Origin of the sequence: Sulfuricurvum sp. (genome assembly GCF_023229695.1) — a bacterium.
Taxonomy (GTDB): Bacteria; Campylobacterota; Campylobacteria; order Campylobacterales; family Sulfurimonadaceae; genus Sulfuricurvum.
This window is the reverse complement of the sequence record NZ_JALNYS010000006.1, coordinates 57,672-112,517: the sequence shown is the minus strand read 5'-3', so window position 1 is coordinate 112,517 and position 54,846 is coordinate 57,672. Positions and strand designations below refer to the sequence as shown.

General features: G+C 46.3%; 66 protein-coding genes (2 of these 66 running past the window's edge). 31 read left to right on the top strand and 35 right to left on the bottom strand.

The window, feature by feature from the left end:
- Both gdhA and ccsA read left to right on the top strand, forming a co-directional pair.
- A protein-coding gene (gene gdhA, locus M0P91_RS05645; RefSeq protein ID WP_295065508.1) for an NADP-specific glutamate dehydrogenase crosses the window boundary here: on the top strand, positions 1–1,254 show its 3' portion. The gene continues 99 nt to the left of window position 1, outside the view; 1,254 of the gene's 1,353 nt are visible here — the last part of the coding sequence; the start codon falls outside the window, past its left edge; it ends in the stop codon at positions 1,252–1,254.
- Between the two features lie 64 nt (positions 1,255–1,318).
- The gene (ccsA, locus tag M0P91_RS05640) at positions 1,319–4,429 is read left to right on the top strand and encodes a cytochrome c biogenesis protein CcsA (protein WP_295065506.1); all 3,111 of its coding nucleotides are present in this window, start codon (positions 1,319–1,321) and stop codon (positions 4,427–4,429) included.
- Between the two features lie 26 nt (positions 4,430–4,455).
- On the opposite strand, the gene M0P91_RS05635 is transcribed toward ccsA, so the two are convergent.
- Entirely contained in the window at positions 4,456–6,207 is a 1,752-nt protein-coding gene (locus M0P91_RS05635; protein WP_295065504.1) for an HD domain-containing phosphohydrolase, read from the bottom strand.
- An 89-nt stretch (positions 6,208–6,296) separates the two neighbouring features.
- Positions 6,297–7,412, bottom strand: coding sequence for a molecular chaperone DnaJ (gene dnaJ / locus M0P91_RS05630; RefSeq protein ID WP_295065502.1), 1,116 nt, complete (start codon positions 7,410–7,412; stop codon positions 6,297–6,299).
- 197 nt (positions 7,413–7,609) lie between these two features.
- Between dnaJ and M0P91_RS05625 the strand changes: the two genes are divergently transcribed.
- The 5 genes from M0P91_RS05625 (at position 7,610) to recR (ending at position 9,593) form a co-directional block, all read left to right on the top strand.
- On the top strand, positions 7,610–7,756 hold the full coding sequence (locus M0P91_RS05625) for a hypothetical protein (protein ID WP_295065501.1): 147 nt from the start codon (positions 7,610–7,612) through the stop codon (positions 7,754–7,756).
- Positions 7,757–7,883: 127 nt separating this feature from the next.
- Entirely contained in the window at positions 7,884–8,177 is a 294-nt protein-coding gene (locus tag M0P91_RS05620) for a nucleotidyltransferase family protein (RefSeq protein WP_295065499.1), read from the top strand.
- A complete protein-coding gene (locus M0P91_RS05615; protein WP_295065497.1) occupies positions 8,170–8,514 on the top strand; it encodes a DUF86 domain-containing protein in 345 nt (114 codons plus the stop codon). The genes M0P91_RS05620 and M0P91_RS05615 overlap by 8 nt, the downstream gene beginning before the upstream one ends.
- Positions 8,515–8,661: 147 nt before the next feature.
- Positions 8,662–9,027, top strand: coding sequence for a hypothetical protein (locus M0P91_RS05610; protein ID WP_295065495.1), 366 nt, complete (start codon positions 8,662–8,664; stop codon positions 9,025–9,027).
- A complete protein-coding gene (gene recR, locus M0P91_RS05605; RefSeq protein WP_295065493.1) occupies positions 9,024–9,593 on the top strand; it encodes a recombination mediator RecR in 570 nt (189 codons plus the stop codon). The genes M0P91_RS05610 and recR overlap by 4 nt, the downstream gene beginning before the upstream one ends.
- Here the strand turns inward: recR and hrpB are convergent.
- The 4 genes from hrpB to M0P91_RS05585 all read right to left on the bottom strand — a co-directional run bounded on the left by hrpB (position 9,590) and on the right by M0P91_RS05585 (position 15,468).
- On the bottom strand, positions 9,590–12,115 hold the full coding sequence (gene hrpB, locus M0P91_RS05600) for an ATP-dependent helicase HrpB (RefSeq protein WP_295065491.1): 2,526 nt from the start codon (positions 12,113–12,115) through the stop codon (positions 9,590–9,592). The genes recR and hrpB overlap by 4 nt on opposite strands.
- Positions 12,103–13,767 carry a TrkA family potassium uptake protein gene (locus M0P91_RS05595; protein ID WP_295065488.1) on the bottom strand — a complete coding sequence of 555 codons (1,665 nt, stop codon included), beginning with the start codon at positions 13,765–13,767 and terminating at the stop codon, positions 12,103–12,105. The genes hrpB and M0P91_RS05595 overlap by 13 nt, the downstream gene beginning before the upstream one ends.
- Positions 13,768–13,779: 12 nt before the next feature.
- The gene (locus M0P91_RS05590; RefSeq protein ID WP_295065486.1) at positions 13,780–14,157 is read right to left on the bottom strand and encodes a DUF6394 family protein; all 378 of its coding nucleotides are present in this window, start codon (positions 14,155–14,157) and stop codon (positions 13,780–13,782) included.
- A gap of 96 nt (positions 14,158–14,253) precedes the next feature.
- A complete protein-coding gene (locus M0P91_RS05585; protein ID WP_295065484.1) occupies positions 14,254–15,468 on the bottom strand; it encodes a putative glycoside hydrolase in 1,215 nt (404 codons plus the stop codon).
- Between the two features lie 215 nt (positions 15,469–15,683).
- Between M0P91_RS05585 and M0P91_RS05580 the strand changes: the two genes are divergently transcribed.
- Positions 15,684–17,060, top strand: a complete 1,377-nt coding sequence (locus M0P91_RS05580) for a DEAD/DEAH box helicase (RefSeq protein WP_295065482.1) — start codon at positions 15,684–15,686, stop codon at positions 17,058–17,060.
- A gap of 308 nt (positions 17,061–17,368) precedes the next feature.
- Positions 17,369–17,659, top strand: a complete 291-nt coding sequence (locus M0P91_RS05575) for a hypothetical protein (RefSeq protein WP_295065480.1) — start codon at positions 17,369–17,371, stop codon at positions 17,657–17,659.
- Positions 17,660–17,793: 134 nt separating this feature from the next.
- On the opposite strand, the gene M0P91_RS05570 is transcribed toward M0P91_RS05575, so the two are convergent.
- Positions 17,794–18,681, bottom strand: coding sequence for a DMT family transporter (locus M0P91_RS05570; protein WP_295065478.1), 888 nt, complete (start codon positions 18,679–18,681; stop codon positions 17,794–17,796).
- A gap of 388 nt (positions 18,682–19,069) precedes the next feature.
- On the opposite strand from M0P91_RS05570, the gene M0P91_RS05565 reads away from it, so the two are divergent.
- Entirely contained in the window at positions 19,070–19,447 is a 378-nt protein-coding gene (locus M0P91_RS05565; protein ID WP_295065476.1) for a PAS domain-containing protein, read from the top strand.
- 18 nt (positions 19,448–19,465) lie between these two features.
- On the top strand, positions 19,466–20,578 hold the full coding sequence (locus tag M0P91_RS05560; RefSeq protein WP_295065474.1) for a methyl-accepting chemotaxis protein: 1,113 nt from the start codon (positions 19,466–19,468) through the stop codon (positions 20,576–20,578).
- A gap of 100 nt (positions 20,579–20,678) precedes the next feature.
- On the opposite strand, the gene M0P91_RS05555 is transcribed toward M0P91_RS05560, so the two are convergent.
- The 5 genes from M0P91_RS05555 to M0P91_RS05535 form a co-directional block, all read right to left on the bottom strand.
- Complete coding sequence (locus M0P91_RS05555) at positions 20,679–21,083, bottom strand: DUF350 domain-containing protein (RefSeq protein ID WP_295065472.1); 405 nt, start codon at positions 21,081–21,083, stop codon at positions 20,679–20,681.
- Positions 21,084–21,155: 72 nt separating this feature from the next.
- Positions 21,156–21,434 carry a peptidylprolyl isomerase gene (locus tag M0P91_RS05550; RefSeq protein WP_295065470.1) on the bottom strand — a complete coding sequence of 93 codons (279 nt, stop codon included), beginning with the start codon at positions 21,432–21,434 and terminating at the stop codon, positions 21,156–21,158.
- A 59-nt stretch (positions 21,435–21,493) separates the two neighbouring features.
- On the bottom strand, positions 21,494–21,958 hold the full coding sequence (locus M0P91_RS05545; protein WP_295065468.1) for a hypothetical protein: 465 nt from the start codon (positions 21,956–21,958) through the stop codon (positions 21,494–21,496).
- A gap of 50 nt (positions 21,959–22,008) precedes the next feature.
- Positions 22,009–22,923, bottom strand: a complete 915-nt coding sequence (locus M0P91_RS05540; protein WP_295065466.1) for a DUF234 domain-containing protein — start codon at positions 22,921–22,923, stop codon at positions 22,009–22,011.
- Positions 22,924–23,060: 137 nt separating this feature from the next.
- Positions 23,061–23,744 (bottom strand): hypothetical protein, encoded by a 684-nt coding sequence (locus tag M0P91_RS05535; RefSeq protein ID WP_295065464.1) that lies wholly within the window; start codon positions 23,742–23,744, stop codon positions 23,061–23,063.
- 322 nt (positions 23,745–24,066) lie between these two features.
- On the opposite strand from M0P91_RS05535, the gene M0P91_RS05530 reads away from it, so the two are divergent.
- On the top strand, positions 24,067–25,431 hold the full coding sequence (locus M0P91_RS05530) for a phosphatidylserine/phosphatidylglycerophosphate/cardiolipin synthase family protein (RefSeq protein ID WP_295065462.1): 1,365 nt from the start codon (positions 24,067–24,069) through the stop codon (positions 25,429–25,431).
- Positions 25,432–25,444: 13 nt separating this feature from the next.
- Positions 25,445–26,179, top strand: coding sequence for an endonuclease/exonuclease/phosphatase family protein (locus tag M0P91_RS05525; RefSeq protein WP_295065460.1), 735 nt, complete (start codon positions 25,445–25,447; stop codon positions 26,177–26,179).
- A gap of 58 nt (positions 26,180–26,237) precedes the next feature.
- On the opposite strand, the gene M0P91_RS05520 is transcribed toward M0P91_RS05525, so the two are convergent.
- On the bottom strand, positions 26,238–26,810 hold the full coding sequence (locus M0P91_RS05520) for a hypothetical protein (protein WP_295065458.1): 573 nt from the start codon (positions 26,808–26,810) through the stop codon (positions 26,238–26,240).
- A 119-nt stretch (positions 26,811–26,929) separates the two neighbouring features.
- Between M0P91_RS05520 and M0P91_RS05515 the strand changes: the two genes are divergently transcribed.
- On the top strand, positions 26,930–27,169 hold the full coding sequence (locus M0P91_RS05515) for a hypothetical protein (RefSeq protein ID WP_295065456.1): 240 nt from the start codon (positions 26,930–26,932) through the stop codon (positions 27,167–27,169).
- A gap of 115 nt (positions 27,170–27,284) precedes the next feature.
- On the opposite strand, the gene M0P91_RS05510 is transcribed toward M0P91_RS05515, so the two are convergent.
- From M0P91_RS05510 to M0P91_RS05450, 13 genes are all read right to left on the bottom strand, one after another.
- Positions 27,285–27,491, bottom strand: coding sequence for a hypothetical protein (locus tag M0P91_RS05510; protein WP_295065454.1), 207 nt, complete (start codon positions 27,489–27,491; stop codon positions 27,285–27,287).
- Positions 27,492–27,810: 319 nt separating this feature from the next.
- Positions 27,811–28,692 carry a hypothetical protein gene (locus M0P91_RS05505; protein WP_295065452.1) on the bottom strand — a complete coding sequence of 294 codons (882 nt, stop codon included), beginning with the start codon at positions 28,690–28,692 and terminating at the stop codon, positions 27,811–27,813.
- 293 nt (positions 28,693–28,985) lie between these two features.
- A complete protein-coding gene (locus tag M0P91_RS05500; protein WP_295065450.1) occupies positions 28,986–29,465 on the bottom strand; it encodes a peptidylprolyl isomerase in 480 nt (159 codons plus the stop codon).
- Between the two features lie 12 nt (positions 29,466–29,477).
- Positions 29,478–29,951 (bottom strand): peptidylprolyl isomerase, encoded by a 474-nt coding sequence (locus M0P91_RS05495; protein WP_295065448.1) that lies wholly within the window; start codon positions 29,949–29,951, stop codon positions 29,478–29,480.
- A gap of 9 nt (positions 29,952–29,960) precedes the next feature.
- Positions 29,961–30,836 carry an ATP-binding cassette domain-containing protein gene (locus tag M0P91_RS05490; RefSeq protein WP_295065446.1) on the bottom strand — a complete coding sequence of 292 codons (876 nt, stop codon included), beginning with the start codon at positions 30,834–30,836 and terminating at the stop codon, positions 29,961–29,963.
- Entirely contained in the window at positions 30,833–31,507 is a 675-nt protein-coding gene (modB, locus tag M0P91_RS05485; protein ID WP_295065444.1) for a molybdate ABC transporter permease subunit, read from the bottom strand. Before modB ends, M0P91_RS05490 begins: the two co-directional genes overlap by 4 nt.
- Positions 31,497–31,892: a hypothetical protein gene (locus M0P91_RS05480; RefSeq protein WP_295065442.1), complete on the bottom strand. Its 396-nt coding sequence runs from the start codon at positions 31,890–31,892 to the stop codon at positions 31,497–31,499. Before M0P91_RS05480 ends, modB begins: the two co-directional genes overlap by 11 nt.
- Positions 31,889–32,737, bottom strand: coding sequence for a ModD protein (modD, locus tag M0P91_RS05475; protein WP_295065440.1), 849 nt, complete (start codon positions 32,735–32,737; stop codon positions 31,889–31,891). The genes M0P91_RS05480 and modD overlap by 4 nt, the downstream gene beginning before the upstream one ends.
- Entirely contained in the window at positions 32,734–33,528 is a 795-nt protein-coding gene (locus tag M0P91_RS05470; RefSeq protein ID WP_295065438.1) for a class I SAM-dependent methyltransferase, read from the bottom strand. The genes modD and M0P91_RS05470 overlap by 4 nt, the downstream gene beginning before the upstream one ends.
- Before the next feature lie 200 nt (positions 33,529–33,728).
- Positions 33,729–35,192 carry an OprD family outer membrane porin gene (locus tag M0P91_RS05465; protein WP_295065436.1) on the bottom strand — a complete coding sequence of 488 codons (1,464 nt, stop codon included), beginning with the start codon at positions 35,190–35,192 and terminating at the stop codon, positions 33,729–33,731.
- A 9-nt stretch (positions 35,193–35,201) separates the two neighbouring features.
- Positions 35,202–35,960, bottom strand: a complete 759-nt coding sequence (gene modA, locus M0P91_RS05460; RefSeq protein WP_295065434.1) for a molybdate ABC transporter substrate-binding protein — start codon at positions 35,958–35,960, stop codon at positions 35,202–35,204.
- A gap of 187 nt (positions 35,961–36,147) precedes the next feature.
- Positions 36,148–36,462, bottom strand: coding sequence for an addiction module antidote protein (locus M0P91_RS05455; protein ID WP_295065432.1), 315 nt, complete (start codon positions 36,460–36,462; stop codon positions 36,148–36,150).
- Positions 36,455–36,754, bottom strand: coding sequence for a type II toxin-antitoxin system RelE/ParE family toxin (locus M0P91_RS05450; RefSeq protein WP_295065430.1), 300 nt, complete (start codon positions 36,752–36,754; stop codon positions 36,455–36,457). Before M0P91_RS05450 ends, M0P91_RS05455 begins: the two co-directional genes overlap by 8 nt.
- A 52-nt stretch (positions 36,755–36,806) precedes the next feature.
- On the opposite strand from M0P91_RS05450, the gene M0P91_RS05445 reads away from it, so the two are divergent.
- Complete coding sequence (locus tag M0P91_RS05445; RefSeq protein WP_295065428.1) at positions 36,807–37,088, top strand: hypothetical protein; 282 nt, start codon at positions 36,807–36,809, stop codon at positions 37,086–37,088.
- 42 nt (positions 37,089–37,130) lie between these two features.
- Here M0P91_RS05445 and M0P91_RS05440 read toward each other — a convergent pair whose 3' ends face one another.
- The 6 genes from M0P91_RS05440 to M0P91_RS05415 form a co-directional block, all read right to left on the bottom strand.
- Entirely contained in the window at positions 37,131–37,463 is a 333-nt protein-coding gene (locus M0P91_RS05440; protein ID WP_295065426.1) for a hypothetical protein, read from the bottom strand.
- A 3-nt stretch (positions 37,464–37,466) separates the two neighbouring features.
- Entirely contained in the window at positions 37,467–38,048 is a 582-nt protein-coding gene (locus M0P91_RS05435) for a hypothetical protein (RefSeq protein WP_295065423.1), read from the bottom strand.
- An 18-nt stretch (positions 38,049–38,066) separates the two neighbouring features.
- The gene (locus M0P91_RS05430; protein WP_295065421.1) at positions 38,067–38,654 is read right to left on the bottom strand and encodes a YiiX/YebB-like N1pC/P60 family cysteine hydrolase; all 588 of its coding nucleotides are present in this window, start codon (positions 38,652–38,654) and stop codon (positions 38,067–38,069) included.
- Positions 38,655–38,997: 343 nt separating this feature from the next.
- The gene (locus tag M0P91_RS05425; RefSeq protein ID WP_295065419.1) at positions 38,998–40,047 is read right to left on the bottom strand and encodes a RelA/SpoT domain-containing protein; all 1,050 of its coding nucleotides are present in this window, start codon (positions 40,045–40,047) and stop codon (positions 38,998–39,000) included.
- A 183-nt stretch (positions 40,048–40,230) separates the two neighbouring features.
- Entirely contained in the window at positions 40,231–41,979 is a 1,749-nt protein-coding gene (locus M0P91_RS05420) for a patatin-like phospholipase family protein (RefSeq protein ID WP_295065417.1), read from the bottom strand.
- A gap of 35 nt (positions 41,980–42,014) precedes the next feature.
- Entirely contained in the window at positions 42,015–42,608 is a 594-nt protein-coding gene (locus M0P91_RS05415; RefSeq protein ID WP_295065415.1) for a M15 family metallopeptidase, read from the bottom strand.
- Between the two features lie 318 nt (positions 42,609–42,926).
- Here M0P91_RS05415 and M0P91_RS05410 point away from each other — a divergent pair, with 318 nt between their 5' ends.
- From M0P91_RS05410 to M0P91_RS05400, 3 genes are all read left to right on the top strand, one after another.
- On the top strand, positions 42,927–43,058 hold the full coding sequence (locus M0P91_RS05410; protein WP_295065413.1) for a hypothetical protein: 132 nt from the start codon (positions 42,927–42,929) through the stop codon (positions 43,056–43,058).
- Between the two features lie 122 nt (positions 43,059–43,180).
- Positions 43,181–43,435 carry a helix-turn-helix transcriptional regulator gene (locus tag M0P91_RS05405; RefSeq protein WP_295065411.1) on the top strand — a complete coding sequence of 85 codons (255 nt, stop codon included), beginning with the start codon at positions 43,181–43,183 and terminating at the stop codon, positions 43,433–43,435.
- Positions 43,429–44,760, top strand: coding sequence for a type II toxin-antitoxin system HipA family toxin (locus M0P91_RS05400; protein ID WP_295065409.1), 1,332 nt, complete (start codon positions 43,429–43,431; stop codon positions 44,758–44,760). The genes M0P91_RS05405 and M0P91_RS05400 overlap by 7 nt, the downstream gene beginning before the upstream one ends.
- A 270-nt stretch (positions 44,761–45,030) precedes the next feature.
- Here M0P91_RS05400 and M0P91_RS05395 read toward each other — a convergent pair whose 3' ends face one another.
- Positions 45,031–46,095, bottom strand: coding sequence for a type I restriction endonuclease (locus M0P91_RS05395; RefSeq protein ID WP_295065407.1), 1,065 nt, complete (start codon positions 46,093–46,095; stop codon positions 45,031–45,033).
- 17 nt (positions 46,096–46,112) lie between these two features.
- A complete protein-coding gene (locus tag M0P91_RS05390; RefSeq protein ID WP_295065405.1) occupies positions 46,113–46,757 on the bottom strand; it encodes a S24 family peptidase in 645 nt (214 codons plus the stop codon).
- 305 nt (positions 46,758–47,062) lie between these two features.
- Between M0P91_RS05390 and M0P91_RS05385 the strand changes: the two genes are divergently transcribed.
- On the top strand, positions 47,063–47,509 hold the full coding sequence (locus M0P91_RS05385) for a hypothetical protein (protein ID WP_295065402.1): 447 nt from the start codon (positions 47,063–47,065) through the stop codon (positions 47,507–47,509).
- On the opposite strand, the gene M0P91_RS05380 is transcribed toward M0P91_RS05385, so the two are convergent.
- Entirely contained in the window at positions 47,487–47,906 is a 420-nt protein-coding gene (locus M0P91_RS05380) for a hypothetical protein (RefSeq protein ID WP_295065400.1), read from the bottom strand. The two genes, M0P91_RS05385 and M0P91_RS05380, sit on opposite strands and share 23 nt — an antisense overlap.
- A gap of 101 nt (positions 47,907–48,007) precedes the next feature.
- On the opposite strand from M0P91_RS05380, the gene M0P91_RS05375 reads away from it, so the two are divergent.
- The 12 genes from M0P91_RS05375 to M0P91_RS05320 form a co-directional block, all read left to right on the top strand.
- Complete coding sequence (locus M0P91_RS05375; RefSeq protein WP_295065397.1) at positions 48,008–48,244, top strand: hypothetical protein; 237 nt, start codon at positions 48,008–48,010, stop codon at positions 48,242–48,244.
- Positions 48,244–50,379, top strand: a complete 2,136-nt coding sequence (locus M0P91_RS05370; protein ID WP_295065395.1) for a DDE-type integrase/transposase/recombinase — start codon at positions 48,244–48,246, stop codon at positions 50,377–50,379. The genes M0P91_RS05375 and M0P91_RS05370 overlap by 1 nt, the downstream gene beginning before the upstream one ends.
- A 105-nt stretch (positions 50,380–50,484) precedes the next feature.
- Positions 50,485–51,195 (top strand): AAA family ATPase, encoded by a 711-nt coding sequence (locus M0P91_RS05365; RefSeq protein ID WP_295065393.1) that lies wholly within the window; start codon positions 50,485–50,487, stop codon positions 51,193–51,195.
- Between the two features lie 19 nt (positions 51,196–51,214).
- On the top strand, positions 51,215–51,730 hold the full coding sequence (locus M0P91_RS05360; protein ID WP_295065391.1) for a hypothetical protein: 516 nt from the start codon (positions 51,215–51,217) through the stop codon (positions 51,728–51,730).
- Positions 51,723–52,049, top strand: coding sequence for a hypothetical protein (locus M0P91_RS05355; RefSeq protein WP_295065389.1), 327 nt, complete (start codon positions 51,723–51,725; stop codon positions 52,047–52,049). The genes M0P91_RS05360 and M0P91_RS05355 overlap by 8 nt, the downstream gene beginning before the upstream one ends.
- A gap of 209 nt (positions 52,050–52,258) precedes the next feature.
- Positions 52,259–52,510 carry a hypothetical protein gene (locus M0P91_RS05350; protein ID WP_295065387.1) on the top strand — a complete coding sequence of 84 codons (252 nt, stop codon included), beginning with the start codon at positions 52,259–52,261 and terminating at the stop codon, positions 52,508–52,510.
- Positions 52,500–52,718 (top strand): hypothetical protein, encoded by a 219-nt coding sequence (locus M0P91_RS05345; protein WP_295065385.1) that lies wholly within the window; start codon positions 52,500–52,502, stop codon positions 52,716–52,718. Before M0P91_RS05350 ends, M0P91_RS05345 begins: the two co-directional genes overlap by 11 nt.
- Before the next feature lie 148 nt (positions 52,719–52,866).
- Positions 52,867–53,376 (top strand): host-nuclease inhibitor Gam family protein, encoded by a 510-nt coding sequence (locus M0P91_RS05340; protein ID WP_295065383.1) that lies wholly within the window; start codon positions 52,867–52,869, stop codon positions 53,374–53,376.
- Positions 53,373–53,618, top strand: coding sequence for a Mu transposase C-terminal domain-containing protein (locus M0P91_RS05335; protein WP_295065381.1), 246 nt, complete (start codon positions 53,373–53,375; stop codon positions 53,616–53,618). The genes M0P91_RS05340 and M0P91_RS05335 overlap by 4 nt, the downstream gene beginning before the upstream one ends.
- Positions 53,611–54,159, top strand: coding sequence for a hypothetical protein (locus M0P91_RS05330; RefSeq protein ID WP_295065379.1), 549 nt, complete (start codon positions 53,611–53,613; stop codon positions 54,157–54,159). Before M0P91_RS05335 ends, M0P91_RS05330 begins: the two co-directional genes overlap by 8 nt.
- Positions 54,146–54,298, top strand: a complete 153-nt coding sequence (locus M0P91_RS05325) for a hypothetical protein (protein WP_295065377.1) — start codon at positions 54,146–54,148, stop codon at positions 54,296–54,298. The genes M0P91_RS05330 and M0P91_RS05325 overlap by 14 nt, the downstream gene beginning before the upstream one ends.
- Positions 54,299–54,358: 60 nt before the next feature.
- A protein-coding gene (locus M0P91_RS05320; RefSeq protein WP_295065375.1) for an AAA family ATPase crosses the window boundary here: on the top strand, positions 54,359–54,846 show its 5' portion. The gene runs 457 nt beyond the window's last position; the window shows 488 of its 945 coding nt (coding positions 1–488); its start codon is at positions 54,359–54,361; the stop codon falls past the right edge of the window.

Here is a 54,846-nt window from a genome sequence, read left to right as displayed (position 1 = left end):
ACGGTAGAGAGTGACTCGCGTTATGAAAGATATGCTATTTTGGAGCGTTTGGTCACCCCGGATCGGGTGATCCAGTTTAAAGTACAATGGGTAGACGATCAAAACCGTGTCCAGATCAATAACGGCTATCGTGTTCAGTTTAACAACTCTCTGGGACCCTATAAGGGGGGGCTTCGTTTTCACCCTAGCGTGACATTGGAGATGTTGAAATTTTTAGCGTACGAGCAGATTTTTAAAAACTCCCTCACCGGTTTGCCGATAGGGGGTGCCAAGGGGGGGAGCGATTTCGATCCCAAAGGGAAAAGTGATTTTGAGATCATGAATTTCTGTCGTGCGTTTATGCGCGAACTTCACCAATACATCGGTGCCCGTGTCGATGTCCCTGCCGGGGACATCGGAGTAGGGCTTCGTGAAATCGGATTTTTGTTCGGCGAATACCGACGCATTACCCGCAATTACGAAGGGGCTTTGAGCGGCAAGCCGTATGCGTTTGGCGGATCGTTGATGCGTCCGCAGGCGACGGGATACGGGGTCGTCTATTTCGCCGCCGAAATGCTCAAAGAGGAGATACAAGAGTCGCTGGAAGGGCAAATCTGCTCTGTCAGCGGTGCGGGGAACGTAGCCCTTCACACGATTGAAAAGCTTCAGCATCTGGGGGCAAAAGTGATCACCTGCAGTGATAGCGAAGGGACGATCTACGATCCTGAGGGGATCGATATGGATCTGCTCAAGAGGATCAAAGGCAATGAGAGACATCTCTCTTTGGAACACTATATCCAGAAAAAAGATACTGCCGTGTATACCAAAAAAGAGGATTATCCCCATGACGGTCATACGGTATGGAGTTATCCCTGTTTTGCGGCATTTCCGTGTGCTACCCAAAACGAGCTGACCCTATCGGATGCGGCACGATTGATTGAAAACGGGTGTATTGCGGTGATTGAGGGGGCCAATATGCCTACCACCCCCAATGCGATCGATCTGTTTCATGAAAATGGGATTTTGTTTGCTCCGGGAAAAGCTTCTAACGCCGGAGGGGTTGCGGTGAGTGAATTTGAGATGAGTCAGAACGCTTCGATGGAGAAATGGGATTTTGACAAAGTCGATCATAAACTCAATGCGATTATGCGCCAAATCTATAAACGGGTCGCTTTGACCGCAAAAGAGAACGGCAAAGAGCGAAATTTTGTCGACGGTGCCAATATCGCGGCATTCAAGCGGATTGCCGAGGCGATGATCTTAGAGGGAATTTAGTTTCCCCTCCGTATTTACCATAGTGCCATTACAATTGCACCTACATTATCACGATAGGTTACTTATGAATAGATTACTCTCCTTATTGAACTCCCTCAAAACGATGGCGGTTCTGATGTTGGTTTTTGCCGTCTCGATCGGCTATGCCACTTTTATCGAAAACGATTACGGAACGATGAGTGCCAAAGCCGATGTGTACAATTCACGATGGTTTGAAGCGCTTCTGGCGCTTCTGGCGCTCAATTTGACTTTAAATATCGTCCGTTTTAAAATGGCCCGCCGCGCCAAAACGCTGGTCTTTTTGTTTCACGTTGCATTTTTGATCATTTTGGTCGGTGCCGCCGTGACCCGCTATGTAGGTTACGAAGGGATCATGCATATCCGGGAAGGGGAGAGCAGCGATCAAATTCTCAGCAGTGACCCTTTTATCACCCTTACCGCTGAAAAGGGGGGAGAGAAGGTAGAGGTGCAGGAGAAACTTTACCTCTCCAAACGTTCAGAGAACCATTTTGAACGGACCCTTACCGTCGGCGGAGAATCGATTCGTGTCAAACTGGAAGGGTACATGGGGGATGCGCGGTATGAAGCCGTCGCCGATCCCAAAGGGGAGCCCCTCTTTAACCTGATGGTGACCGGAGCGCAGGGGGCGCAGCAGATTACCCTCAAAGAGGGGGAGTTTGTTGAGACGAATGATCTGATTATCGATTTTAAGTCGAAAAAAACGTTTGAAAAACCGGTTGTCTCCCTGAACGTCGAAGAAGATAATGCGTTTATGACCACACCGGCTGAGCTCTCAACCCTCAGTATGGATACCCAGCAAACCGCCACACTCACGGCGGGAAAACACGAATTGGCCAAGCGGACCCTTTTTCAGAGTGCCCAGAGCAGTTTCGTATTGCGTGATTTCTTCCCTAAGGGATCGATGCAGCTGGTGTCTAAACCGGCTAAAGGGCCGATGGTGCAGGGGGAGGATGCGTTGAGCTTTAGCGTAGAGGGGGGGAATGATACAACATCTGCCGTTGTGATGGGCAGTGTCGGCGAAGTCGGCGAAGCGAAAACGCTCAAGGTCGGGGATTCGACGGTGACGATTGAATACGGTTCGATTAAACGACAGCTCCCGTTTGCCATCGCTTTACGCGATTTTGAGTTGGAACGGTATCCCGGATCGATGTCTCCGGCATCATACGCCAGTGAAGTGACGGTCATAGACACTGCTGAAGGGGTCACTATGCCGTTTCGTATCTACATGAACCATATTCTCGATTATAAAGGGTACCGATTTTTTCAATCGTCGTTTGATCAGGATGAATTGGGGAGCGTCCTTTCGGTTAATCACGATCCGGGGACCTGGATCACGTATGTGGGGTATGCGATGCTTGCCATCGGATTGTTCGGTGTCCTGATCGTCAAAAACGGACGTTTTAACGGCTTGAACGAGAAGCTCAAGGGACTCGATGCCCAAAAAACAGCGGCTTCGCTGGCGCTTGTCGTTATGGCCCTTTTCAGTTCTCACGCTATTGCGTCGGAGGGGGAAAATCCGGTTATTAAAACGGCGAAAAGTTTCGATGCGGCCCATGCCGACAAATTCGGCCATCTGATCGTCCAAGACGGCAGCGGCCGGATGAAACCGATGGATACCCTGTCGCATGAAATTTTGGCAAAACTCTACCGTAGCGATACGATTATGGGGTTGAGTGCCAATCAGGCGATTTTGGGGATGATGCTCCGTCCCGATGCGTGGCGTGAGATTGCGATGATCCGTACCGGACATAAAGAGGTCAATAAGCTCATCGGCCTTCCCGAAGAGGCAAAAACGGCCGCTTTTTCACAGTTTTTCGAAGTCCCCGACGAGATGCAAGGGTACAAGTTAGCGACACTCGTCGACGAAGCCAACCGTAAATCTCCGGGGAAACGGGATAAATTCGATAAAGCGCTTCTGCAGGTAGATGAGCGGGTTAATGTTGCCTATATGGTCTATACGGGATCGTTGATGCGGATGTGGCCGAAACCGAACGACAAAAACCACAAATGGGACGGGACCATCGAATCGATGCAGTCTCTCTCTCCGAAAGAGGCCGAGATGGTGCGCCTTCTGGCCGTCAGCTATTTTGGTGCGGTGGATCAAGCCCTGAAAAGCGGCAATTGGAGCGAAGCGGATCAGGCGTTGGCCCGTATCGGTAAATATCAGCGTTTTACCGGCGCGAGCGTCTATCCGAACGAAACCAAAGTGGATGTTGAGATTTTTTACAACAAAACGAATATTTTCGAGCAGCTGTGGCCGCTCTATTTTATCGTCGGATTCACCCTGCTGATCCTGTCGTTTGTAAAAATCCTGAATCCCGCGTTCAAGCTTGAGTGGTTTACGAAAGTGACGTTCGGACTGCTCCTCCTTTTCTTTGCGGCCCATACGGCAGGATTGGGGATGCGTTGGTACATTTCCGGGCATGCACCGTGGTCCAACGGATATGAATCGATGATTTATATCGGTTGGGCGAGTCTCCTCGCCGGATTCATCTTCTCCCGTAAATCGGCGATGACCCTTGCGGCGACGGGGATTATGACAGGATTGATCCTTTTTGTCGCCCATCTGAACTGGCTTGATCCGCAGGTGACGAACCTCGTTCCGGTCCTTCAGTCGTACTGGCTCAGTATCCACGTATCGATGATTACGGCGAGTTACGGATTTCTGGGGCTGGGTGCTTTGCTGGGGATGATCACCCTCATCTTGTTTATCCTTAAAAAACCGCACAACGAAGTGCGGTTGAATTTGGCGATCAAAGAGCTCAATGCGATCAACGAGATGAGCCTCCTGTTCGGCCTCGTCCTCCTCACCGTCGGAAATTTCCTCGGCGGTGTGTGGGCGAACGAGAGCTGGGGACGCTACTGGGGATGGGACCCGAAAGAGACGTGGGCACTGGTGACGATTCTCGTTTATGCGGTTGTCGTCCATCTACGGATGATCAAGGGGGCCTATAACGACTATATTTTCAGCGTCGTTTCACTGCTGGCGTTCACCTCGGTCTTGATGACCTATTTCGGGGTGAACTATTATCTGGCGGGGATGCACTCGTACGCAAAAGGGGACCCCGTTCCGGTGCCCGATTTCGTCCCGTGGACCTATGCCGTTGTCGCTATCGTGATTGCGGCGGCCTATCCGAAGCGGACTACCCGCTAAGCTTTAGGGGGTTGTAAGGACACCAGTTATGATTTGGTGAGTGATTTTCTCAGGAAGGTTTGAAGCGATTCGAGTGAATGAATGGACGCCGCATCGAAGGCAATCGCCGACACCGATGTGACGACATCCAATGGGTTCATCCACTCCGGTGAAAGGGCTAACGGATCGGGGATGAGCCCATCTTTTCGTAAAATGATAAAGTCATCTCCCTCAAAACGGATTACGGCTGTTTCTGCATTGTATCGGATGAGAAACTGAGCATAGCGCCGTAACAACTCATCCCCTTTCTCCCAGCCGTATTTTTTATTGAATTCACTTATATTGCCGAGGGTAATGAACCATATTTGGCGGTACTCTTTGAAATCAGGTTCCATATAGAGAAAATTGAGATAGCTTAAACTGTAGGCGCCGGTTAACGGGTCTTTATAAAAATAGGAGAACCGTTCCATCTCCAAAGGGGTGGAGGGACGCTGAGACGCGACAGATTCGAGATTGATATGTGAGAGGGCCTCGATGGCCGCATCGATGATTTCGGAACGAAATTGAATACCGCGCATGGCGGAAAGCTCTTTGAACGCTTCTTGAATACTTTTGCGCCCTTTATAGATACGATTGGTCGTCATCGCGTCAAAGGAATCGGCGACGGCCATGATCTGCGAAGGATAGGGGATCTCATCGCCGCAAAGTTTGTCCGGATAACCGCTTCCGTCGAGCCGTTCATGATGATGACGGACAACTCTGGCAATCGGAGAAAAGATTTCAATCCGTCGAAGCAGGTCATAGCTCGCGGTCACATGCTCTTCGATCAGCGATTTTTCAATCGGCTCCAAGGGGCCGGGTTTGAGTAAAATCGAATCCGGAATGGCGATTTTTCCGATATCATGAACCATCCCCGCACGATAAATATCGGTTTGTTCATCGCGGCTTAATCCCAACTTTGCGGCAATCAGGCGAGAGTATTCCGCAACCCGCTGCCCGTGTCCTGCGGTATAACTATCCCGTTGCTCAATGACGGAAGCTAGGGAAATCAAATTTTGTTCGTATAAATCCAATCGTTCACGGACACGATGATCGGAAAAACGGTATCCCCACATAATAGCGCCCATTCCCATCACCCAGATGAGGAGGAAAATAAAGCTTTCGGTCTTAAGTCCGATGAGAAAGATCTCCTCATACCGTTTCATCGGTATTGTGATACTGAGCCCACCGCGAAGATCACCGACTTTATACCCTTGATGCTGATGACATTTCAGACACTCTTGTTTGATAAAAAGGGGAGAGATAAGACGTAGATGTTTTTCCCCATTTTCGGTGACCATTTCGGAATATTCGGTGCGGGTATTTGAGAGGGTTTTGAGATGGCGCGCTTCCCATGTGTCGGGTTTATTAGAAGGGTTTAAAAGTTTTTCGCTGGTGATATGGCTTTGCATCCCATACAATTTTGCATATAGCTCTTCCATTTGACGCAAGGCATAAGCGGGATTGACGAGAGTGAGCTGCTGTCCGTCGGACGTGTTAATGTCCCGATTGGGAACTCTTAGATAGGGGTTGGAGGGGGTCGAAGCAGTTATAGGGACGTATACCCCACCGTGCATGGCAATCCATTTGCGATAGGCAAAATCTTTTTTAACACTGGTTTGGGCTTCGATAAGCGCAAGCGAATTGATTTGAGAATTTTGCTGAAACGTTTGATAGCCGAAGAGCAAACCGATAAAAAGGGTCCATAAGAACGCAACGACAACAAAATATCGCCATAATTGCTCCCTTTCACTTGTCATGAAAGACCCCCTTTTTATCTAAAATCAATTTATAATAACAATATTGTCCTTAGCTGAAATTGAATAAATTATAGTATTTTCTTATGATATTATTTAAACCACCCTTTGACCCGTTCGAACGCCGATTCAAAAAGGCTCTCGTGCGGCTTGGATTCGATGCCGAAGCTCTCTTGGAGTTTATGCAGCAGCTCTTCTTGCTCTGAGGTGAGCTTTTTCGGGTAGGTGAGGCGGATCTGGGCGATTAGGTCCCCTTTGCCGCGTCCGTGTACGTCGCTGATCCCTTCGTTTCGGAATTTGTATTGTTGGGCGTCTTTGGTTCCGGTTTCGAGTTCGAGGGTCAACTCACCCGTGAGTGAGGGGATGGAGATATTTTCTCCCAAAACCGCTTGGGTGAAAAATACCGGCACTTCGAGGTAAACGTCGTTTCCGTTTCGGATAAAGTGATTGTCTTCTTCAACCTCAAAGGTGACGTAAAGATCCCCTTTGACTCCGCTTTTTCCGGTATTGCCGCGCCCCGATACCCGCAGGCGGTTACCGGTGTCGATACCGGCAGGGACTTTTACGGTGACGCTCTCTTTGCTCTCGGTGTAGCTTTTTCCTTTGCAGTCGCCGCACTTTTCACTTGCCATTGTCCCTTCGCCGTGACATGCCGGACAGGTTTGGGAGAAGGTCATGAATCCCTGACGGACATACACTTGCCCTTTGCCGCCGCATTGGCTGCAACTGGTTACTTTGCCCTCTTTGGCTCCGGTCCCTTTACAGGTTTTGCAGGAGTTTTTACTGGTGAAGCTGATCTCTTTCTCGCATCCGAATACCGCCTCTTTGAAGTTGATTTTGATCTCAACCCCCATGTCTAAGGGAAATTTGTCGCTTGGGGTGCGCGATTGACGGCGGCCGCCCCCTCCAAAACCGTTGAACATCTCTTCAAAAATACTCCCTAAATCATCGAATCCGCCGCTGCTTCTGCGTCCGCCCCCCCCTTGGAGTCCCTCTTTGCCATAGCGGTCGTAGATTGAGCGCTGCTGATCGTCGCTGAGGACTTGGTAGGCTTCGTTGCAGAGTTTGAATTTGTGTTCGGCGGTCGGATCCCCCGGATTACGGTCGGGATGGTACAATTTGGCCATTTTTCGGTAAGCCTTTTTGATCTCATCCCCGTTAGCACTTTTGGTGACCTCTAAAATTTCATAATAGCTCATCTCTTCCACGCGTAAACTCCACTCATCATCATTTTTTCGGAATTATACCATACCAAAAAGAGTGTTAGCTTAATTGAGTCAAAGAGCATCAAGTTTTGATAAGATAAGCGGGAAAATTTTCCAAATCAGGGAGATTATTGGGTAACAAAGAGGTTTTGTGTCATAAATTCTGGTAGTGTAGTACTATAATTTATGGGAGTATCTATTTGTATAAACGTTATTTACACGAATCGATCCAAGAAACGATGGGACATTTTCCGGCAATTTTGATCACGGGTACACGTCAAAGCGGCAAAAGTACCCTCTCTATGAGTTCGTGTGAAAACTACATCACCATTGATAATATCAGTTAATCATTTTTGTTTTAAAAAGCAAAAATGAACATATGGATGGCTTGTTATAACTACAAGCCAATTACTAAGGGATATGGAGATTTTTGGTTATAATCTTTCAAAATAAAATGGTTTGATAGGAGTTTTTATGACGAAAACGTTTATATTAGACTTTTTAGCACAACATAAAAATGATTTTTCTCAAAAATACGGTGTTACAAAAATAGGGCTTTTTGGAAGCTATGCCCGTGAAGATTTCAAAGACGGCAGTGATATTGATATTGCGATAGAGATGCAAAACGATAAGAAAAGCTTAAACACATTTTTCTCTTTAAAAAGAGAGCTTGAGGAAGCATTTAATCTAAAAGTCGATCTTGGAATAGAGAGTTCTCTCAAAGCTATTGCGAAAGAAAAAATAATGAAAGAGATAGTCTATGTCTAAAAGAGGCGAGCTTCTTTTTTTACAAGATATTTTGGATTCGACGGAAGCTATATTTGAGTTTACAAACGGGCTTAGTGTAGATGAATTTTCTGCAAATAGACTTGTATATAGTGCCACCATTCGAGAATTTGAGATTATAGGTGAAGCGACCATTCACCTCTCAGATGAAACACTCTCCAAATATGACCAAATTGTATGGAGAGATTTAAAAGATTTTAGAAATATTTTGATTCATGAATATTTTGGTGTGGACAGTCAAATAGTTTACAATACAATCAAAAATGATTTACCTCTTTTAAAAAATGTCGTGCAAAAAATGATAGAGGATTATTCTTAAACATCCTTTGATGAAACGTTTCCTATAAAAATTCAACCACTCCGTTGGCGCCCTCAAAAAACTTTATGACAGCAGATATTTATGTAAATAGTAAAATTTAATGTATAATTACTATTAAATTATACGTGAAATTGTGAGGTAGATAATATGGTAACGTATGCTTCAAACGAACTCATCGCCTCCTCTGAACTGGTTAAAAAGTTCGGTTCATACCTCTCGCAACTCAAAGAGAGCTCGACCTCCAAACTGGCTATTTTGCGAAACAACAAAGTCGAAGCGGTACTTATTTCTAAAGATGAATACGAAAAAATGGTCGAAGCACTGAAAAAAGTTCAAGGTGCTGAAATCCTCCTCTCGATCACGCAGGGGCTTGATGATGTGAAACAAGGCAGAGTCTCCCCTATCGAATCGCTGTGGGATGAGCTGAAAACCACCTATTCTAAAGGTAAAAAAGAGAGCATCAACGATCAGGAACTTATCGAACTTCTCAAAGAATATATGGATAAGCAATGAAGCGTTCCCTCGAAAAATTTAATCGCCTCGTCGATGCATTGCAGCAGCTCCCCACCATCGGCCAGAAATCGGCAACCCGACTGGCGTACCATATGGTGATGAATGACAGTTTCGGGGCGCTGAAACTGGCTCATGCGATTGAAAATGCCCTCTCATCGTTGAGAAAATGCCGCTCATGCGGGGGATTGAGTGAGGATGAACTCTGCTCGATTTGCAGCGATGAACGGAGAAATCATGAACTCCTGTGTATCGTCGAAAACGCAAAGGACATTTTGACCTTTGAAGAGAATGCCCTTTTTGACGGGCGCTATTTCGTCCTCGATTCGGTGGAACATTTGGATATTTCCCATTTGCGCGACGTGGTGAAGAGCGGTATCCGTGAAGTGATTTTTGCCCTGACACCGTCCATCGCCAATCAGGGGATCATTCTCTACATCGAGGATAAGCTCTATGATCTGGATGTCCGGTTCAGCCGTATCGCGCAGGGGGTACCGACCGGGGTGAGTCTGGAGAATGTCGATATCCTCTCGCTTACCAAGGCGATGGAAGATCGGGTGAGTATTTAGGGGGTCATAAACTTTTTGGTCCGTGTCGTCGGCTGCGCGGTTTGCGGGTCGTCGGGCCAGTAGTGTTTGGGGTATCTCCCTTTGAGCTCTTTTTTGACCTCGCCGTAGGAGCCGTTCCAAAATCCGATCAGATCACGGGTCATCTGGATCGGGCGGTGTGCGGGGGAGAGGAGATGGATGAGGAGGGGGAGTTTCCCCCCCATAACGCTTGGATGGGTTGTGACGCCGAACATCTCCTGTATCCGCAGCGCCAGTACGGGAGCATCGGGATCGCTGTAGTCGATGGGAATCTTGCTCCCCGTCGGTGCGGTAAAAAAAGGGGGGAGGAGTGCATCGAGGCGACGTAGCGTCTCCCACTCGATCCGGGAAGCAAGAATCGTGGTGAGGTCAAGAGAGTGGAGATCTTTGAGGGAGCTGTGGGTCGTAAAATGGGGCATCAACCACAGAGGCAGGGTATCGAAAAGTGCCGCGTCACTAAAATCTTCGGTAATCTCTCCGTGACGGTGAAACGCACGGAGCCGATACAGCAGTGAGCGTGACTGCTCCGTCCACGGCAAAGCCTCCAATCCGCTCAGAACGATCCCTTCGCACAGAATTTTCCCGATTTTTTCCCGTTCATTGCATTCAACCGTATGCGATCGGAGGAGTATCTCCCCCATGCGGAGGATTTCGCGCGCCTCTACCCGCTGGGTTTTCGGATTCCATGTCATGCTTTGGCGCGTCTCGAAAAGGTGGGGAAGGTAGGTTTCCAAATCTTCGAGAGAAATCGGTGCGCACAGATGGATGCGGGCTGATTGGGTGTGGCCGTCGCTGCGGGCGATGATGAGCCATTCGGAACCGCTGAGGTCGTCTCGGGGGTCCAAAACCGATTCTTTGCCGTTGACGCTGAGGTAGCGGCGATTTGAGGTGTCGCGGGAGCGTGAAATACGGTCGGGATAGGCCATTGCCAGCAAAACGGCGAGCATCGTATCGGAGAAATCGGCCGTGAGTTTCAATGGGCTTTTGAGACGTTTGGCCAGATCGCGGGCGCTGAGTAGGACCCGCTGCACCCCTTCGCGCAGATGGGGGGGGATAGGGCGGTTTTGAAGAAGATCGCTCAGAAGCCAAAACCGCTCCCGAATGTCGGCGGAGCGCTCCGACGAACCGGACAGGGGATCGCGTTCGCTTAAAAGGGCCGCTAAAAGGATCGCTTCGCCTACAATTTGAAGTTTTTGCCCCATGTGCAGCATGTGTGCAAGTCTCGGATGCAGACCGAGGGAGAGGACCGACCTTCCCTGCGGGGTGATCTGTGCCGGCGAGGTGAGCAGACCCAGCTCCTCTAGCAGGGTAGAGGCATGTTTAAAAGCACGCGGGGGAGGGGGATCGATCCATGCCAGATCTTCGGGGCGCGATCCCCATGCCGATAGTTCCAGAGCCAGAGGGGCGAGATCGGATTGGAGGATTTCGGGTTCGCTGTAAGGAGAGAGGGAGTGGTGGGCAATTTCGCTCCATAAACGGTAACAGCTCCCTTCGCTTTGGCGTCCGGCCCGTCCGGCCCGCTGTGTTGCGGAGGCGCGGGATATCTTTTGGGTTATGAGCCTCTCCATACCGCTGGAGGGGTCAAAGCGTACGACCCTCTCCAGACCCGAATCGATGACGATCCGTATCCCTTCGATCGTGAGGCTGGTTTCGGCGATATTGGTGGAGAGGACGATTTTTCTTTGCTCACAGGGATAGATTGCCGCTTCCTGTCCATTTTTGGAAAGATCGCCGTAGAGGGGGGCGACAAGAATATCGGGGGCGGTATTGCGTAGGAACTCTTTTAGAAGTGTTTCAAGTGATTTGATTTCACGGACGCCCGGGAGGAAGACGAGGATGTTTCCCGATTCGCGCTGCACAATCTCCCGGATGAGGGAAAAAAGGTGCGAAATCAGATTTCGCCCATCGAGGGCAGGGGTATTTGCAGGGAGGTGGGTGATGGCGACGGGGTAACTTTTCCCTTCGCTCGTGATAACGGGGGGAAAATCCAACACCGCCTCTAACCCCAAGGTATCGAGGGTTGCCGACATCACCGCAATTTTGAGATCGTCACGGAGAAACTCCTGCGTCTGGAGGGCAAACGCGAGGGAGAGGTCGCTGTGCAAATGGCGTTCATGAAACTCATCAAAAATGACCAAGGCGACATCTTCCAATGCAGGATCACTCTGAAGCCGGCGGGTCAAAATCCCCTCGGTCATAACGAGAATTCTGGTTTTCGGCCCCATTCGTCTCTCCGAACGGATATGGTAACCGACCGATTCCCCCACCTCTTCGCCCAGCATCTGCGCCATACGCTCGGCGGCCGCGCGCGCGGCAACACGGCGGGGGGAGAGGAGCAAAATCATTTTCCCCTCCAGCCACGGTTCCTGAAGGAGCGAAAGGGGGAGTGCCGTCGTTTTTCCGGCACCGGGAGGGGCTTGAAGTATCAGGCGGTTATGGGAAGCCAGCGTCTTTCGGATATCGCCGATAACGGCGTAAATGGGGAGGGAGGCTATTTGGACCATGGCAACATAAATCGTTGTGCTTCCGTCCCGTGAATGACGTAATAGAGCTCATAATAATGGTTGACGATCGTCTTAAACTGTTCCAGACTCGGACGGGTTGTTGCAAAGAGGATATGATCGTCGGCTTGAAGAGGGGTGTCGAGCGCAGGGATGAGGATAAACGTACCGTCGGCACGTTTGAGCCCCAAAATGACGATTTCAAGATCATTGCCGTCGCGGTAGGGGTTGTTTAGCAACTGTTTGATCGTTACGGGGGTATGGCGGACGAACCGGTGGAGGGCGTACATATGGTTTTGATCAACGGACATCTCGATGAGGGCCGGACGTTTGTTTACCTTGTCGGTAATGAGGAGCAGGGTATCGACCAGTTTCTCTTTGGTAAAATCGGAAATCCCTTCGATAAATTCAAATGTCATCGGGCGGTCGATGTAGTTGTATCCGTCCAGCGCGGCAATCTGATCAACGATGAAAATTTTATCGACTCTCAGATGGGAGAAGAGACTCTTTTCTTCCAGTTCGTTTTCCCGAACGATGGCAAAAATACGGGGGTTGAGGGTACGCGCGGTCGCGATGATCGAGAGATTGATCGCATCGTCGTTGGTCCCGGCAATGATACAGGAGGCCTCTTCGATCCCGGCTTGAAGAAAGAAATCCTGATCGGAAGAGACTTTTTCGTGCACCTCTTTGTTGATGTCCAGATAGGTGTAGTCGATACCGTTTTTATCCAGGGTATTTTGGAGTGTTTTTCCGAATCTCCCCTTACTGCAGACGATGTATTTTCCCATCGGGAGGATATCGCTTTTACTGACGTGGAGGTTTCCCCCCTGCACCCAGCTAAGGAGGTTGAACAGATAGGGGGATTTGAGGGCAAAATCGATTCGCCGTGCGATGATGGAGAAGATATCGATGACGTGGTCGACCCCGATATTGGCCAGATTTTCGCCGCCGTGTTTGACACCGGAACGGGCGATAATTTTGAGATGTTCGTTCAGGATACGGGCCCGGACGGAGATTTTGAGATTGAGCTGATCGTCATCGAAAAGGGTGATGAGAAATTTGCAGTTGGGAGACTGAACCCCCGATGAGCGCAGAACATCGGTCATCGAGGCATCGGCGACGATGGCGGGGATGGAGGGCATATAGAGTTCGCTGATCAGCGACTCGATTTTTTCGATGCTCTTGTCGATGACGACGATCCGATAGAGATTGTCCTGATTGAGTTTATCGATGAGCAGTTTTCCCGCATCGGTATAGCCGCAGATGATGATAAAGTCTTGTCCCAAATGACGTACTTTGCGCCGAAAGGTATTCATCTTGATCGCATAAATAAATGTCTTCTCCTGAAGTAGAGCAATGATGGAACCCAGAGCATAGATCCAAGCCGGAACCGTCGCATAGATGGTTAACAAGACGACGATCCGCTGCGGATAGGTGAAGGGGTAGGGGATTTCGCCGAATCCGATCGTCGTTGCCGTATAGCCGACAATGTACATGGCATCAAAAAAGCTAAGATGGGCCGCATTGCCCTGAGCATCTATCCCCGGGACAAGGGTAAGAAGGATCACCGGAATGGCATGGGCGAGATTGAGAACGATCAACGGCGTTCTCATTTTCCGTAAAAATAGCCAGATGGACGCTTCCGTTTTATTCATCGAAAAAATGGATCAGCGTTTTAGAAGAAGGGTTTCGCCGACGAACAAAGCGACGGATATGACATTGGCCACCAAAGCACCTGTCGCCAGCGATACAACGATCGTAAAAAGTTCCGGCGTCATAACGCTTGTCATGTTGACGATGCCCCACACCGATGCCGCAGCGATGAGCTGCAAATCGGCGACGAAACTCGTTGCGAGGAGAACCGAACCGGTTTGCGTTTTATCCCCCAACTTCATAATGGTAGCGATAAGGTTGACGACAATGGCGGCAACAAGCTCATACACACTGTGATAGGCGATAACGTCGATATCCCCCACTACAAAACCGAAATTAAGGGTGAGTGCAAGGATGATAAAAAAACCTGAGATAACTTTTTCTGAATTCATGATACCTCGATGTTAAAAACAGAGTGAGGAAAACTCTGTTAGAGTAAAAGTATTATATATCTATGCCAATATATACAACCTGAAAAATGACGTGCATTAAAGCTTAAGGAGTCCTGCCGCACTGTAAACGTTACGGGGATTCCACAAAATCCATCCGCAGCTTCCGAAATCTTCACTGGCACGTATTTGGTCGCGAATCTCTTTTGCCCCGTAGAGACGGCGGTCAAAGGCATAGTCTCGAAATGCCTGAAGCCACGGACGGTAGGCAAGGGGGGAAGTTCCCGATTTTTTGAGGGCTCTGTCCAACGATTGTTTGACGATTTCATAATTGGCGGCGACCGGATTGCGGTATCCGGGAATCCCCATATGAAAGCCCGAAGGATACAGCATCGGAGAGAGGTAATCGACATAGGGGGAGAGGGCGTCTACGCGTTGTCCGATATCGGTATCGGTGTCGTTCCAGCTGGTATAACCGAAGATATCGGCCGAGATAAAGACGTTGTATGGGGTCAGTCTGGATCGGGCTTTTTCTAAAAATCCGGCAATGGCTTTGACCCGTTCCGCTTGGGTATTGGGGACCGAAAATACAATCCCTTTTGCATCGGGAAAACGGATGTAGTCAAACTGTATTTCATCAAAACCCGCTTCTGCCGCTTCCGTGGCGATTGAAATCGGATAATCCCAGCTCTCTTTGCGCGACGCATCGATCCAATAGAGCCCCTCTTTGTCCTGAAAAAGGGAACCGTCGCTCCGGTGGACACCCCACTGCGGATGGAGGGCAACGAGAGGGGTGTCTTTAAACGTGACTATCCGGGCAATCGTATAGATCCCCTCACATTTGAGCTTGGAAACAAAGTTTTTGAGATCTTTGAAAAGGATCAGTTTTTGCGCTCCGATCCGGTTGGCCGTCGGATTGGCTGTGGCATAGGCCACTTGCCCCCGATCCATCTTGATATCGATGACGAGGGCATTGAGTTCGGTAGCGGCGATCAGCTCTTTGGCATTGCCCATGATGCCGTTGTGGGTGGCACCGAAGCTGGAGAGGTAAAGGGCTTTGGGGGTAAAAGGGGTGAGTACCATCTTCCCCCCCTTCGTGTAAAATTTGCGCTTGTAGCCGATGGCGCGCACTCCGATGACTTTCGATTCGGGGACACTGAAGATTCCGTTTTCATCGCTGCGGTATTCTCTCCCTTCGGCAATAATGATGGCATTTTTGATCGGTTTTGAGGTCACTTGATCGTATACCGTTCCACTCGTCATCGCCCCCCATGTTAGGGCAAAACATCCTGTTAAAATAGCGAGAATTCTCACACTGAACCTTTATCTTTTCTATGACGGTATCGTACCTAAAAAAGGGCAGTAATTTCCCGCATCTAAAAGATGCGGGTAGCTTCAGGGGGGGTGCAGGGGACAAATGTCCCTGCCACATTAGGGACTTCGTTCCTAATGTGCGTAACATTAGAAATGAGCTATAAAGGGTAAAAATGTTACACTTATAGAATAAGATACCAAAAGGTAATACTGCAATGTCATTTACGACTCTGGGGCTTACCCCCCATTTACTCGATACTCTCGCGGCAAAAGGTTATAATGAGCCTACGCCGATCCAGTCAAAAGTGATCCCCCTCGTATTACGAGGACGCGATATTTTAGGTGCAGCACAGACAGGGACGGGAAAAACCGCCGCGTTTGCGTTACCGATCCTTCAAAAACTTGCCGCAGCTTCTGAGCCGCGCCAATCGAGTGCTCGTGCATTGGTTATTGTGCCGACGCGCGAACTCGCCGCTCAGGTTGCTTTGGCCATCGAATCGTACGCAGAGGGGCTTGAACTGGTCTGTTTACCCCTTTTCGGTGGGGCAAATATGGCCCGTCAGGCAAAAGAGCTGAGCGAAGGGGTCGACATCATCGTCGCGACTCCGGGACGCCTGATCGAGCTGAACAAACAGGGGTATATCCCCCTCTCGCGGATTGAATATCTGGTATTTGACGAAGCCGATACGATTTTCGATATGGGATTCATCCGTGAAGTGGAACAGATCATCGATTTGCTCCCGACTTCACGCCAAAATATGCTGTTTTCGGCAACGATGACCCCTGCGGTCAAGCAGCTCAGCGAAAAGATTCTCAAAAAGCCGCTATTGATCGAGATCGATAACCTCAAAGCTGCCGATATGACGCTGCGTCAAGTGGTTCATCCGGTCGAAAAAGAGCGTAAAAAAGAGCTGTTGTCGTTTCTGATCGGTTCGAACAACTATCCGCAGGTTCTCGTCTTTACCCGTACCAAAGTGGAAGCCGATGAGGTGAGTGCCGAACTTACGCTGAGCGGTCTTAAAAACGTTGTCATCCACGGTAACAAAAAACACGGGGCACGCGACCGTGCGCTCAGCGAGTTTCGAGACGGTACCGCCCGTATCCTCGTCGCGACCGATATCGCGGCGCGCGGTTTGGACATCGAGGGGCTTCCGGTCGTGATTAACTACGACATCCCTCATATCAGCACCGACTATCTTCACCGTATCGGTCGGACGGGACGTGCGGGAAATGAGGGGCTGGCGATTACACTCCTCTCTTCGGGTGAACACATCTCATGGAAGAAGATCATTACGATGCTGGGGAAAAAGATCGAAACGATTCTCGTTCCCGGATTTGAGCCGCCGGCGGATGACGGTGTGGTGAAAACGCGGGGGAAAAGCCTCTCGAAAGAGGGGGAGAAAAAAGGGAAAACGGCCGGAGCCTTCGGCAACAAGCGTAAAAAAGATCCCGTACAGCCGAAATTTATCGGTAAGCGCGGACCGCGTGTTGCACGCGATGAATCTACAGGCAAAGAGAGTAGTTCAGGTAGAACCAACGCTATGGGGAACAAAAAACCGTCACCGAAAAAATCGGGCGGACGGGGGAGATAATCCTCTCGTCCCCCTTCTCCCTTTTATACTCCAACGAAAGGTAACTTGTTGTTGGAATAATTAGTTGAAGTTTTACTTAAAAAATAGATATTGTTAGTACTCTGAAGAATAATTTTAAGTAGGTTTGCTAATATATTCGGTTGTGAATCTGACCATATGCGCTTTGTATAAACAAGTGCGAAAAGGTTAGTAATCTCCCGTATCCGAAAGATACGGGAAGCTTTAGGGGGTTGTAGGGACTTTAGTCCCTGCCACTTTCCGGGCTATGAGCGAAAAGTGCGTTAAATAAAGTAAAAGGGTATTTGAAAATGCGCGTATTTGTTTACACCACTCTTTTCCTCCTTACCCTTATTGTTTTTAAAGCGTTTTATTGGGATGCCGATAAGATCAATTTATCCCAGAACGAAGAGAATATTTCCGTTGAATCTGTACCGAGTGAGCCGTTTGTTATGGCACCGCAAGAGGCTGTTTCGCAGGAAAAAAATGAGAGCAATGGGAGCAAAGGCTCCCAATCTACGCCATCTAATAAAAATATGCCGCTGGAACGGTTAGGCGATGCCATTGCCGATAAGCTGCAAAAGCGGATCACCCCTCAATAGAGTTCTTGCAGAACTCTATTTTAAACGTGCTTTGAGCAAAGCCCAAAGCACTACGCTGGCCGCTATGGCACTAAAGCTTGCCTCTTCGAGGCAGAAACTTCTTACATTACAAGGTTATGCAAGAAGTCTAATAACTATTTTTGCCGGGCAAGGATGATTCCGCCGGTAATAATGAGCACCGCTCCGGCGATCATAAGCGGGGTCGGGAGAAGATCTCCTAATAGGATTCCAAAGAGGGTCGCAAAGAGGACCCCGGAATAACTGACCGTACTGATTAATCCCGCTTTCGCGTAATAATACGCCCGTGTCATGTATATCTGTCCTAATGCGGCGGCAACACCCATTAGAATAATCCAAATCCAATCACTCCCCGATGGGACGACAAAAGGGCTCAGTGCAAAGGCAAAAAGATCCGAGGTGATAAACTCTGCCGCTATCATCAATACGATAGGGATCAGAACGCCGAAGATCATAAAAGAGAGGACGACGCTCCTTGCATCGTAGTAGCTTTTGAGACTTCGTACGCTTGTATAGGCCAGAGCCGATAAGAATCCGGTTAGTATTCCCATCACATGCAGATAGTCAAACTCCATGCCGCTGAGTACGGCGACCCCCGCAAATCCGATCGCAATCGCAAAAACGGCACTGGAGGAGAGTTTCTCCCCCAGCAGAAAAAAAGCGAGTAAAGCGGTAAAAATCGGTTCGGTTTTAGCATAAACGATAGCATTGGAGAGGGAGGTGGCGCTAAGTGTATAAAAAAAAGTCAATAAGGCGACCGTACCGATGATCCCCCGAAAAGCGAGGGTAAAAGGGCGCCCTCCGATGTTACGGATCGGTGTGTGAAAAATTGTCGCCGAAATGACGACCAGACCGACCGCATTGCGCCAGAACGTCACTTCAACCGATCCCATTGATGCCGAGAGCAGTTTGGCAAAAGCGAGTGTCAGAGCAAACAAAAAAGATGCGGTAATCATCAGGAGGATACCGCGTCGGGTAGAAGAGAGGGAGTGGTGTAATATCATGGCGCCATTGTACCATCTGACCTTATACGCTTTAGTTAAACAAGTGCGTAATGGGGAGTTAATCTCGCGCATCCGAAAGATGTGGGTAGCGTTTCAGGAAACATCCCTTCGGGAGCGCTTCGCTTGTTTTGGGGGTTGTAGGGACTTTAGTCCCTGCCACTTTACGGGCTTTGCCCGAAAAGTGCGTAACATCATGTACCATTTTGGATATTGTCTACCGATGAATAGGGGTAGAGCAAGAGGGTGTAGGGAGCGAGAAAGGGTTCAGAGAATGTAACGATTTTGCAAAATGGGTATTCGTTGCCTTAATTATACGCATAATCGATCTGTTTTTTTGGATTGGGGTAGGATATACTTTGAAGATTATTGAAAACAGAAGGGAAATGGGATGGAATACGAGTTAAATGAGACCGATTTTTTGGTATCACAGACCGATTCAAAAGGGAATATTCTTTTTGCGAATGAGGATTTCTGCAAAATTGCCGGATACAGTCTTGATGAGCTGATCGGACGGCCGCACAACATCGTCCGTCACCCCGATATGCCAAAAGCGGCATTCAAAGATTTATGGGAGACGGTAAAAAGGGGAAATATCTGGAAAGGGTACGTCAAGAACAAAACCAAAAACGGCGGGTTTTATTGGGTCTTTGCAACCGTATATCCGAATATGGCGTGCGAAGACGGCCAACACGGCTACATGTCCTGCCGCCGTAAAGCTTCGATCGCCGAGATTAAAAAAGCTGAAACACTTTACAAAACATTGTGATACCTGAAGGATAAAAACATGGAAAAAAGTTCAAAAATAGCTCTTTTATCGATAACGGGTATTTTAGGTCTGATCTTGGTTCTCACGCTCAATGCGCTTTGGCTTAACGCTCTGGTGATTGCCGTATTGTTCGCGGTTGCTTTAGGGATTAGCCTCTCCTCTTCTTCATCGCTTTCTGAGAGTGTGATTCAGCAATTGAACCAATTGGAGGAGTTGATGCAGTTTAAACGTAATCAGGTTGAACCGATTGCGGCACACCCCGGAACCATCGAAGAGAAGCTTAACCATTTGATCAAAACGCATGAATCGATTTTGGAACAGGATATAAAAGTGGCCGGCGAAATGGTATTGCTGGCGGATAAGGTGCGTCGGGGCCATTTTATGTGCCGGGTGGGGAGCGATTCGAAAACCCCGCATGTCCATATGCTCCGAAAAACAATGAATCAGATGCTCGATGCCACCGATACGAATCTTAATCAGGCGATTGAAGTGCTCCGCGCCCTGAGCGAGGGGAAATTTACCACCCGCGCGACGATCAATGTCGAAGGAAAAATGGGAGAATTGCTTGCAAACATCAATGAACTTGGGGTGGCACTCCAATCGATGGAGTCTCAGAACGTGGAAGCCAAAGAGGTGCTCAACAACACGACCCGGCAGCTGAAAAATACGATCGAGACTCTTCGAAGCAACCAATTCGTTGAACTCAACGGTATGATCAATACGACCGTGGAACGTATCCAAAACGTAGCCAATAAAGAACATGAACTCTCCATTAACCTGCAATCATTGGCCGGAAATGCACAAGAGACCAAACAGATATTGATTACAATCGGAGATATCGCCGATCAGACTAATCTGCTTGCCTTGAATGCGGCAATCGAAGCGGCACGGGCAGGGGAACACGGACGTGGATTTGCCGTTGTCGCGGATGAAGTGCGCAAACTCGCCGAACGGACCCAAAAAAGTTTGGCGGAAACGTCAGCAACGATCAATGTCCTGATACAGGCGATCAACGATAACAGCGAATCGTTAAACCAGAATATGGACGAGATGATGGATTTGACGAAATACGTGGGAACCGTCGATGACAAAATGGAAGAGTTGCTGCAAACGATGGACCGATTAAGCTAGAGCGAATCGGCGGAAACACTCCACAATTTGGATTCGGGGAATACGATCCTCTCCCCGCTCTGCCGATATCCTCTGCGTTCGATATCTTTAAACCTCAAAATCAGTAACTCATTGAGCCGGCGTTGATCAACCCGATCGAGACGGACATGAACGCCATCAGAATACCGACCGAAATATTGCCGCTGATGATGTGCCTTTCGACCGAATATTTTCCGCTCAGTCGTGTCAGGGCAAATGCAAAGAGGAGCTGGATCGACATAGCAACTCCCGCCCACATGACAAAATCGATGTAAGAGACGGAGTGGACCAGTGCACTGTAGAGGGGGATGCATAGTCCGACGATTGCTCCGCCGAATCCGAGAGCGGCTGCGGTATTGTTGTCGACAAAAATCATCTGATAGTCATCATACGGGGTGACTAAAGCGTAGAGGAAGAGAAAGAGAACGGCAACGGCCATTGCGGTCAGGAAAAAGAGGCCGAAAGATAAGAAATAGTCGATGAACATGTAAACCCCTTTGTTTTAGGGGATGATATCCGAAAAACATTAACGGGGGTCAAAGGGGAAGAGCCTTTTTTTTTAGCCTCTGCCGGTCACTTCCAGAAGATGGAAACCAAATTGGGTTTGGATCGGGCCGTATAATACGCCGACATCTCCGGTAAATACCGCTTTATCGAACTCAGGGACCATCTGTCCCGGGCTGAACCGTCCCAAATCTCCCCCTTTTCTCCCGGACGGGCATTGTGAGTGGTTTTGTGCAACGCTCTCGAACGATGCTCCGTTTTCGATCTCTGCTTTGAGGGTGTTACACTCCTCTTGCGTACTTACCAATATGTGTCGTGCGGTTGCCCATGCCATGATGATCCTTTTTTATTTTCGTGGAATTTTACCCCAATTTTATTCGGATAATGTAGATATTATAAAATATTAAAACGTTGACGTGTGACAACACCCCAATAAGGATCATTGTAGCGATCTTCGCGGTAGGGTGTCTGATGATAAGCGGTGATGGCTTTGCGCCAAAATTTCGAGGCGTATTCGGCCCCCTCTATCTGTTTGATCACCCACTCTCCCGGGAATATTCTCCAGATTTGATGGGCGAATTCTATCCCTACCGCTTGGTGACGAAACGAAGGGACGACATAGAATTCACAGACTTCATGGCAGCGGTTTGCGGTATGGGTAATCGCTGCAAGTGCGGCAGGGGTTTCGCCGATCATGAGGAGCCATCCGCTCACAGTCTCTCCGAGGTGGGTATCAAGTTCGAATAGCCCCTCTTTATTCGGTTTTTTATGGGTAATTCTGGAGAATTCCGCCTCATAGCATTGGATAAGGTTTAGGTAGACGAAAAGATTTTCATCGGTTACGGCGTGAACGGTCATATTTTTTCGCCGAAGAAGGGGGGATCGGGAAGGGTGATCATCGTTTCGGATCAGTATTTCTTGTTGGTATTGACGAGGAGATCGTTTTCGCTAAGCCCCTCGATCAGCGTTTTGAGGTTTTTTAGGGTGAAAAGGCGGAGATTCTCCCCTTTTTCTTTTTTAAACTCGCTTGAAAATCCGTTTTTGGAGAAGATGACGAAAATATCGGCTTTGAGCTGTGCGCGTGCGCATTTCTCCTGTAATTTACTCAGTTCGCTTTTATTGGCTTTGGCTTTGGAATATTTGCACCCGCCCGCGACGATTTTCCCCGATTTCGTTTGCCCCAATATCTCTATTTCGCCGTTTTTGTCCCAGTAAGAGCCCACTTTTTGCACCGGGTCCTCTTGGAAGCTCTGTTTGACCAGCTCTTTGATCAGTGCTTCGTATGCGGGTTCAAAAAAGGTTTGCTTTGTATTCTCCCACCGCTCTTTGACCTCGGTGAAATTCCCCTCTTTGATCCCTTTATAGTAAGGGGAGACGCACGAGAACCAAAAGCGCAGAAAAGGGGTGAGAAACACAAGACGATCAGAGACCTCTTCGTTTTCATCGGCAGGCTCCTCTTGCGAGTGCTCCCGGACCAGCAAAGCGTGTTTGATCAAAAAAGCTGCCGACTCTTCCCCCTCTTTTCGTCCCAATCCGGCACGTTTGAATGCGGAGCGTTCCCGCCGGTCCCCGGTAGCGAGTGCGGTGAGGAGGGAGTGGTGGGCTTTGTTACTCTGAGTGATCTTGGTAATGTCTCCGTGGATGTAGCGGTAGTTTGCCAGAACCTTCTCTTCGATCAGCTCTTCGAGGGGTTTTGAGATATCGATATTCCACCCCATTGCGCCGAATACGGCAAAATACTCGATCGCTTTTTCAATGTCAGCGGTATTGTTTTGAAAACAGAAGGAGCGCAATTGTCGGGTAGGGGTCGAATATTTTGACATACGGAGAGAACCTTGGATTATTTTTCACCATTATAACGGATGTTACGCACTTTACGCGCAAAGCCCGTAAAGTGCCGGGGATATTCGGATGCGAAAGAGTGGTGATCGAAGAAGGGAGAGAAGGCTCTCTCCGATGCTCAGTGCTGTGATTGGACGGAGGGGATAAATTTCATCTCCTTGAGCCGCATCACCGCCGTGTTGACGTTTCCGGCGTATTTGGTCTCGGTGTGCGGGAGCATGACGCCGTTGATCGGTTTGTACTCCTCGTACAGGGTGACAAATTCCATGTTTTGTTCACCCATCTGAAGATGCCCTACCACTTTTTCGATCAGATAGCTTTTTTTGGAGACAAAATAGTCGGCGCTCAAATGATCGGCGTGCAAGGTGAGCACGTAGTATTCCGGTACTTCGGATAGACTCAGGCTCTTCATTTTTTCTTTCAGCACCAGCGGGTGAAAGAGGCGTATCAGCTGCAATTTCATCGCATCAAGCATCGCCCCTCTCACTTCCATCTTCTCTTCACCGAACTGTTTGGTCCCGTAATCATTGATTAGGGTACGGGTCTCGGTTTTGTTGGGGTAGATGAGCTCTGTTTTAAGAAAGAAGGGGAGATGAACAGCCCGTTTATCGGTACCGTTGCTATCGGTCGTTTTTGTCTCGATGTGCCAAATCTGCTCATAATCGTTTAACTGGCGAAGATTTTTTTCCCCTCCGTATCCCTTGATCATCTTGGCAATAATGGTTTTGTTCTCCGGTATTTTGGCATGAAGCGAAACGGCGAAAAGGGTGATGGCTAACCATAGAGGGAGTAGGGATTTCATGTTTTCTGTATCCTTCGGTTTTTGGATGTTTTGCGGGAGTATTTATATCGGCTTTACCTTTTGCCTTCCTGAAAGAGGTCCGGAAAAGCGGGGGATGTAAAAAAAGCCAATGGGGACTTAATACGGCGAGAAAGGTTAGAACGCTATAATAAAGAACTGACCTTACGCACCTTGTCTAAACAAGTGCAAAAAGGTTAGTAATCTCCCGCATCCGACAGATGCGGGAAGCTTCAGGGGGTTGTAGGGACTTTAGTCCCTGCCACTTTCCGGGCTTCGCCCGGAAAGTGCGTAACATCAGTGAAGAAAAAAAGGGGTGGAGCAAATGAGTTATATCGTTTTTTACATCGCGCTTGAGGTCTCTGCGCAAGCGGTCACGATGCTCCATATGCTCTACCTGCGGAGAAATCATAGTACGATATTGGCATGGTTTATGGTTATCCTCTTTTTCCCCTTTCCCGCTTTTTTCCTTTATTTTATATTCGGCAATCGAAAAATACGGCAAAAGAGCAAAAAAAAAGAGCTCCTTCTTCACGGTCAGATTCACTCTATCTCCCCGCTTAACCCGATAGAGATCTTGTTGGAAAGCCATGCCATCGCTCCGGCAACCGTACGGAATGAGTTTAATCTCTGTTTTGACGGTGTCAGCGCCTATGAATCTCTTTTGAATGAGATTACAAAAGCACACGAATCGATCTGGATCAGTACGTTTATCGTTCAAAACGATTCGGTAGCCCAAACGATTTTGGAAGCACTGACTCAAAAAGCGATGCAGGGGATCGAGGTGAAGCTCCTGATCGATGCGGTAGGATCGTACCGGCTCTACCTATGGCAGCGTCCGCTTCAACGCTTTCGGGAGGCAGGGGGCGAAGTGGTGTTCTTTATGCCGATTCTAAAAGATCCGTTCAAAAATTATATCAACCTGCGCAATCACCGAAAAATCTATCTGTTTGACGGACGGACTGTTCTTGCCGGAGGGATGAATCTGGGGGAGGAGTATCTGGGGCCGAATTCGATGAAAAAACGGTGGATCGATATGATTTTTCGGATCGAAGGGGAAGCGGCTTTCTTGTACGCGGAGATATTTGCCGCCGATTTCGAGTATGCAACGGGCAAAGCAGGTGCGGCTATCCGAAAAGAGACCCGATGCGGCCGGCACAATGCGGTTCAAGTGGTCCCCTCCGGCCCGGACATAGCGAGTGATGCCCTCTATGAGACCCTCTTAAGCGCTATCCATTCGGCCCTGCACAAAATCTGGATTATCACCCCCTATTTTGTACCGGACGAGACCATTTTAAGGGCCCTTATTATCGCCAAGCACAAGGGGGTTGACGTCCGACTGATCACCCCCGGCACCTCCAATTGGGTGTCGGACATGGGGCGAAGCAGCTATATGCGCGAAGCACAGGAGAACGGGATCGGAATTTATCTCTACAAGGGGCCGATGCTTCATGCCAAAGCGGTGTTGTTTGACGAGTATGCCCTGATGCTGGGATCGGTCAACATTGATAACCGGAGCCTCTTTCTGAATTACGAAGTGGTCAGCTTCGTCTATTCCCCCTCGGTGATTGTGCAGATGGAGGGGTGGATGAGAGATCTTCAGGGGCACTCCTCGACCGGGATTAAAAAAGGGTCGCCGGGAAGGGTGATGATGGAGAATTTTATGCGGGTTTTCTCACCCCAGCTCTAAGGAGAGTGTTTTGATGTCCAAAAGCCAAATTCGCACCGTTCAAGAAGCAAAGAGCGCGGAGAGCTTCCCGTGTGAATTCTCCCTTTTGTGCTGGAATGTTCATAAGGAGAACCTCCGATTTCACTTCAATTTATATTTTAAAGAGATACTTGAACGCTATTGCATTGATCTCATAGCGCTTCAAGAGGTAAAAATAAATCGACTCCATCCGATGATAGTTGAAAATTTTCATCTTTCTTTTGCCCCGAATATACGATTGCCTGACCGTATGTACGGCGTGTTAAACGGTTCACGCATCCCTGAGAGTGAGAGTTTTTCGCTTTTATCGCTGCACCGTGAAAGTATGATCCAAACCCGTAAAAGTGCGGTTTATTCCTATTATCCCCTTGCAGGCGGAGAGAAGCTTATGCTTGTCAATCTGCATGCGATCAATTTCCGGGGGAACCGGATATACCGCAGGGAGATCGAAACCATTTTTGAAAAGAGCGCCCATCATAAAGGGGCGTTGATTGTAACGGGGGATTTTAACAGCTGGAATCTAGAACGGATGAATGTACTCATGAAACTCTCAGAAACCCTGGAATTGAAAAACATCGAGATGGAACAGGGACATTTGATCAAGTCGTTTATGAAACATAAACTGGACCATATCTTTTATCGGGGATTGGAGCTGATAGAGAGCGGTGTGATCGATGTCGAAAAGATTTCGGACCATAATGCGCTCTATGCCCGTTTTAGAGTCGTCTAATACCGTCTATGTGTACATACGTATTTTGTCATCGTATACTTGATACGGGATCCATAAACTATTTCCGATCGAAATGGTAGATCGAGTGGGAATCTTTGAGTTTTTTGTTTTTCCACGCAAAATAGGAAGTTTTGAGATGTTTCCCGTCATCGGAGAGTTCATGGACGATCTGGTGGATATGATCTTCGTCCGATTGACATAACTCCGTACTCATATCGCAGTCAAAGACGATCCGTTTGGGGGTGCTCAGAGCCAGATTGGCGAGAAATTCAGGCTGGTTTTGTTTGGAACAGTAGTGGGTCGCTTTGAGGTTGGTGCAGGCAATATCCTTGCAATGGTACATTGTGACCATCTGCTTGGCCGTATTGGGGAGCAAATCTTCCATGATCGTCACGTCACCGCCGATGAGTTTGAATCCGATCCCCGTTTGATCGGTTCCGACGATGGGGAGGAGTGCGGGGTGTTTGTACGAATCGGTCCCGATTTGCTGATCGGCGGGAGAGAGCTTCCACTCCCCTTTGAGGGAACTCTCCATCCCGTCGAAAATATCCCATGCGGTTGTCTCCGCGCCATAGCTTGCCGAACTGAGTGAAAGGGTGAGGAAGAGGTGAAAAATGGTATTTTTTTGCATGTTGATCCCTTAAATGATTGGAATTTTACTCTATTTGAGCCGGATTTTTGTTAGAATCGGGAATACAATGGATAGAAGAATTCTATATCATTGCCATAAAAGATACGGAAGAGAAAGAGATGACACAAATAAACTGGAATCAATTTAAAGTTTTTAAACAGGAATACTCAAATCGGATGGGATTTGATAACTTTCAGCTCTTACTGGAGTTTATCCGCAGTGTTGACAATCTGATCAGCCCTGATGAGATGTTGGATATTTTGATGGACGACGAACTCTCCCGGCAGATGGTTGAAAAACGGGGGATTTCCGATGTGATACAGCTTGAAGAGCACCTTTATCAACAGTACCGCCGATAGGGGATGGGGAGCTTTTAAGTGATGTTACCACCCCCTGAAGCTACCCGCATCTTTCGGATGCTGGAGATTACTGAGCTATTTTGCCCCTTTTGAAAAAGGTGTGTAAGGTCAGCTTCTAAAGCAGGTCTGCCCCTTTTTCCGTCAACACGAGGGTAACTCCGTCCTCTTTGATGTCGATCAGAGCGTCGTTTTTCAGTTCATCCATCGCCAGAGTGAAAGCGCGATCTTGCTTCGAATCAATTTTTTTTAAAATCGCCTTGATAACATCCTCTTTGGTCATGACATGACCGGCAACGGCTCTGCTGGAGCGGAACCAATGCATAAACATCTCTTTAATCTCATTTTTTTGAGTGGTTTCAATGCTCTCTTTTTTCGGCGGTGCTTTACGCGAAAAGTTCGGAGAAGGTTTGGAATAGTCCCGTTTCGGAGCCGGTTTTTTATAGGTGTTTGAGGGTTTGATGGAAGATCCTTATTTTCGTATGGGCGTATTGTAGTGATTTTTGGCTAATCTCTTACTGTATCGGCTCGGTTTGGGGTAGACGAGATCAGTTTCGTAAAGTATGTTTTAATATTTTTTTGAAGCGTACATCAGCGAGTGTGAAGCGTTGATTCGGGTTCGAGGCGCTTTTTTGGAGGGGGGATCAGCCGGAGCGGCTGTCGCTTCGCCGTGAGGGACGGCTGAAATAGTTGTAAAACCCTGTCCCGACGATCAGTAAGGTTACGCTGAGGATCAGGTACAGGGCGTTGACCAGTTTGCTGTAATCATCAAGGACGATTTTAAAGACCGCCATCAGCGATTCAATCGAGAGGGCGATAATGATGGAGGTGAGGAATTTACTCAATATCCTGCTTTGAATCTCATTGGAGGAGTCGAGGGTTTTGAAGAGGACCTCGTTTTCAATCATCGTTTTGGCCAGATCGTAAATAGCCATCCCGATGGTGATCGATATGACCGACATGAAAATCTGATGCAGTATCCGGTCATTTCCCACCGGGATAAAAAGCATACGGCCAAACATATACCCTCCATACAGGATCAAGAATGCGGCAACCAGTCCCAACAGCAATCCTCCAAATCCCATCACCGTTTTGTTGATTTTTTCAAAGAGGCCGTTGTATTCGACGAGGCGCAGCTCTTGAAGGAGTTTGAACATATCGAAATCGATGACGATGTAGTGATCGGTTTCGTGTTTGACGACGGTCAGTGACGGTAATCCGGTGATATGATGCAAATAGGGATTGGTGATGAAAATAGGGTCGTTTTCAAAACTGATTGCCTGAAAATAGAGCTGTTTATTTTTTCCGATCCGGTCACTGTCGTAATATTTACGTCCGTAATCGGGGGTGATCTGGATAAAATCGCGGTTAACGGCGTAGATGGTATGTGCCGATTTTTCGGTTTCAAAAAAACGCTGTAAATTCGTCCCTTCCACGGTTGATACCGAAAAATTCAGCAGACAATTTTTGAGATAAAAATGGATGGTATTGCGATTTTCGGTATAGAGAGTGATAATCCGTTTCATAACGCCTCCTTGTTGTGAAGAGATAGTGAAAAGAAATTGAATGGTTAGTTTTACTCCCGATAAGCTAAAAAAGAGCACCCCGTGACAAATTAGCTCCGTTATACAAGAAAGGAAATCTGAATGGTGTTGAATTTAATAACCGTCTCCACTGGTTCATCTCGGCATACTGGCAGATATTTGCCTCAACAATGGGGGAAGTGACACGAAAGTCGATAGTAGAGGCAAAAGAGGTGGTGTTTAAAATCCATATTTTTCCCTTTCTTTCGGAAAAGGGAAAACAGATGATCAAAGCGTTATGAAGCGCTCCACAGCGGGATAAAGTGTTTGGCCGCAATCTCTTTCTTGCTGGCGGCTCGGATTGCTGTTACCGTCGCTTCAAAAACGATATCCTTTCCCGCAAGCGGGTGATTGGCATCCATGATCGCGGTGTCGGTATCGATTTGTACGACACGATAGATGATCACGTCATCCTCCGCACTCTCCAAATACCCCTCAATCTCCATCCCGATTTCCAGATCGTCGGGGAGATCGCTCAGAGATTCGGTAACGACAAGCTCTTCTCTATAGGGGCCAAACGCCTCTTCGGCACTCATGGCAACTCTGAGTGTATCGCCGATATTTTTCCCTTCCAGTTCTTGTTCGACCGGAATAAAGAGGTTGTCATACCCGCCGTGCAGATAGACGAGGGGGGATTCACCCGGATCGATGAGGTCGCCTTGGGAGTTATAGACTTGGTAGTCGAGGGTGACGACGATGTTTTTGGTGATAGTCATAAAGTTCCTTGGTTAATGATCTTTATTAAACGCTAATATCTCTTCAATTTCCTGTTTGGTCGCTTCGTGGATATCTAAAACCGTCCCTTCGAAAACGAGATCCATCCCGGCAAGCGGGTGATTTCCATCAAGTGTGGCATGATCACCGTCGATCTCGGTGACGGTGTAGATAACGACGTCATCGGTATCCTCATCAAAATAGCCGTCCAGCTCCATCCCGACACTTACCTCTGTCGGGAGTTCGCTGAGTGCTTCGGTGACCACCAGTGAGGGATCATAATTGCCGAATGCTTTATCCGCCGATAGGGTCACGGTGAACGACTCGCCGATCTTTTTCCCCTCCAGAGCTTGTTCAACCGTAGGGAAGATGTGTCCGTAATTGCCGTGGAGATAGACGAGCGATTCTTCCTCTTCGTGCAGAAGGTTCCCCTCCGTGTCGTTGATGTGATAATCGAGGGTGACGATGCAGTCTTTGGTGATAGTCATGATAGCTCCTTAGGGTAATGGTATCAATATTGGATTGAACGCTTTGGTCGAAATTATAGCGTGTCCTCCTATCCTTAGATCTGAAGCCTCTGCGTTGCTCAAGACGGTGCGGACGACGGAGGTGCCGACGAGGAGGGTGACGATACTGACCGGAAAATCTTCCTCGATTTTGAGTACCTCGCCGATCAGCTGAAGTTTGCCGCTGAGGGTTTGGGGAGAGAAAAACTCCATCGGAGGAGAAATGGACTCGATCCGTCCCGACACCACCGAGGCGAGACGGTCGGAGAGTTTGACCGTTTCGGCGATGTCGTGGCTCACCAGCAGCGTCGTGACCCCTACGCGGGAGTGGATAAGGGAGAGCTCATCCTGAAGCTTTTGGCGCATGGAGGGATCGAGCGCGGAAAGGGGTTCGTCGAGGAGCAAAATTTTGGGATGGCGTACCAACGCGCGGGCAAGGGCAACCCGCTGTTTTTGCCCCCCTGAGAGGGTGGCGGGGAGACGGTCTGCGAGGGCGGAGAGTTCGACGAGGCCGATCAGCTCATCCACGGTGCGACGCTGCGCTGTGTTTTCGGCGGCAAAGAGGAGGTTTTCGCGCACACTCATCGTCGGGAAGAGGGCGTAGTCTTGGAAGACAAAACCGACACTCCGTTTCTGGGGGGGAAGATTAATCTTTTTTTCCGAATCAAACCACACCTCACCGTCCACGTCGATCACTCCGCTGTGCGGGGTCTCCAACCCCGCAATCATCCGAAGCAACGTTGTTTTCCCCGCACCGGAGGTTCCGAACAGGGTGAGAAATTCGCCGTCGTGGATGTTTAGCTCATAATGGGCTTCCAACGCCCCATCGGCGGTATCGAGATGCTTTTTAATATTGATTAATATCATCGAATCCCCCCGAGCGATTTTTTATTGAGGGTATAGACGAGGAGGAGTATCGCAAAGGTCACCGCGAAAAGGGTGAGGGCGTATTGGTGCGCCATGGCGTAGTTGAGCGATTCGACCTCGTCGTAGATGGCGATCGAGGCGACGCGGGTTTCACCCGGGATATTTCCCCCGATCATCAATATCACCCCGAACTCTCCGACGGTGTGGGCAAAGGCGAGGACAATCCCCGAGATAAGACCGTGACGGATGGTGGGGAGGATCACCCGTATCATCGTCTCGAGTTTCGATTTGCCGAGGGTATAAGAGGCTTCGAAGATCGTTCTTGGAACCCCTGAGAGCGCCGACTGGATCGGATGAACCATAAACGGGAGGCTGAAGAGGACGGAGCCGATCACCAGCCCCTCGAAACTAAAGGCCAGCCGTATCCCGTGAGAGGTTAAAAATTCTCCGATAAACGAAGCGGGACTAAAGGCGAGGAGGAGATAAAAACCCAGCACCGAGGGGGGCAATACGAGAGGCATACTGACGATGGTTTCAATGATGCTTTTGAAGCGTGTTTGACTGAATGCTAAAAATGCGGCTAAGGGGATACCGATGAGCAGTAAGATAACGGTGGTAACCGCAGCCAACTCAAAGGTGAGGGCCATCGTGCTGATGAATTCAGATTCCATGGGTACCTCTCAATAGAGATATTTCGGAGGGCTGCACCATCCAGCTCACCTCGTCCCCCTCATGGATGGCAAGGCTGTTAAACGTCAGGGTCGGCACCAGCGCGATGAGGTTCGTCTCATGATAGGCGAGGGTGATTTGGGAGAGGACAATCCCCGATTCGATCTTTTGCACGATGGCGCGCGCACTATTGGCCGTTGTGGCGGCGGAGTGTGTGGAGAGGATCACTTCGGTCTCTTTAAACGCCAATGTGACGCTGTTCCCGATCAGAGCCTCGGAGGCTTCGGCGAGGAGGAGGTGAAACGGCTCATCTCGTACGTCGACGGTGAGAAGGCTGAGGTGCTCGGAGGCGGTTACGGCGGTGATGGTGGCGGGGAGGGTGTTCATAATACCTCTATTCTCACTTTGATATCGGCGCTTTGCGCGCTGTAGGGTGATGAGGTGACGATCATATCGACTCCCGTTCCGGCATATTCGGCGATATTTTTGGCACTGATTCCCCCGGTTGCTATTAGTATAATATTAGGAAATATTAAACGAATTTCGCGAACGGCATCGGCCAGTTTGGTGAGGGGCATTTTCTCCAGCTGGAGGATATCGGCCCCCATCGCGGCAAACTTCAACGCCTCATCCACATTTTCGGTTTCGATGACGACCTTTTTCTCGAGGTTCGTTTTTTTCATCGTTTGCAATGCCGCCGCAAAGGCTTCATCATTCGGGAAAAAAACACGGTGGTAATCGAAAACAAGGATCGATTCGGAGAGTCCCAGACGGTGTGCCACGCCGCCGCCCGATTCGACCGCTTTGATGGCGATTTTTTTCGTAAAAGGGGTGGTTTTTCGGGTGGTGGCGACGACGATATCGGGATTGATGGTGCGGGCTAAAAGTACCGCTTCGCGAGTATAGGTGGCGATCCCGCTTGCATAATCGATGAGGTTTTGGACGGACTTCCAGATGCGGTGGATATTCCCCGCTTCGCCGTGGGCTTCGAGAAAGACGCTATTGGGCGGGACAAGGGTTCCCGATTTGACGAAACCGTCAATCTCCAAACCGTAGAGTCCGCACAAACGCACCGCCTCTTCCATGGAGGAGACGACGAGAGGACGTTCACGGGTGGCGAAGGTGATGCGGGCACGCCGGTCGGTGATTCCCAGTGATACGGTCGTGAGATCACCGTAGGGGACGTCTTCGGCGAGGAGGGATTCGAGTTCAAAATCGGTTAGGGTGATCATTTTGTCGTCTCCCACGAAATAAATGCCCAGCTAACCGGACGAGGAGGGCGGCTTTGAGCGACGATCACCTCTCGATAATACTCTCGTGCTTTCTCCTGATACTCCTCCTCAAGCGTTCCGATGCTCCAGATCAGTGATTCGACGAACTCCTCTTCACTCCCGCTTCGGACACTTCCCCGTCCTGTTTCGATGTAATCGACGCGGGGGAGGAATCCGTGAGAGTAGAGGATGATGGGGATGTACCAGTAGTCGGGTTTGGTTTTTACCTTTTTGCCGATATAGTCGAGGATGTTCATATCGACAAAACTCCCCCCCACTTTGTAGGTAAGATAACACCTTTTGCGTGCATGAGCTGACATTTTGGTAAGCGCCGCATCGATGTCAGAGACCTCCATCGAACGGGATGCGACGACGATATCGATCTGCGGCAGGTGGTTCCAGTTATCCTCCCAACCGATATGATATGTTTTAATATTAGATACATTTTCACGCACGGCGTAGGCTTCGAGTTCTTCGAGCATCCGTGCAGAGAAGTCGATGGCGATCACCTCTTTGACCCGTTTGGCCAGTGGGATGGTGAGCGCTCCGGGACCGCACCCGATGTCGAGGATCACTTCGTCACCGGAGAGTTCCATGCGGGAGATAAAATCCTCGACGTAGGGGCTGTTGATCGTTGATTGCGCCATATCGGCCGATTTTTCGTCCCAATCGTCACGATTTTTGGCTTTGAAATCGGTGGACGCTTTGTGCTCTCGGTACATTCGGGCAAAATCGATCGGTTCTAAAAACATTCAATCTCCTCAATTATTCACTGATGTTACGCACTTTTCGGGCAAAGCCCGTAAAGTGGCAGGGACGAGGGTCCCTACAACCCCCTAAAGCTTCCCGTATCTTTCGGATACGGGAGAAAAACTGCCCTTTTCGCACTTGTTAAAACAAGGTGCGTAAGGTCAGTTATTTATTAATTATACTGCATTCTTTATGCCAAGGCTTAAAACCGATAGTTCGCTTCGAGGCGCATTTCGCGGTTTGATGAATCGAATGTAGCAGCAGGGTCAATCGCGCCGGTTGTTTTAATGTTGTCGATGTCGTTGTTTTGATCCATAAAGCGGGCCAAGAGTTCCAACCCTTTGAGACTTCCTGAGCATTTGTAGGCGATATCCATATTCCATTGGGTCGTATCACCGTTTTGGAAGGCGCGGTTGGTCATGCTCTGGTACGGTTTTTTGATCGGATTGCGGTTATAAACGGAGTAGCTGAGAAATGCGCTGAGTCCAGAAACCATTTGATTAAAATCGTAATCGAACTGTACCTTATACGCATCGGTGTCGGCATTCCAGTCCGTTTGGGTCATACTGCGGGTATATCCCTGTGTCAAAAATCCGCGCCACGGAGCGATCATATCCGCACCGTCATCGGTATGGGATACCGAGAGGAGTAGTTTTGCCGGACCGTAGTTGGTAACGGCACGCAGGGCCCACAGATAGGAGTCGATACTTTGATCAGTATCACCGTTGTTCGTCATAGGTTTGATAATGGCTCCCGCTCCCTGATCGTTTTGTTTGATAAATCGTCCGCCGAGTGTGATAATCGCATCTCCCGCTTCGATTGCGTAGTTGGCTTCTAGAAGTCCCTGATCGACTAAATCCGCCCAATGCATGACCCACCCCTGAAGTTCGAGATTGTCGAACGAACGGTTCGTAACCCCAGCGATCACGACATCGGGGGCTTCACCGTGGGTTCCCGCTGTCGAATAGGTGGTGGTGTAATAGGCTTTGATGGCATCGGGGGTATCGCCCGTATCGGCCATATTCCCGAAATGGGTCATTCCCCGCTCTTTGATCTTATCGGCATAATCGATTTGAATCGTCGTATTTGCCAAATCGTTCGATTTGATTTGACCCCCCTGAACAGCTATCGGGATCATTTTGGTATCGTTAGGGGTGATCCACGGGTTACTCATCAAAAATCGTCCCGCTGTAGCTTTTGTTTTAGCAATATCGTATTGCAGATAGCTCTGGGCCAGTACTGCATACCCCGTTCCATAGGGGACGAGCGTCGTCGGATTGGTACCCGAGAGAGGCGTAGCACCGTCTCCTTCGCGTAAAAAGAGATCATTGGCGGTGGTGGCGTTGAATTTCGTCGAATTGGTCATGTTGACGCCGTCTTCAACATCGGTCCATCCGCCCGGATTCTGAGTGGTATAGAGTCCGGTTCCGAAACTTAGCCAATAGAAAGGGGCTGTTTTATAAAGTAAACTTCCCCCTACAGCAAAACCGGTTGCGGTTGCGTCTTTGTTGGTACCCTCATGCATATCCCAATCGGTCACAAAATATTGGGATCGGAGCCGACCGTCAAATTTACCCTCTTTAAACGCAGATATCAAATCATCTGCCGCTGTGGCAAATGTAGCTGTCCCTAAAATGAGTGTGGTTGCTAGAGTGAGTTTTCTCATTGTATCTCCTTATTTTTTAGCGGGTAGAACATACCCGTTGGCTTTTAAAATAGTTTGTGCTTTAGGTGAACCCATATAGCGCAAGAATTTTTTAGCGGCAATCTGGTTTTCGGGTGAGCCGTTTTTGAGTCCTACCATCGCCTGATCGATCGTGTTGTACGATTTTGGATCAATTTCAACCCATTTGCCGACGTTTTTCATCTCGGGAGAGAGGACGATCGATTTGGCCATAAAACCGACATCGACCGCTTTGGTCGTCACATACGCACCCACCTGAGAGATTGATTCGGCAGTGATGATCTTAGGTACCGCATCGTCGTCGACTTTATAGTATTTCATCGCGTTCATCGCTTCGATCCCATACGGTGCTGTTTTCGGATTCGCAACGGCGATTTTTTTGACCGACGGATCAGCAATAACGCCCACCCCTTTTGAGAGATCGGCACCCGTAGCGCTCCAGAGGATCAGGGTCCCGTACGCATATACTTGAGACGGAGTGGTTGTAAAACCGCCATTTGACAGTTTTGCAGGGTATTCGACGTCAGCAGAGAGAAATGCATCATACGGTGCACCGCTCATGATCTGTTGGGTGAGTTTTCCTGAAGCTCCGGTGATGATTTTGACATTGATTCCCGATTCTTTCGTAAATTCGCGTGCGATGTCATCAAGCGCGTATTTAAGATTGGCCGCAGCGGCAACGGTGATGGTTTGGGCTGCTAATGCCGAAGCAAAGGCGAGCGAAGCGAGGGCGAGTTTGAACGGTTTCATATGAAACTCCTTATTTCTTTTTTGACATAACGATAATCAGCTCATTGCAAAAACGGTTCGCGAAAAAATGCAACAATTTCGTTATATTTTGTAAGATATAACGAAATTATAGAGAAAAAGGCTTAAAGTTTGTAGGAGGGTGTGTTATGAATGCAGGGAATAGAGTTTTGTAATCCGTTCGCCGAATTTACGCGTGTGCGATTTTCGGCGGTATGGTTCCGGAGATAGGGTCTGCGTGCAGGTTTAGACCGATTGCCTTCATAACCTTCATAACGGTACTGAATTTTGGCTCAGCACCCTCTTGGAATGTTTTGTAAAGACTCTCTCTCCCCAACCCTGTCTCTCTGGAAATTTGGGTCATCCCTTTGGCTTTGGCTATATAACCGACTGCTCTTAAGAGCTCGTCTTGATCGCCGTCTTCTAGAACTTGTGAAATGTATTCGGCGATAGCCTCTTCGCTGTCTAAATATTCAGACATGTCAAAATCAGTAAGATTACCCATTTTTATACTCCTTTGCCATCTCTTTGGCCTTATTGATATCCCTTTGCTGGGTTGATTTGTCTCCACCGATCAAAAGGATGATGATCTCTTTGTTTTGAACCAAATAGTAAACCCGATATCCCGGACCCAAATCTATCTTCAACTCAGACACACCATCACCGACGGGCTCAGACTTTCCGAAATTCCCTTGCGCCATTCTGTCGATTCCTCGACCTATAGCGATTTTGGCCTTAACGTCTTTGAGGCGTGAATGCCAGTCAGTAAATTCATCGGTCTTTTTGGTTTTATACATAGAAATAATAGTATCCTAAAAGATACATTCTGTCAAGAGGGGGAAAGATTGGATGGAAAGTTTTTGTTCCGTTCGCCCTGAGCTCAAGAAACATCGCTTCGCGAGCGGTACCTTTGTTTTGTCGAAGGGTGGACGTTCATGGTTCGACAGGGCTCACCACGAACGGGGAAACGTGAAGATTGGATACCTGACACTTTTATTTCAAGAACTCGAAGAGTATATTGCCAAAAGTGGCGATGAAGAAGCTAAATCAAAATTCAAGGAATTTCTAAATAATAGTACGGATGCTAGCATAATTGGTGTGGGCACATCTACCTTATTCGAGCTTCTGTAATTCAAACAAGATAAAATAGAGGTTTGACTTGACCATTTTTCCTCAGATTAGGGCAAATCCCAATACGGTATTTATTGAATCCTTGACAACAGCTAGTGCCGCGTTAATTGCCTCTTCTACAAGCAGTAGAGACATTCCCTCCAACGCTAACATTACGGCTCTCGTTGTGTTTTTTTGCATCTCAAGCAGAACACTTGCTTCTGCTTCACTAATCTGACCGCTGAGCTTTAACGTTTCAATCTGCGCAAAAGTTATAGCAAGCTTTTTGAATTCGGCCTCAGCATAGTCTTTAATTCCTGGCCATTTTTTGTCGAATACACCACTAGCTGCTTCAACCATACTGGTAAAAACCTGTTGGATGTCAATATTTGTCATGTTTTACTCCTTTTCAGATTTATTTTCGCCACGTTTTTTAGCTAATTCAAGTGCCATTACCGCTCCAAGATGTTGGTTGAATTGACGTTGAATAGGTGTTATAAGAACTCGATTTATCGCTATTTCACCTCTATCAGTAGTGTCGGTTGTTGCACCATTTTCGACTTTGCAATCCATAGATAAATCTATTCCATTTATTTTCACCTTTTCAATTTGTTCGAGTGACAGCGATGCTGTTACGCAGTTCTTGTGCAGTAAAACTAAATATGAAAGATTTTCTTTTGCCAAGTTAATTTGCTCGATTGTCAATTTATTCTTATAGATACCATTGGCACGAATCTCTATAGCATTTAGATCAGCTAGAACACCTTCATAAAATTTTTGCTGGTTTTTGTATTTTAAGTCCTCAGTAGTAGCGTTCTGTAGCGAAATGAAATGCCCATCAATTTTTTTCTGCAACTGCTGTGCTTCGCTGTCAATACTCTTGTCATAGTTAGAAATAAGTTGAATAGACGTGCATCCACTTATTCCGAGACTAAGGATAATGAGTATAATGAATACTGTTTTTTTGTTTATGAATAACATGATATATCCTTTTTTAGACTACAATATACGTCCTACAATCGATATTTGTTCGTTTACCCATATATCTTCAGGACTGATAAACCCTTTTTTATTGAAACCAAACTCAACACCCGCATGTGAAAAACATTCATAGACAAGTTCGGAACAAATATATTCCCGATCACGTTTTTTCTTACCTTTTCCTAAAATAACCCTTGCGAGAATTTTTGCAATTTCATCTTTATCATAGGGTTGTGTCAGTTCATCAATACCAAAGCTAGAAAGATGTGAGATGGTTTCGGTTGTTATGTTACTGCATCGGGCAAGGACAACACGCCCCTTGTAAGGTTTTCCATTTTCATAATCAGTGAGATATTTTGATAATGGGGCGAAGCGAACTCCCATATCTTCAACACTTTCGAGCAATAATATCCGGTTGATTGAATCTATACGGAAAACAATTCCTACATGACTCCACGGACTGTTTGTGACTTGCTGAATTGCATTTGAAACAAGATATTTTCCTGATGTAAATAGAAGATCGCCGGATTGGAGTGTCGAACGAAGATCTGAGTAAGATAGAACAGGAAGAGAATCGATGTCATCAGTTTTAAGATGGGTAGCCATGTGTTACTCCTTATATGAGTAAGTGCAATGAGCCAGATATAAGTATCAACTTGAGAAACAAATAAAAATATTACACAATATTTTACATTTAATATCATAAGATTTTCTTAACTTGCTTTTTTAGGTAGTGCTTAGTGGTTTTTCTGAAACTATATAGGCAGAGTGTTAATTTTTGGGATTAGATGAAGAGAGAGGAAAAACTGCCTAATTGCATTTTTACCACAAATTGAATAAAAAGTTTTTGTTATCGTTCGTCCTGAGCTAGTCGAAGGGTGGACATTCATGGTTCGACATACTCTATAGGGTACAAGTGCTCACCACGAACTGGGAAAACTTGTTCCCTTTATATTTTATTAACTTCTTCTTTTATACGATTAATTGCTTTTATGAATTGTTCAGTATCAAGGAAATAACTTGGATAAGCTTGTCTTAATGACTCAATTGAACCTGTCGCAACAAGTACAACTTGCAGTTGATTTCCTTCATTGATTTGATTTTCATAGTATGAATATCTTAGATTTGCTTCATCAATTCTTCTTTTACTAAAACTTTCAACAATAACATTTTTTTCCTTTGGATTCAAAATTACAATATGATAACTACCTAAACTTTTGCCAGTGGTTATAGATTCTGTTGCGATACTAAAAGCTTTTAACCTTTCAACGACGTTTAGTCTACTAGCTTCGTAAATCATAGTTGTGTATGTTTCATCTTTAGACATATGCGCATACTGTGTAACTGGATTTGACTTCTCAAAATGAGCAAAAGCAGAGCCAGTTAAGGCAAAAAATGCAAGCCATTCTTCGGGACCTTCACTAGATTTTAATGAATGATTTAGAAATGTTCCCATTGTTTCAACAGCAGTAGCCCAACTATGTTGTAATCTTGTTCTAATTTGGAGTTCAATATGTAAACCATCATAGATGTTATTTTTTTGATTTTTATATTTGTAAATTAAATGTATTCCTCGATAACCAGTATCTTTTGGTTCAAGAATATAATTTTTTTCATTAACTAATTCATGCGGAAAACGGGTAGATACTTTATAGCTTTTTTGTAATTCTTCTACATTTTCTAAAGTACTTAAAACTGCTCTTAGTCCGCCAATATCTTGCATTCTAGAAAGTTGCATTGAAGGAAACCTTTTTAATTTGGAAATGATTGACGGTGACCTTTTTAGTCTTTGTGCTACAAGTGATGATTCGTCAATTATTTTTAATTTATCGCGGAGTGTGGCTTGAAATGTATTAATTGGATATGAATGGATAGCCCGCCAATTTCCTAGTACTTCATTGCCCCAAATTTTGTCACTTTTTGATGCATTGTCATCTTTTAAAATATCACCAGCTTTTCTTACATTGTTCTTAGAATATATAGGCTGTACATATGCCAAAGTTGTATTCCTAATTAAATAGTATTTTATAAATCAATAGTATCATAAATACATACATTTTGGAAGATTATTTAAAATAAAGGAAGGCTGTATTTTAAGGTACCATAATCTCATAAAACTATCTTTTACCAATATCGTAGAGCCAGATATCAATTTGTCCATCCATCCATCCATCCATACACTCTACTTCAAAAGCCCCCGTGTCGTTAAATCCTTTTCCATTATTTTTTGGATTTTTCCGGATGCCCATGAAGCGAGGCCGCTTGCGATTTTTCCTTTCAAGAGCGCTATCCCTTTGTCTGCCAACCATTTGAACGGCTTGAGATCAATTTTGTTGACAATCTTGTTTATGACTTCGTTGATAAAATAGGATTTGTCTAAGACGGTTTTGATGCGTATGTCGATCAGCGTTATGATCGTATCGAGATCTTGTCGGTTCATTGCAACGGAATCGTAGGGGATCGGGATAATCGGTGTATCTTGGAGATTCACCATCGGGATAACCTGAACGTATTCGGCATCTTTTTTGGGAACAATACAATGATTCTCTCGAAACCACTCAATATGTTCTTTCACAAGAGCGTTATCAAGACCGATGATAAAATGGGTTGTCAAAAAGCTCTGGCAGTTGGCCCGCCCGAGCTGAAAATCATGCTGACGGAATTTTTCACTCAAAAATCCTCCGAATGCCCCTACGGAAGCGCTTGCCAGTTCCATCCCGTGCGCGGCGCCATTTCGGCTTGGTGCGATCATAAAACGGCTGAAAATATTTGGATCGGCTGCCAGTTCCATCTCTTCGGGTTTAAAACGGGCTTGTCCCTTCAGGCTGCCGAAAAGCTTAGACGCAATTTTGAATAGATTAATCCCTTCGTAGGTGAACTCTGTTCGCGGGCCGCCGGGAAAAGGGTCAACCATGATAACCGATCGACAAGCATCGTTGGCATTGCGCGGGTTGAATAATGCATCACCAGCCAATGTTCGACGCGCGACTTCAAGCGGTTCGTTGTTGGCGACTCCGCCGTCAACAGAAACAAAACGGTAATCGCTTTCTGAGGGATTAGGCCAATTCGGAGGGATTTTTGTCAAACAAAAGCAACTGCCCTGACCCTGACATACCTTTTGGGTATCGCATTGGGGAACCCACCATTTCCATTCGTTATACGATTTTCTGTCCTTACCGATATCTCTGGGTTCAAGAGCAATCGGGAAAGCCCCGGTCGCAAGGGTACTTTGTTTGAGCAGTTCCCAGTTGGCATCGAGAACCGATGTCGTATCCGTTTTGATAGGAATTTCGTTGGGATCATAGATCGTATCCTCTTTGGCGTCATGTACGAAATGCATCATATCGGAGTGGTTGGTAAGCCCATATTGTGAGTCGGATCCCTCAAAGTTGACCGTGTAGGGAACTCCTCCGAGGTTAAATACGCTCAAAAAATGGTCGATTCGCTGCGGTATATAGTCATATTTCTGAAGAATTCGCGGATGACGCAGGGCTTGATCGGCAATCTCGTCCAGCCGTTTGCAGTTAAGGAGTGATTTCAACGGTGTTGTACCCGTAATATCCGACGTATCTAACATGTATTCTATGTCGATACCGTGTGTCCGACTGACCCAACTTCGATAAAACACGTTGTTTATATCGGGATCGGTTGCGGCATCGGGATCATAGCCTCTCATCGGTCGATAATCGGAATCCATCATTGCACTGAGCAGCATGGTCCCCGTCATACCGCCCGCCGAAGCCCCCGAAATAACCCTTATTTGCACATTATGGAGCGATTGTCCGGGATGGTCGTCTGCAAACTTTTTTCGCACTTTTTCGTAGTGCATCAACGCTTCCAGCAGATAATCCACAACACCCGCCGTATAGGCACCTGCCGAAATTGCCCCCGCCATTACCAACCCGATTTCATAGGTATCTTCTTGTGCCATATTTAACTCCTTTTTATAAATTGAAAGTTCATCGTTCAAACATAGATTGCCATCTTGTCTGCGGTACGAGTTCGCAGTTCGGCAAGCATCGCTTTTTCGCTCAAACTGTTCGCCCAGGCCGGGCGCAGTTGAAAGTGAGGCTGGTCCATGATGGTTTTCCAGTTTCCCCCCCATTCGAGCCCTATATCCATCCCCAGAGCTCCTACCGCCTTATATTTAGCGGAGTCGGCTAGATATTTGTTCCCCTCAAAGACACCGATATCAAAGGCGATAGCAAAGTTATGATTGGAGTGGCCGCCGCGTGCATTGGTCACCTTGTTGCCCGGTTTCGTCCGTCCCCGTGCGTAGAGCTCCTCTTGCTCCGCATAGGTTCTGAGGCCGCTGAGAATTTTGATTTGAATGCCGCTAAAGGCCGCTTTGTGTACCAGAGCCCGTGCCAGAGGTTGTACTTCAGGAAGAAGGGTCACAATACTCTTTTCGCTGCGCGCATCTACCGTATCGACCGCAGTCTCCAAGGGCAATCCAACGATGTGGGTATAGATCGCGCCCCACGTTTCGGGACCCGCGCGGCCGTCAACCTGTATGCCGAGCTTTGTTTGAATCGCTGAGATCATTTCATCGGTTTTCATCTATTTCCTTTTTGTTGATTTGCAGTTAAACGGTTAATTTTTTTCATATTCGAAGCACTGTTTGAGTTGCCCTCTGATTGCGTATTGACTTTTAAAACAAACAAAAATATTTGACAACATTTTACATTTGTTTTCATAATGTTTTCTTAACTTATTTTTTAGGTATTAGTCAGGGATTTATGTAATAGACTTCTTGTATAACCTTGTTATGTAAGAAGTCTTCTGCTCGAAGAGGCAAGCTTTAGTGCCCAAGCGGCCAGCGTAGTGCTTTGGGTGTTGCTCAAAGCACGTTTAAATGAGAGTTTTAAAAGAACTCTAGTGAAAATCTGCCTCGAAGAGGCAAGCTTTAGTGCCCAAGCGGCCAGCGTAGTGCTTTGGGCTTTGCTCAAAGCACGTTTAAAAGAGAGTAGCCAAATAGCAATTTTGGTTGCGCTGTTGATGGGTAAGTGAGTGGTTACAGTATCACCTTCTCATACTAAATTACTAAAATTCTGTATCGTCATAAAAAATCATATTTGATTAAATATTAAATAAATAGTACAATATTAATCATATTTGATTAAAGGTTTCATATGGATACCTTCGAGCTTCATTCTTCTGTAGAAATAGCGCATGAAATAGGTCGCAGAGCTAAAGCATTACGAAAAGCTACCAAAATGACGCAAAAAGAGTTTGCCGAATTTTCCGGAATACCCTTTGGAACCTATATGCGATTCGAACAAAGCGGAGAGATCTCGTTTCAAAATTTTATCATCATCATGCAAAGACTCGGACGGATCGAAGAACTGGAATCGATGCTTTTGCCTAGAAAGGCGATTAAATGGTAAAAGATACACTTATCGTCAAAGCATGGGGTGAAACCGTAGCCAAAATGATCGAAAACGATAAAGGAACCTATGATTTCATCATGAATCCTACAAATACGCTTCCGTTCTCCCCGATTAAAATCACCAAGATGGGAGAAGTGTATAATTTTTCTCATCTTGAGCATCAATACGGACTACCGGGCCTTATCAGTGACAGCTTACCGGGAAAATACGGGAACACTTTTTTGGAAGAGTTTTTTATCCGCCATTTTAAAAAGGCTCCGACAACGATCGAAAAATTACAAATTCTCGGCAGTAATACGATGGGAGCATTGACGTACGAGCCAGAAAAACTGCATGAGCGCTCCAAAAATACTCAAGCTATTTTTCAGATGGCAGAACTCTACGAAGAGACCAAAAAAGCACTCTTCGGCGAAAGTGAATTTGAGCTTGAAAAAATCATTGCCCTATCCAACTCGGCAGCCGGCGGTGCGCAACCCAAAGCGATAGTCGGATTGAATACACATCAAAAAAGCATGTATGTCGGCAAAAAAAGCGACCCGTTACCGAATGGGTTCGTCCACGCGATCGTGAAATTCGATAATTTACTCTATACTCGTGAACCGCAATCTAAAACGTTTTACGATGAACTTAATATCTCAAAAACACTAACGGAATATATATACACCATCCTCGCGCGCAAGTGCGGAATCACAATCTCTGATACCTACCTGATCGAAGACGGCAACGGCGGTAACCATTTCGCGATAGAGCGATTCGACATTCTGAAACAAAATGACAATGTAGAACGATTGCACATGCATTCCCTCTCAGGGCTCATGCATCATAATCCCGCTGAAACGACATTTGATTATACCAATCTTTTCCGAGTCGGATTGAAACTCAACATTCCCCATTCGGATATGGAAAATATGTATCGGATCATGATCTTTAACATTGTTTTCGCCAATAGAGATGATCATTCCAAAAACTTTTCGTATCTCATGGATAAAAACGGTACATGGAGAGCGGCACCCGCATATGATCTGACATTTGCACCATCGGCAAAACATCAGATGCTGTTCGATTATAAGCCGGTGAGTGAAATCAACCGAAAACATTTAATTAAAATCGCCGATGAGTTCAATATTCGAAATGCGGGCTACATTATCGATCAGACCATCGCTGTAAAAAATAATGATTTACCTCTTTTGAGTGCTGAATATCGAATTACATCTATATGGCATGAACGTGTATTAACATTGACGAAAAGTGTCGATAAATCGATCAGTTGTAGTTTTTCAGATAATATGCGAAAAGAGCAAAAAGGCTACAAAGCACGATAGGTAGGGGTTTTGAGGAGAAATTTTTCTCATAATTACGAGTACTTTTTTTTGTCGTTTTTATCCTTTTTTTATCCGCACTTTTTCCTAAACTTTTTACCACTTCTATAATCTACCAAATCACCGCTACACCGACAATCTAGAAATTTTTACCGAGCGAAAAAATTTACTGTTTAACTTTTACGTAATAGTTGTACGATTGTGACCAACGAACACTATTTTATAGATCAACGAACATCAACGAACATTTTGACAATGTTCGTTGATAGGATGTTATTCTTTTCCAGTGATACGCTTATCGAGAGCTTGCTTAAGTTCTGAGCGAAATTTGTATAAGTCTTCAACACGATCAATATTTTGTTTAACTTCAGAACCTTTTTCATCTCCAGGAAAAGCAATCGCTTTTTGTTTCCCGTTAAAGTATAGACGACACAACCATTTTGTCACTTTACCTTGGTATAGAATTGTGAAATAGTTCACAGTATCTTTAAACATAATATTTGATAAATCAGTTTCTTCGCCAAGAATGGATTTAATAATATAGAAACCTTCCAGTTCTTCATCTGTAGTAATTATTTGATTTTTTTCTTCCTGAGCCGGAACTTCTTCAACATCAATATCTATTTTAAGATTTGATTGGAGAGCATTGATTTTATCACTGGCAATATCATGTAGAACTTCGGCAAATGATTTTTTAATATATCCTCTGAACTCATCAACAATAGTAACAGTCATTGGTTTATCTGTAAATTTACGAGCAAAAAATTTCACAAATTCATCTGATGGATTGTCAACTTCAGTTTTAAACACAGCTTGTATTTCACGGTGGTATTTTTTTGCATTTGCCATACTTAGAATAGAATCAACATCAAGATTATCTTTGGCAAATTTTTCGAGTTCTTTGATATCTCTATCACGTAAGTTTTCAAGATTTACAACCAAAAAAGGAACTTTATCCATACGATTTGTTTCTTCCATATCGGAGAAAAAACGGTACTCAATCCCATTTGTTAATATTGCAAATTTAGAATCTGTGACATTGAAATAACGAATGAGCTGATTATTATGGTTATCGAGTCTTTCAGTATGATTTTTCGCTTCAATAACCATGATTGGTTGATTATTTCTTATGATCGCATAATCAACTTTCTCACCTTTTTTAGTGCCAATATCTGCCGTAAACTCTGGGACAACTACGGTAGGATCAAATACGTCGTAGCCCAAAGCACTTAAAAAAGGCATAACAAATGAATGTTTTGTCGCTTCTTCTGTTAATATCTTTTCTTTGAGGGTCTTAATCCTATCTGTAAGTTGTCTTAGTTTTATATCGAGTTCCATGTAATGTTCCTTTTGTTTTAAAATGGTCGATATCGTCCGTACACGATACCTATGATTTCGAGTTGGTTCATCTCTTCTTGGTTCAAATCAATATCAGGATATTGTTGGTTATCCGATATGAGTTTTACCCATCTACCGAGTGGATCACGCAATAGACGTTTTACATAGAGTTCATCATTGATACGTGCTATTACTATCTGATTATTACGTGCCTCATGTGTACGTTGTAATAGGATGGTTTCACCGTTTGGTATAAATGGTTCCATTGAGTCACCTACTACATGAATAATATCAATCCCAACAAAACTACTCAATCCAAACATATTAGATAAAAAAGATCGGCTTACCGTCATGATCTCAGGTTTAGTATCGCCATTTAATGCGCCGTGTCCAGCTGCTGCATAAATATCAGAATAATAGTTCACTGATACACTATTTTTATTATCTAGCATAGGGATATCTTGTCCAGTAAGGATAAATGATCGAGATAGTCCAGTTTTTTGGATTATCTTATCAATTTCATCGTCTCTAAATTTTTGGACTGCATCAGCTTCAAGATTTTTAATTCTTTTAGGTTCAAACCCCAAGAAATCGGCAATTTCTTGTTGATTCATATTTCCAATTTCATCTCTTATTCTTTTAATAACAACACTTGTCTTCATGTCTACTCCATAAAATTAGACCAAAAGCCTTGACATAGTCCAATTAATTAGACTATAATTCTCTCATACATTACAGAATTAAACAATGTTTAGTATTAAATGGCGTTTAACTTTCGGTAACGAGTTAAACAGTTGCTTCGGTGATTGTGATTGATTTTTTTGCGGCGAGACTTCCAAGCCGTTTTTAAATGACCTGATCCAATAGTGCGGGAGACTGTACTACGGCGCGAAGTATAAGCGGACGGGTAAAAGCTATATTTGAGTGATCCCCCTTCGGGGAGATCATCAAAGTTTAGGAGAGAATCATGAATGATTTACAAAGGGAAACGCTACGCTCTTATAAAAAAGAGCTCAAAAAAATCATCAAAAAAAGTAAGAGAGTGCTCGATGAGATAAAAAATGAATTGGATGATGATGAAGATAGTTTTGATCATTATGTGGGGAAATATATAGTTCAAACTGATATGAGACTAATCATCGATGGAGTTGGTGAAATGGTCATAGTTACTGACGATACTCCCGATAAGATGGCAACGGTACGTGTCGATAATGATGGTTATTATGTACTCATGGGCGAAGATCGTTACGAGTTGATTGATGCTCACTATATGGGTAATCGGTTAAAAAATATATCAAGTATAAATGATCATTGTTCATTTATCGATGAATTTGACAAAGACCAGCGTGCAAAGGCTTTTTCGGAAAAAATAGCACGTATAGAAAAAAACCTTAAAAAAGCCAAAAAACTATAGTATCAAATTGTTTGATATGGGCATGAGCCGAACCATAAGCAACAGTAAGTTCACGAAGTGATAGATTCCTATCACCAAGTGATCTAACATGTTCATTATAGGATTTTAGATAGTTGAGCGAGTGTTGCATATAGTGAAGCGACATAAGGGTCAATACAGCTTTAGTTTTAAAATCATACCGTTTTGATGTTTTACGTTTTTTGGGCGTGAGGAGTATGAAATCCTCTACATCATCAAGGCTTTCATAATACATCTTCCAATATTTTCGTTTACCAATTGCAGTTACAAATATTTTTACATACTCTTTTTCATAATCAGATAGGGAGTCAATCAAATCTATTGCTATTACTGCACGAGAAGCATCAAATATTTCATATATCTTCGTATCAATATCCATCTCCAAGTCCTTTTATTTTGAATGTTCCAACACCATTATAACAAGGACTTCGATGTGGGTAATAACCTACACCCTAAACTCATAAAAGGAGGAAAAATAGCATGGAACAACAAACTCTAAGAGATCGGTTTCTCGGCAGAGGATTTGCAATAACAGCTTATGCCAATGCACACGGTCTGTGTAAGTTTGCACTGCGTGATCTGCTCGACTGTAAAACCAATGGTAAAAAACGCGGTATGGCTCGTAACTGTGTTGATCAGTTGCGTAAAGACAGCGTATGGATCGACGGTACCGACGGTGTAACACTCACCTATAATCCTGATAAAAGGAGTGCGTGATGTGGGTACCTGTTAAGGAAGCATCGGCGCACTTCGGTGTCGGAGACCGTGCCATACAAATAGCTTGCAACCGAGGAAGTAAAAAATACCAATTTCAAAAGGTTGAAGGCAAAGGTGGACGTGGTGAGGTTTATGAAATTTGGATAGGAGAAAACGATGGAAGAGAAACGGAGAGTAATGAAGCTCCTGAACGAAGCGGAGGAGTCGATCAAAAATGTGAAGTTGCAGATTTTGAACAACTATCCAGTCACAAAAAAAGAGGTAGTGTCAGCAATAGCAAAACTGGACACAGTCAATGTGATGTTAAATCAATCGACCCTCGTGAAGCGTTAAAGCTAAAGGATAAAAAACGAATCGATGCGGAGTTGCGATGTCGCCTCGTGATGGAGTTCGAGAAGCGACCAAAAGGGATGACGATAGAAGTATTCATAGGTGAGCTAAGTATCAACTACGAATCGCTAAACGTCACAACATCGAAGATCAATAGATGGTTAGGAACGTATCGAAAGGCTAAAAAAGAGGGTCGTAATGTGATTGTCGCTTTGGCGGATAATAGCGGACGGCCCAAGGGTATCACGAAGCTCACCGAAGAGATGAAAGCAATGATCGTGCGGTATCTGCTGAGGCGTGATGTTCATCTGAACATTTCCGGTATCTATGCGAATCTCAAATACGCTTTTGGTGATGCGCTGCCAAGTCGTAATACGGTGGAACGGTATATCGAAGAGTGGAAAGAGAAAAACGCTCTTCAGTGGGAGATACGGGTTAATCCGAATCGTGCCAAGTCGCATTTTCAACCGGCACACGGAAGCCGAAGCGAACACATCAAGTACAAAAACCAAGTGTGGGAACTGGATGGGACTATCGCTGACATCATCACGATCGATGCAAAGCGGTGGACCATCGTAGGGGCTATCGATGTATTTAGCCGTAGGGTAGTGGTGACACTGGAGGAGTCAAATACTACATTTGCCCTGGCGCGGAACATGCGTAAAGCGATCATCAAACTCGGTATCCCGGATATGGTTTTGACCGATAATGGGAAAGACTATAAATCAAATCACTTCGAATCGGTATGTTTGTCACTGGGGATAGAGCAAAAGTTTACAGAGCCGTTTAGCGGGGATCAGAAGCCGCACATCGAACGGTTCTTCGGGACGTTGACGCGAGAGCTGTTCCGATCTATCGAAGGGTTCTGCGGTCACTCTGTTGCAGAGCGTCAAGCGATCCAATCGAGCCTCACTTTTGAAGATAGGCTTCAAGCTATCGAGAAGTGGAAAGCGAAGTCATATGGTGAAGATGGTTTTGCAAAGCTTTTGCGTAAAAAAGAGCAATACGGAGGATTACCCATCGAGGTACCGCTCACGCCTGAAGAGTTAGAGTCATGGATAGACCGATGGGTTAGTGCCATGTATGAGCAAGAACGCCACAGTAGTATCAATATGTCACCAATCACAAAATGGGAGAGCGATTTCACCCCTGCCAATACGGTCGGAAATTTGCGTTCTTTGGACTTTTTGCTCGGTAAGAGTGAATACCGAACGATCACGAAAAAAGGGATCGTCATTACACGTGACGGTATCACCGGAGAGTATCACCATCCATCGATTGCAGGGATGACCGGGAAAAAGGTCATGGTCATCGAACCCGATGAGATGGGTGAGGTTCTCGTCTACAGTGAAAAACGAGAGTTTCTGTGTATCGCAATCGATGAAACGCTTCAGGGCAGATCGCGCGAGGAGTCGGCCGCTATTGTAAAAGCCTACAAAAAAGAGGTTAAAGCCTACGTCAAGGCAAACAAAGAGATGGATAGATTGGCAAAAGAGTTGGATGACCCGTTGATTACGCATCGAATCGAAGCTGCTGAGCAACGACTCGGATTGTCCGCTCCGGAGATACGAACTCCTAAAGCGACCAAAGAGATCATCGCGGCGAACGCTGCGGCGGAAGCGAAGTCATCTTGTGAAGAGCCAAAAATCAATTCAACCCGAAAATGGGAGACGATGTACGATCGTTTTCTCGACAAAATGCTCACAAAAACGTGGGATGAAAAAGATACGGCTCTATCTGAAAAATATCCGGATCTCTATGAAATGGCACTTGCTGAAGTTGAAAAAAAGAAAAAAGCTTCATGAAGGTTTGATCTGTTCCCGATGGGGGACAGAATCAAGCGTTTAAGTTTTTAGTCGGAATTAAACGCTCAATTAATCTCAAAAGGAGACCCCTTGAAAGAGTCTTTTGTGAAAACGAAGAATTATACACGATTGTTAGAGTCTTTTACAAGACTGGAAAACCTTCCGCTATCTGCACCCCGAATGGGACTTGGATTTGGTAATTTTGGTCTGGGTAAAACCTTTGCCCTTGAGCGTATCGCTGCACAGAAGAATGCGATTCTTTTAAGAGCTGCGCAAACATGGAGCAAGAAGACTGTGTTGGAACGTTTATGTTTTGAACTGGGGTTAGATACCCAAGGGGGAAGCGGACGGATGTTTGAGCGTATCGTCGATGAGCTTAGACGAGAAGAGCGGATCGTCATCGTCGATGAGATCGATGCGCTCTTGCGAAGTGATAAAACCCCGGTTCTTGAAATGTTCCGTGATATTCATGATGAGACAAGCACGGTGCTTTATATGATCGGGATGGAGGAAGCGGATGCGAAGCTTCAACGCCATCGACACTATTACAGCCGGGTTGTAGAGTTTGTCAAGTTTGAGCGTATCGGTAGAGCTGATATCGAAGCTTATTGTGAACTCTCTGAAGTAAAGATCGAAGATGATCTTATTAATCACTTTGTAGCATATTTCCCAAACTTGAGACAGATTAAGGTTCTAATCCTACGGATTGAGAATGCTTGCACCATCAATGATATTGAGAGTGTCAATTTGAAAAAATTTGAAGAGCTTGGAGTAGCGCATGGCATCAAAAAAGAATCGTCCTCGTCGAAGCACTAAACAAAAAGTATGGGACTTCATGCGGCGCAACAGAGCGTTTCGCGTCGGGGATGTGATGATGATCCTCGATGTGGATAAAAGCTTCTTGATGCCTATCTTTAGAGTACTGGAGTTGGCAGGTTATTTAGAACTGGAGAATGGATCGGAAACCTTTGGTGATCGTCATTACAAGCTGCTCAAAAATACAGGGATACGATCCCCGTCCGTGCTCAAAAAACCGTGCGATATCGTCCGGGATGAAAATACCGGTGAAGAGTTCATTTTAGACGGTAATCATCCGGTACAGATTGCGGATAAGCTCAAACTCTTGCGCGCTATGAAGCATGACCTCATGTACCGAGAACGGATCGCCAGCATTGCAAATATTCATCTGTATTCATCAAAAACGATTCGATATCTCGAAGAGTTCACAGAACTGGGAATTATGGAGCGAATAACTCGATCAAATTCCAATGATCGAAGGATGTTCATTGTCCATCATGACAAACGAGAAGCCCTTATCAAAGAGCTTGAGATAAAGGAATTATATGAGTGATCTTGAATTGCTTCAACTGGCCTATAAGCATGAGGGCAGCCTGAGAAAGATGGCTGAAACAACGGGTAAATCTCCGGCAACATGGCAAACGCTGATGAACGGAACCTATAAGTTCAACCCCGAAAAGCTTTTCAAGTTGATCCATGAAAAGTACGGGCATCTTGAGAGCGAATTGGTGCAGTGTCCGGCTATTGGAGAGATTCATCCGGACGTATGTCGAAAGTATGCCGATGCAGCGCATGAGGGTAGAAATCTAAGCGATCGGATTTATTTGATCGTTCGTAAACATTGTGAGACGTGTCCAAGGGGGAAACGGTGAAACCAGTCTACATTTGGGAAAAGAAAAAAGTGCATGCTGCTCTATGGTTGGCAATAGCTGTAGTCGTTATCGTAGCCGCAATAGCGGCTGATTTATGTACGTAAGGCGGTTGGTATGGAATTTATTCTTGGGACAGCTTTCGGGCTTGGAATATGGGCGATTATTGATGTTTTGATTGTTATGTTTAATAAAAATAAAGGAGAAGATAAATGGACGAAAAAGAGTTGATTGAAAAGCTAAATGTGTTTTTTGACTATTTGGTACCCAAAGAGAAGATCGCCGATGCGCTCAAGCTGTCTCGGCTGAAAGAGAAACAACGGGTACTTGTGGGACTGTTTGAGGGGCATGTTATACGGACCCGTATTTTTAACCATGAGGTTTATGTGGATGTAGAGATTGGTGGCGTGATCAATCCATATCAAATGAAAGATATTAAACCGGAGCAAAGTGATGAAGCTTGAAACTCTACAAAAAGCGAATGAAACCATCAATAGCTTAACAGATATTCGTATGGTACTTCAATCTTGTGTTGAAGGTGGATTACTGAGAATAATGTATGGACATAGTGAAAATCAGGAAATACGACTAACTGATAATACAAAAAAACGTCTCGTTAATTTCTTGATAGAGGAGGTTAAAACGTTACAAACTGATTTCGATAGTTTTTGAATTTTTAGAGTGTTTCTCAAGAGCTACGACGGTAGCTCTGATGGAGGACTCCAATAGATATGAGGTGGTTCCGATGGGACTTAGAATAAAGAAAAAAGTGCGTGTCGCGGTAGCTACGCGGTACGGCTTTGTATATTGGGAGAAAGTTATGGCAAAAGCACGAAGTAAACCAACGGTGGATACCCGAAAAATCACGTCGCTCTCTGAAGCGGACGGGATACTGCATGAGATAGCGGATTTGAAAGCGCAGGTGCGCAAGCGTCAGGCGGATGCCGATATCGCGGTCAATGCGATCAAGGAGGCGATGGTAGAGGATACACGCCCGATGCTGGAGCAGATCGAAGCGATGGAAAAATCGCTGGCGGTGTACAGCGAGTACAACCGGGGTGAGCTGTTCAGCGACAAAAAGACCATCGAGCTGAACTTCGGGTTGTTCGGATATCGTCAGAGCACGAGCGTATCGGTCAAGAAAACGACGCTGGAGCTGCTGCAAAAACATGGGTTCGATGAAGCGATATCAACCAAACCGACGGTCAATAAAGAGATCATGCGAAGCTGGAGCACTGAACGCCTGGCACTGGTCGATGCGACGCTGGTGATCGAGGACAAGTTCTGGATCGAGACCAAAGAGAACGATCTCGAAGGGAGCGCGGCATGAGCAATAACCCATCATTCGCGCCGATCATACGGCGGGTGAAGTTCGGCGGGGTCATGTTCGAAAACGTCCGGTATTCCGACGAGGCGCTGGCCGAGTATGAGGATCAAGAGGTGCTGCTGGACATGGAGATCGATGTCCGAAGCGAGATGCGCAGCTTCCGGGTTTATGATATGTGGGAGAACGAAATCTGCCTGATAGATATCGACAGGGTGGATAGCATCGGGGAGGCGGCGCATGGGTAAGATCATTGGGGGTGAGCATTACGAGAGGTTTGTGCAAAAAGCGAAACGAAACCCCAAAATGCTACGCATCCCGACACACAAAGAGCTGGAAAATAATGGGTTTGATATTCCCGATCTGTTTCATCTCGTCCTTCCGAATGGGTTGACGGTCAATCCGGAGACGGTCAATCCAGATACGGACCTCTTCGACGATGCGATTAAGCCGCTGTTTCTGAAGCAGTCAAAAGTATGCGAAGCGTGCGGAATGGATAAACCTACGGAGGCCTATGGAAAGCGTCTTGGTCGCGGTGGTCTGCGATCGATCTGTATGGCATGCGAGGAGACTGCAAAAACAGATATTACCTACAGCCTCCCATACGACTTATCGAAGGACCAGATCCAAATCGTGGACGGACGAAACGGAGGGATCAAGCGGTACGTATCGTATGAAGATGTCATAACACTCGTCAACGAGGCATTTTTCAGAGGAAAATCGGAAGGGATGGCCAAGGTCAGCCCATCGCTCGATGAGCTGCTGGGACATCAGCATGAGAACCTTTGAACGTGTATTCTCAATCGTAGAGCAGAAGCGGAACCAGTTCAAAGATGCGCTGCACATGGAGCGGATGATCTGTGAGGCCAACATCAAGGCACTGCGTGAAGCGAGAGCTGAGATCGAGGCGAAGATGAAAAGATTATGATGTGGATTTAACAGCCTCCATGGTGATGGGGGCGATTGAATCAACTAAAAAAGGGAAGCAATGAGCAGATTCGATTTTTTAACACGGTACGTCATCGATGAGAATGATATCGAAGAGGTCGGTGAACGTGTGTTTTATCTCGACCGTACTATCGCGCAAAGCACGATCAATATCCTCTATGCCCCGGCTGGTACAGGAAAGACATGGATGTCGTTCGCGCTCTCTGGTGCGTTGATGGATTGTGGTCTGGAGGTGATCTATCTCGACAACGATAACGGCATCCACCTCCTCAAAGATCGCGGGTGGGATCGTTTCCTGAACCGGTATGCGGGGAGAATGCACTACGTCAACGCCGATATGCTCGACGATGCAGAATCCGACATGAAGAAGATTATGCACGATCTAAAAGCAAACGCCGAAGGGAGCTTCTACCGCAACGTCGCCGTCGTGTATGACAGTCTCCAGTTCTTTTTAAACGGCGGGATGTACGACGAGAACAAAATACGGAACTTCAACGCCATGTGCAAGCGTATCCGCAAATCGGGTGG

What these genes read in the sequence shown, in the direction of transcription:
- ccsA (WP_295065506.1), top strand. Translation starts at nt 1,319, where the DNA reads ATGAATAGATTACTCTCCTTATTGAACTCCCTCAAAACGATGGCGGTT.
- M0P91_RS05635 (WP_295065504.1), bottom strand. Translation starts at nt 6,207, where the DNA reads ATGACAAGTGAAAGGGAGCAATTATGGCGATATTTTGTTGTCGTTGCG.
- M0P91_RS05620 (WP_295065499.1), top strand. Translation starts at nt 7,884, where the DNA reads ATGACGAAAACGTTTATATTAGACTTTTTAGCACAACATAAAAATGAT.
- M0P91_RS05615 (WP_295065497.1), top strand. Translation starts at nt 8,170, where the DNA reads ATGTCTAAAAGAGGCGAGCTTCTTTTTTTACAAGATATTTTGGATTCG.
- M0P91_RS05610 (WP_295065495.1), top strand. Translation starts at nt 8,662, where the DNA reads ATGGTAACGTATGCTTCAAACGAACTCATCGCCTCCTCTGAACTGGTT.
- recR (WP_295065493.1), top strand. Translation starts at nt 9,024, where the DNA reads ATGAAGCGTTCCCTCGAAAAATTTAATCGCCTCGTCGATGCATTGCAG.
- hrpB (WP_295065491.1), bottom strand. Translation starts at nt 12,115, where the DNA reads ATGGTCCAAATAGCCTCCCTCCCCATTTACGCCGTTATCGGCGATATC.
- M0P91_RS05595 (WP_295065488.1), bottom strand. Translation starts at nt 13,767, where the DNA reads ATGAATAAAACGGAAGCGTCCATCTGGCTATTTTTACGGAAAATGAGA.
- M0P91_RS05590 (WP_295065486.1), bottom strand. Translation starts at nt 14,157, where the DNA reads ATGAATTCAGAAAAAGTTATCTCAGGTTTTTTTATCATCCTTGCACTC.
- M0P91_RS05580 (WP_295065482.1), top strand. Translation starts at nt 15,684, where the DNA reads ATGTCATTTACGACTCTGGGGCTTACCCCCCATTTACTCGATACTCTC.
- M0P91_RS05575 (WP_295065480.1), top strand. Translation starts at nt 17,369, where the DNA reads ATGCGCGTATTTGTTTACACCACTCTTTTCCTCCTTACCCTTATTGTT.
- M0P91_RS05570 (WP_295065478.1), bottom strand. Translation starts at nt 18,681, where the DNA reads ATGATATTACACCACTCCCTCTCTTCTACCCGACGCGGTATCCTCCTG.
- M0P91_RS05565 (WP_295065476.1), top strand. Translation starts at nt 19,070, where the DNA reads ATGGAATACGAGTTAAATGAGACCGATTTTTTGGTATCACAGACCGAT.
- M0P91_RS05560 (WP_295065474.1), top strand. Translation starts at nt 19,466, where the DNA reads ATGGAAAAAAGTTCAAAAATAGCTCTTTTATCGATAACGGGTATTTTA.
- M0P91_RS05555 (WP_295065472.1), bottom strand. Translation starts at nt 21,083, where the DNA reads ATGTTCATCGACTATTTCTTATCTTTCGGCCTCTTTTTCCTGACCGCA.
- M0P91_RS05550 (WP_295065470.1), bottom strand. Translation starts at nt 21,434, where the DNA reads ATGGCATGGGCAACCGCACGACACATATTGGTAAGTACGCAAGAGGAG.
- M0P91_RS05545 (WP_295065468.1), bottom strand. Translation starts at nt 21,958, where the DNA reads ATGACCGTTCACGCCGTAACCGATGAAAATCTTTTCGTCTACCTAAAC.
- M0P91_RS05540 (WP_295065466.1), bottom strand. Translation starts at nt 22,923, where the DNA reads ATGTCAAAATATTCGACCCCTACCCGACAATTGCGCTCCTTCTGTTTT.
- M0P91_RS05535 (WP_295065464.1), bottom strand. Translation starts at nt 23,744, where the DNA reads ATGAAATCCCTACTCCCTCTATGGTTAGCCATCACCCTTTTCGCCGTT.
- M0P91_RS05530 (WP_295065462.1), top strand. Translation starts at nt 24,067, where the DNA reads ATGAGTTATATCGTTTTTTACATCGCGCTTGAGGTCTCTGCGCAAGCG.
- M0P91_RS05525 (WP_295065460.1), top strand. Translation starts at nt 25,445, where the DNA reads ATGTCCAAAAGCCAAATTCGCACCGTTCAAGAAGCAAAGAGCGCGGAG.
- M0P91_RS05520 (WP_295065458.1), bottom strand. Translation starts at nt 26,810, where the DNA reads ATGCAAAAAAATACCATTTTTCACCTCTTCCTCACCCTTTCACTCAGT.
- M0P91_RS05515 (WP_295065456.1), top strand. Translation starts at nt 26,930, where the DNA reads ATGACACAAATAAACTGGAATCAATTTAAAGTTTTTAAACAGGAATAC.
- M0P91_RS05510 (WP_295065454.1), bottom strand. Translation starts at nt 27,491, where the DNA reads ATGCATTGGTTCCGCTCCAGCAGAGCCGTTGCCGGTCATGTCATGACC.
- M0P91_RS05505 (WP_295065452.1), bottom strand. Translation starts at nt 28,692, where the DNA reads ATGAAACGGATTATCACTCTCTATACCGAAAATCGCAATACCATCCAT.
- M0P91_RS05500 (WP_295065450.1), bottom strand. Translation starts at nt 29,465, where the DNA reads ATGACTATCACCAAAAACATCGTCGTCACCCTCGACTACCAAGTCTAT.
- M0P91_RS05495 (WP_295065448.1), bottom strand. Translation starts at nt 29,951, where the DNA reads ATGACTATCACCAAAGACTGCATCGTCACCCTCGATTATCACATCAAC.
- M0P91_RS05490 (WP_295065446.1), bottom strand. Translation starts at nt 30,836, where the DNA reads ATGATATTAATCAATATTAAAAAGCATCTCGATACCGCCGATGGGGCG.
- modB (WP_295065444.1), bottom strand. Translation starts at nt 31,507, where the DNA reads ATGGAATCTGAATTCATCAGCACGATGGCCCTCACCTTTGAGTTGGCT.
- M0P91_RS05480 (WP_295065442.1), bottom strand. Translation starts at nt 31,892, where the DNA reads ATGAACACCCTCCCCGCCACCATCACCGCCGTAACCGCCTCCGAGCAC.
- modD (WP_295065440.1), bottom strand. Translation starts at nt 32,737, where the DNA reads ATGATCACCCTAACCGATTTTGAACTCGAATCCCTCCTCGCCGAAGAC.
- M0P91_RS05470 (WP_295065438.1), bottom strand. Translation starts at nt 33,528, where the DNA reads ATGTTTTTAGAACCGATCGATTTTGCCCGAATGTACCGAGAGCACAAA.
- M0P91_RS05465 (WP_295065436.1), bottom strand. Translation starts at nt 35,192, where the DNA reads ATGAGAAAACTCACTCTAGCAACCACACTCATTTTAGGGACAGCTACA.
- modA (WP_295065434.1), bottom strand. Translation starts at nt 35,960, where the DNA reads ATGAAACCGTTCAAACTCGCCCTCGCTTCGCTCGCCTTTGCTTCGGCA.
- M0P91_RS05455 (WP_295065432.1), bottom strand. Translation starts at nt 36,462, where the DNA reads ATGGGTAATCTTACTGATTTTGACATGTCTGAATATTTAGACAGCGAA.
- M0P91_RS05450 (WP_295065430.1), bottom strand. Translation starts at nt 36,754, where the DNA reads ATGTATAAAACCAAAAAGACCGATGAATTTACTGACTGGCATTCACGC.
- M0P91_RS05445 (WP_295065428.1), top strand. Translation starts at nt 36,807, where the DNA reads ATGGAAAGTTTTTGTTCCGTTCGCCCTGAGCTCAAGAAACATCGCTTC.
- M0P91_RS05440 (WP_295065426.1), bottom strand. Translation starts at nt 37,463, where the DNA reads ATGACAAATATTGACATCCAACAGGTTTTTACCAGTATGGTTGAAGCA.
- M0P91_RS05435 (WP_295065423.1), bottom strand. Translation starts at nt 38,048, where the DNA reads ATGTTATTCATAAACAAAAAAACAGTATTCATTATACTCATTATCCTT.
- M0P91_RS05430 (WP_295065421.1), bottom strand. Translation starts at nt 38,654, where the DNA reads ATGGCTACCCATCTTAAAACTGATGACATCGATTCTCTTCCTGTTCTA.
- M0P91_RS05420 (WP_295065417.1), bottom strand. Translation starts at nt 41,979, where the DNA reads ATGGCACAAGAAGATACCTATGAAATCGGGTTGGTAATGGCGGGGGCA.
- M0P91_RS05415 (WP_295065415.1), bottom strand. Translation starts at nt 42,608, where the DNA reads ATGAAAACCGATGAAATGATCTCAGCGATTCAAACAAAGCTCGGCATA.
- M0P91_RS05405 (WP_295065411.1), top strand. Translation starts at nt 43,181, where the DNA reads ATGGATACCTTCGAGCTTCATTCTTCTGTAGAAATAGCGCATGAAATA.
- M0P91_RS05400 (WP_295065409.1), top strand. Translation starts at nt 43,429, where the DNA reads ATGGTAAAAGATACACTTATCGTCAAAGCATGGGGTGAAACCGTAGCC.
- M0P91_RS05395 (WP_295065407.1), bottom strand. Translation starts at nt 46,095, where the DNA reads ATGGAACTCGATATAAAACTAAGACAACTTACAGATAGGATTAAGACC.
- M0P91_RS05390 (WP_295065405.1), bottom strand. Translation starts at nt 46,757, where the DNA reads ATGAAGACAAGTGTTGTTATTAAAAGAATAAGAGATGAAATTGGAAAT.
- M0P91_RS05385 (WP_295065402.1), top strand. Translation starts at nt 47,063, where the DNA reads ATGAATGATTTACAAAGGGAAACGCTACGCTCTTATAAAAAAGAGCTC.
- M0P91_RS05380 (WP_295065400.1), bottom strand. Translation starts at nt 47,906, where the DNA reads ATGGATATTGATACGAAGATATATGAAATATTTGATGCTTCTCGTGCA.
- M0P91_RS05375 (WP_295065397.1), top strand. Translation starts at nt 48,008, where the DNA reads ATGGAACAACAAACTCTAAGAGATCGGTTTCTCGGCAGAGGATTTGCA.
- M0P91_RS05370 (WP_295065395.1), top strand. Translation starts at nt 48,244, where the DNA reads ATGTGGGTACCTGTTAAGGAAGCATCGGCGCACTTCGGTGTCGGAGAC.
- M0P91_RS05360 (WP_295065391.1), top strand. Translation starts at nt 51,215, where the DNA reads ATGCGGCGCAACAGAGCGTTTCGCGTCGGGGATGTGATGATGATCCTC.
- M0P91_RS05355 (WP_295065389.1), top strand. Translation starts at nt 51,723, where the DNA reads ATGAGTGATCTTGAATTGCTTCAACTGGCCTATAAGCATGAGGGCAGC.
- M0P91_RS05350 (WP_295065387.1), top strand. Translation starts at nt 52,259, where the DNA reads ATGGACGAAAAAGAGTTGATTGAAAAGCTAAATGTGTTTTTTGACTAT.
- M0P91_RS05345 (WP_295065385.1), top strand. Translation starts at nt 52,500, where the DNA reads ATGAAGCTTGAAACTCTACAAAAAGCGAATGAAACCATCAATAGCTTA.
- M0P91_RS05340 (WP_295065383.1), top strand. Translation starts at nt 52,867, where the DNA reads ATGGCAAAAGCACGAAGTAAACCAACGGTGGATACCCGAAAAATCACG.
- M0P91_RS05335 (WP_295065381.1), top strand. Translation starts at nt 53,373, where the DNA reads ATGAGCAATAACCCATCATTCGCGCCGATCATACGGCGGGTGAAGTTC.
- M0P91_RS05330 (WP_295065379.1), top strand. Translation starts at nt 53,611, where the DNA reads ATGGGTAAGATCATTGGGGGTGAGCATTACGAGAGGTTTGTGCAAAAA.
- M0P91_RS05325 (WP_295065377.1), top strand. Translation starts at nt 54,146, where the DNA reads ATGAGAACCTTTGAACGTGTATTCTCAATCGTAGAGCAGAAGCGGAAC.